Below are 46,206 nucleotides of genomic sequence, written 5' to 3' on the forward strand. Positions count from 1 at the left end.
GCCATCATTCTGTTCCTCCATCATGATGTGCTCTCCTGTCAGTGCTTCACTCAGAAAGACTGTTCCCTTTTTACCCATGAAGAGTGTCCCCCTCGATTTCACCTTATGGACTGTCGCACCTGACGGGTAAACGTACTCCGGTATCCTGCCATCCCACTGCCGTTGCGACGGCTCCCATACGGTCCCGGGAGTCACCCCGCCCAGCGCTTCATGCGGCCTTTCATGATTAAATTCTTCCCGGTAAGCGCTGAACCACAGCTGCTGCTCTTCCATCGTCATGAAAGTGTTGCCACAGTTCACCGCACTTTTCAGTGAACGATGCATGCGCTCATGGCGGCCATTTTCTTCCGGGTGCCCTTTTCTGATGCGCTCCGGCCTGATGCCCAGTTTGATTAGCCAGACTGCAAGACGACTTAACCCGGCTATCCCTGTTCCCGCAAAGGGCTGGCCGTTATCTGTCCTGAGCACCGCTGGCAGACCATATTCCAGGAACGCCTCTGTCAGGCACGTCCTGACGAAGGGCTCGCTCTCCCGGGCGGTGGCCCTGCAGCTCAGCAGATACCGGCTGTGATTGTCGGTCAGGGTGAAGGGGTGACAGTATTCCCGGCTCAGTAACCTGAACTTACCTTTAAAGTCAGCGCTCCAGACCTGATTGTTTTCACTGATAGTGGTCAGCGGCTGGCGGTTGCCCGGCGTTCTGCGTCTGCGCTTTTTATCCTGGACCAGGCCCTCACGCCTGAGGATATCGCCGATAGTGCTGGCTGCCGGTACGGTAAAATCAACCCCATGATTGAGGTACCACATCCTCAGTTTCTTGGGGCCCCAGTCAGGATGCCTGTGCCGCAGGGCGATCAGATGACTGGCGATATCGTCCGGGACCGTCCGGGAATGAGAACGGGGAGCGCGTGAGCGATCTGCGAGAGAAGAGAGATCGGAAGGGTCGAACCGTTCAAGCCATTTATAGCCGGTTTTCCGGCTGATGCCGAAAAGCCGGCACAGGGCTGAAAGGGAGTCCGTGCCTGCATGGCAGGCACGGATAAAATCAAGGCGTTGCATAGGTCGGGTCTCAGTCCAGGGCATAGCGAGTCTCCTCTTCTATGCCAGTTATAACTGTTACCCATGTATCCGGTCTAAAGTGTTACCCATGTTTCCGGTTCATACCCTTTGCTTACCGGGCCTACACTCGTCAGTAGGTCAGGTAAGCAAAGCGCCACCTGACAACACAAACCGCACCTTAGTGCGCGTCAATAAACACAATCTTCAGCACAAACAGCAGCGCCACGACAATCACGCACGGGCTGAGTTCGCGCAGGCGACCGGTACCGATCTTCATCACGCAGTAAGAGATAAAGCCCAGCGCGATACCTTCGGTAATCGAGAAGCTGAACGGCATCATCACCGCGGTAATAAACGCTGGCACCGCTTCGGTTAAATCGTCCCACTTCACGCGCGCCAGGCTGGACGTCATCAGCACGCCAACATAAATCAGCGCGCCGGCTGCCGCATACGGAGGCACCATGCCCGCCAGCGGAGAGAGGAAGATCACCAGCAGGAACAGCAGGCCGACGACAACCGCCGTCAGGCCGGTACGGCCGCCCACGGAGACGCCGGAAGAGGATTCAATGTAAGCGGTAACAGACGAGGTGCCGATGAAAGAGCCGGCGACGGAGGAGACGCTGTCCACAAACAGCGCCTGCTTCATGCGCGGGAACTTGCCTTTCTCATCCGCCAGACCCGCTTTGTCGGTCACGCCGATCAGCGTTCCGGAGGAGTCGAACAGGTTTACCAGCATGAACGAGAAAATCACGCCTGCCAGACCGAGGTTCAGTGAACCAGCCAGGTCTACGTGACCAATCACGGTCGACACGCTCGGCGGCGCAGAGACGATGCCGCTGTAGTGAACGTCACCCAGCATCCATCCCAGCAGAGTAGTGACGATAATCGATACCAGCACCGCAGCGTGAATGTTGCGCGACGCCAGAATGGCGATGATAAAGAAGCCGAGCACGCCCAGCAGCACGCTGTGGGAGGTCAGGTTGCCAATGCTCACCAGGGTTTCCGGGTTCGCCACGATCACACCGGCGTTTTTCAGCCCCATCATGCCGATGAACAGGCCGATACCGCTGGTGATGCCCACGCGCAGGCTCACCGGGATATTCGCAATCATCCAGTAGCGCACGCGGAAAATGGTCAGCAGCAGCAGGCCAATCGCGCCCCAGAAGATGGCGCCCATACCAACCTGCCACGGCAGACCCATCGCCTGAACTACCACGAACGCGAAGAACGCATTCAGGCCCATTGCCGGTGCCAGTGCGACCGGCAGGTTAGCGAACACGCCCATCAGAATGCTGCCAAGCGCAGCGATCAGGCAGGTCGTCACGAAGACGGCGCTGGTATCCATGCCAGCCACGCCCAGAATTTGCGGGTTAACAAAAACGATATAGACCATCGTCAGGAAGGTAGTAAAACCGGCGATCACTTCGGTGCGTGCCGTTGTGCCGTGCTCGCGCAGTTTAAACACGCGCTCAAGCAGACCCTGACCAGATGTCTGGGTAGTGTGTTGTTGACTCATCATCAATTTCCGAACAAGGAGGGAAAATTCGTCGCTATCCTATACCAAAATGCGACAATAAGGGCGGTTACGGGATACTTTTTTTCATTGATTTTGCTTATACGGCAACGATTGCGTCTCGTAAATCTGCAGTACGTAAACGTTAAACTTGTTAAAAGGGAAAGGCATGTCCGGAATTGAAGCGGTATTTTTCGACTGCGACGGTACGCTGGTCGACAGTGAGGTCATTTGTTCCCGCGCGTATGTCGCCATGTTCCAGGAATTTGGCATTACGCTCGATCTCGACGAAGTGTTCAAACGCTTTAAGGGCGTCAAGCTCTACGAGATCATCGACATCATTAACGCAGAGCACGGCACGGATCTGGCGAAAGCGGATCTGGAGCCGGTGTACCGCGCCGAGGTCGCACGCCTGTTCGACTCAGAGCTGGAGGTTATTCCCGGCGCGAATGCGCTGCTGGATGCGATGACGGTGCCCATCTGCGTGGTCTCCAACGGACCGGTCAGCAAAATGCAACATTCGCTCGGCAAGCTGGAGATGGTGCATCACTTCCCGGAAAAATTGTTCAGCGGCTACGATATCCAGCGCTGGAAGCCCGATCCGGCCCTGATGTTCCATGCGGCAAAGGCGATGAACGTGAACGTGGAGAACTGCATTCTGGTGGATGATTCCTCTGCAGGGGCGCAGTCGGGGATTGATGCAGGAATGGAGGTGTTTTACTTCTGTGCCGATCCGCACAACAAGCCGATCGATCATCCTAAAGTGACGACCTTTACCGACCTGGCGCAGCTGCCAGCGTTGTGGAAGGCTCGCGGGTGGGATATTACTCGCTGAAAAAACAAAGCCGGATGGCGCTAACGCTTATCCGGCCTACATGGCTCGTAGGCCCGGTTAGCGCAGCGCCACCGGGCATTTTAGTGCCGATCACTCTTTCGGATCTTTCCCCGCCAGCAGCTTGTCCAGCTCGTCGCCGCCCACGTGACGGAAATCCTGACCTTTCACGAAGTAGAAGATGTATTCACAGATGTTCTGGCAGCGGTCGCCGATACGCTCGATGGAGCGTGCGCAGAACAGGGCGGTCAGTACGCTTGGGATCGTCCGCGAATCTTCCATCATGTAGGTCATCAGCTGGCGCACGATGCCTTCGTACTCCTGGTCGACTTTCTTGTCTTCACGGTAGATACGCACTGCTTCGTCCAGATCCATACGCGCAAAGGCATCCAGCACGTCGTGCAGCATCTGCACGGTGTGGCGGCCCAGCGACTCCAGGCTGACCAGCAGCGGCTGGTGCTGCTGGGAGAATTTCTCCAGCGCGGTACGGCAGATTTTATCGGCCACGTCGCCAATACGTTCCAGCTCGGCGATGGTTTTGATGATCGCCATCACCAGACGCAGGTCGCTCGCCGTTGGCTGGCGCTTGGCAATAATGCGCACGCAGGCCTCGTCGATGGCCACTTCCATCATGTTGACGTTCTGATCGCCGGCGATAACGCGCTTCGCCAGCTCGCTGTCCTGGTTGTGCATGGCAGTGATCGCATCAGAAAGCTGCTGCTCCACCATGCCACCCATGGTCATCACCTGAGTGCGGATGCTTTCCAGCTCTGCGTTGAACTGGCCGGAAATGTGTTTATTAAGATTGAGGTTGTCCATGGTTCACTCCAAATCAACCGTAGCGGCCAGTAATATAATCTTCAGTTTGTTTCTTCGCGGGGCGGGTGAACAGCGCATCCGTATCGCTAAACTCAATCAGCTCGCCCAGGTACATAAACGCCGTGTGATCGGAGCAACGCGCAGCCTGCTGCATGTTGTGGGTCACGATAACCACGGTGTAATCCTGCTTCAGCTCGGTGATCAGCTCTTCAATGCGGCCCGTGGAGATAGGGTCCAGCGCGGAACACGGCTCATCAAGCAGCAGCACTTCCGGGCGGATGGCGATGCCCCGCGCAATGCACAGACGCTGCTGCTGACCGCCGGAGAGAGAGTAACCGCTCTGGTGTAACTTATCTTTGGTTTCGTTCCACAATGCGGCCTTGGTCAAGGCCCACTGCACGCGCTCGTCCATATCGGCACGGGAGAGCTTTTCAAACAGGCGCACGCCAAACGCGATGTTGTCATAAATCGACATCGGGAACGGCGTCGGTTTCTGGAACACCATGCCCACTTTCGCGCGCAGCAGGGCGATATCCTGGGCGTGGGTCAAAATGTTTTCCCCGTCCAGGATGATTTCACCTTCAGCGCGCTGCTCCGGATAGAGCGAATACATCTTGTTAAAGGTACGCAGCAGGGTAGATTTACCGCAGCCGGACGGACCGATGAATGCCGTGACCTGGTTCTTCGCGATATCCAGGTTGATGTTCTTCAGGGCATGGAATTTGCCGTAGTAGAAGTTCAAATCACGAACCTGAATCTTACCCGGGGCAGTATCAACCATACTCATTGACTCATTTCCTCATTCGGCGCCGCGATGTGCCGCGCCGTAAAAATTTAACCGTGTTTCTTCTTCGCGAAAATGACGCGCGCCAGAATGTTCAGCAACAGTACGCAAAGGGTGATGATCAGCACCCCGGCCCACGCCAGCTGCTGCCATTCCGCGAATGGGCTCATCGCAAATTTAAAGATCGTCACCGGCAGGTTGGCGATCGGCTGCATCATGTCCGTGCTCCAGAACTGGTTCGAGAGCGACGTAAACAGCAGCGGAGCCGTTTCCCCGGCGATACGTGCCACCGCCAGCAGGATACCGGTCATGATCCCGGAGATAGACGCTTTGAGCGTAATCGCGGAGATCATCTTCCATTTCGGCGTCCCCAGTGCGTAAGCCGCTTCGCGCAGGCTATCCGGCACCAGTTTCAGCATGTTCTCGGTAGTGCGGATGACGATAGGCACCTGCAGCAGCGCCAGCGCAATCACGCCTGCCCAGCCGGAGAAGTGTTCCATCTGCGCCACCACAACGGTGTAAACGAACAGACCAACGACGATAGACGGCGCAGACAGCAGGATGTCATTGATGAAGCGAATGACTTCAGCCAGCCAGGATTTGCGGCCATACTCCGCCAGATAAATCCCCGCCATGATGCCCAGCGGCGTACCAAAGACCGTCGCCCAGAGGGTCAGCAGGCCGCTGCCCGCCAGGGCGTTTGCCAGACCACCGCCCGCCGTATTGGGCGGCGGCGTCATTTCGGTGAACAACGCCAGAGACATGCCGTCGATGCCGCGGGTAATGGTCGACATCAGGATCCAGATCAGCCAGAACAGGCCGAACGCCATCGTCGCCATGGAGAGCGTCAGCGCAATACGGTTTTTGAAGCGGCGCTTCGCCTGCATTTTGCGGCGGGATTCTGCCAGCGCTGGGCTGCTTTGCATTTCGAGCGTTGCCATTAGCGTGCCCCCTCATTTTTAGCGAGACGCATAATCATCAGCTTGGAAATCGCCAGAACGATGAAGGTGATAACAAACAGGATCAGCCCCAGCTCCATCAGCGCCGCCACGTGCAGCCCGGATTCGGCTTCGGCGAATTCGTTTGCCAGCGCAGAGGTAATGCTGTTACCCGGCATGAACAGCGATACGCTGTCGAGCTGGTAGGTGTTACCGATAATAAAGGTGACCGCCATGGTTTCACCCAGCGCGCGGCCCAGGCCCAGCATAATGCCGCCGATGACACCATTTTTGGTGAACGGAAGAACGATGCGCCAGATGACTTCCCAGGTGGTGCAGCCGATGCCGTAGGCCGACTCTTTCATCATCACCGGGGTTTGCTCGAAGACATCGCGCATTACCGCCGCAATGTACGGAATAATCATGATGGCGAGGATCACGCCTGCCGCCAGAATACCGATACCAAACGCCGGGCCAGCGAACAGGGCACCAACAAACGGGATGGTGGAGAGAACGTTGCCGACCGGCTCCTGGAAGTAGGTCGCGAACAGCGGCGCAAAGATAAACAGGCCCCACATGCCGTACACGATACTGGGGATCGCGGCCAGCAGTTCAATGGCGATACCCAGCGGACGACGCAGCCAGCCTGGCGCCAGCTCCGTCAGGAACAGGGCGATACCAAAGCTCACCGGAACCGCAATCAGCAGGGCGATAAACGAGGTCACCAGCGTGCCGTAAATCGGCACCAGCGCACCGTAGATGTCGTTTGGCGCATCCCACTCTTTGGTCCACAGGAAGGAGAAACCGAATTTCTGGATGCTCGGCCATGAGGAGAAAATCAGAGACACGATAATGCCGCCCAGCAGCAATAGCACAATCAGCGCAGCCAGTCTGACCAGCGCGCTGAAAATCATGTCACCTTTTTTACCCGGAGGGTTAAATACAGGCTTGGTTGCAGCCATAAATTACTCTTCTGTTTGAAACGTCTTACGAATATGCCCGGTGGCGCTAACGCTTACCGGGCCTACAGGTGGAGCCGTAGGACGGGATAGCGTTAGCGCCACCCGCCATCTTCGTCAAAAATATCCTGTTAGTACAGCGCTTTACCGCTGCTGTCTTTCACGTTGGTTTTCCATGCAGCACGAATCTGCTCAACCACGCTGTCCGGCAGGCTGGCGTAATCCAGATCGTTCGCCTGTTTGCCGCCGTTTTTGTATGCCCAGTCGAAGAACTTCAGCACTTCAGCACCCTGCTCAGGTTTCTTCTGATCTTTGTGGACCAGAATGAAGGTGGTAGAGGTGATTGGCCAGGCGTCATCGCCTTTCTGGTTCGTCAGATCCTGAGCGAAGGATTTGCTCCAGTCAGCGCCTTTCGCGGCGTTAGCGAAGTTCTCTTCGGTCGGGCTAACCGGTTTGCCGTCCGCAGACATCAGTTTGGTATAGGCCAGGTTATTCTGCTTCGCGTAAGCGTACTCTACGTAACCGATGGAGCCCGGCAGACGCTGGACGAACGCGGCGATACCGTCGTTACCTTTGCCGCCCAGACCGGTTGGCCAGTTAACGGTAGAACCAGAACCGACTTTCGATTTCCACTCTTCGTTCACTTTCGCCAGGTAGCTGGTGAAGACGAAGGAGGTACCGGAACCGTCAGCACGACGCACCACGGCGATGTTCTGCGAAGGCAGTTTTACGCCCGGGTTCAGTTTGGTGATGGCTTCGTCATCCCATTTTTTGATTTTGCCGAGGTAGATATCACCCAGGGTTTTACCGTCCAGCACCAGCTCGCCAGACTTCAGGCCCGGGATATTCACCGCCAGCACCACGCCGCCAATCACGGTCGGGAACTGGAACAGGCCTTCCTGCGCCAGCTTGTCATCAGACAGCGGAGCATCGGACGCGCCGAAATCGACGGTGTTTGCGGTAATTTGTTTTACGCCACCGGAGGAGCCGATACCCTGATAGTTAACCTTGTTGCCGGTTTCTTTCTGGTAGGTATCCGCCCATTTGGCATACACCGGCGCAGGGAAGGTTGCACCCGCGCCTGTCAGGCTTGCTGCTGCAAAGGCAGAGAAAGCGCTCAGAGATAAGGTCGCGGCGACAACAGTTGCGACAGTGGTACGCATAACTTTCATAATGTCTCCTGCAAGGATTTCGTAAATCATTGTTTAAGTGGCTACGATGAGCAAAATAGGACAAACAGGTGACAGATAAATGTACGAAATATGACAGTTTTATGACAATGGAAAACGCATGTTTAACACGATGAAAAATAACAGTATTAATTCATGGCGCGGTCATTTTTTTGTCATATTTTTTTGAGAGACGGTAACGCTGAGAGGACAAATATGACAACGGCTGTCATAAACAGCCGTTGAGACATCAGTTGATGATTTCTATCGTGAGCGTCGCCGTTGCGGAGAACGGCCCCGGCTGAGGTTTGGCCCCGGTGGCGCTGGCTGGCGCACCTGAAAAAGTGAGCGTGCCCTGCATATCACCCAGTGTCTCGGGGGATTGCGTCGTTTCAGCCGCAAGTTCCCCGCCGTTAACATTCACTTCTTTGTCCCGCTTATCGTAAATTTTAATGCCGACATCCGGATTATTTGTCGCAACCATGGTGCCATCCGGGCTTGAGCCAGAGGCCTGTATCGTGGCCCCGAGTAGGTCGAGAGTAAACATATTTGAGCATTTAATATTCACTTTCCGCGTGATCTTATGCCGCTTCAACGCCTCGCCTTTTACAGAGGGAAACTCGGAAGCGAGGATTTTTTTGAAATCAAACATAATCGTCTGGCCTTCGTCTATTTCACAGGTTTGCGGAACCGTTAATGACCCTTCAACGATCACGTCAGAAATCACTTCATGCGAAACAGTAACAGGATCGATGGTGGCATAGATATTAGCCATAACCGTTCTCGGTATATTGACGACGCCCGTAAAATGCCTTTTGACGTATAAATAGATAATACCCGAGCCGCCGCTGTAAAAGGTGGTGGCTGAACTGATGCCGTCATGGCATCCGTAGTGCCCCCCCGTGTCATTAGGCATATGATCGAAGGGCACTGACACGTAGCCTTTTCCAAGAACGTAAACAATCAGGCCAATATCAAGCTGGGCGTTGAGATCGTAAAAATGCACGTTTCGTCTAACGGCAGTAGGCTTTAAGGAAGGATTAACGATACTGGTGATATAGGCATATTTATAGGTCTCGTTTTTTCCCGTCAGACAGTAGCACGTGCCTTTAAATGACAGTGTCCCGTTATCGATCATGATGTCTTCGAACATTCCGACAGAACTTGAAGTCCAACTGAGCTGTTTATTAAACTGGAAGTTATTGTGGTAAACGCCGTTATCCGGCACGCAGTACCCCGTCGGCGCGGACCGCGCAAAAAAAGCGGCAAAAAAAAGGGCTAAAAGCCAGAAGCGTGATTTCATTTTTATCCTTTATCGACAAATGACGGGAAGCTGGACAAGCCCAAAATCGGGTTGCTGGTGGATGACGTAATCGGCCCGGCAGATCTTGCCGTCGCTCAGGGTGAGGGTGAACTGACCGGTTTCCGGCATCCCTGCAAGGTAGAGTTCACCCCCATCGCCCACGATGCCCGTCACGCTGCCGGTAGGTAGCGTTGCGGTGCCCATCGCACCGAAGGGGGCTGGTTTGCCACTGGCCAGCGCAACGTTAAACAAAACCCGGTAGCCGATGTGCGTGACAAACTCAGCCTTAACCACCGCGCCGCGCGTGGGCACAAGCTGCTGTACGCTTTTCTCAAGCTCGATATTGCCGGACGTGAAGTCATTATTGCCAAGCGCGATACGGTTTTCGTCGTAAGGCGATAGCTGCGTTTTAACGGTATAACCGCGCCAGTCGGTCGCTACTCCATTTTCGTTATCAACAGACAGCCCGGCCGCTCCCGGCGCTTTTATCAGCGCCACGGTTTCGCCCATCTCCTGGGAGAAGGTGATCCCCTCAGAGTGGACCAGCACGCCGCCGCTGACGCCGTAGTTCACGCTTTGGCTTTCATCGCTCCAGGCATAGTTTGCCTTCATGGAACCATACGAAGCATCCCAGTTCAGGCCAGCGTTTCCGCCTGCGTTAGCGTTGTTTTCGTAATATGACTGCTGCAGGTTCCAGCTCAGGTTGTTATCTTCGAGCACGTTGCCGTTTAGCCCCACCTGGTGGGACGGGCTGCTGTGGCCGCTGTGAGCGTAGCTGTAGTTGGCGTAACTGTGCGGCAACCAGTCTGATAAGGGCAACGAGACGGAGAGCATAATCACATGCTCGCTTTCATCCTCATGCTGCCACTCTCCCACGCTGCTGCCCGCCGTATCGGTGTAGTTCCATGACAGGTTCCACACAATTTGCCGCCAGCTGTTGCTGTAGCCCACCTGAATCAGGCGCTCAACGTCATCCGTTTGCCAGTATTGCTCCCGGCTCAGCGTCAGATAAATGTTGCCGTAACTTTCCGTAAACGGCTGGGTCCAGGTGCCTTCAAGCCGGCTGCGACGGTTGCCCGTTTGCCAGAAGCTGTCGCTGTCGCCGTTACGCGAGGCCCATTCATCCAGCGTATAGAAGCCTTCCGTCGAATAGCGATAGCCAACGATACGCAGGCTGGTATTACTGACATCAAAGGTTTTGGAGTACAGAAAACGCCAGGATTGCCCCTGCGTTTGGTCGTCGGAAAAGCGTGAGTCAGCGTGGGTCACATCGATCGACACCGCGCCGATTTCGCCCAAATCTTTACCAAGGCCCGCCGCAAAGGCGGAATAATCTTCCGCCAGCTGGGTTCCGCCGTAGAGCGTCATCCCCCAGGGCATACCGCGCAGCATCTGCGCCTGCATCACGTCAGGTGAAAAACGATTATCGTTGCGATACTCGCCGACGCTGATATCCACATCCGTTTGGCCTTCGCGACGCAATATCGCCAGGGAAGCGTAAGGCTGCACAAAATGTTGTTCGCTGCCGTCTTCCTCTTTGATGGTGACGTCGAGGTCGCCGCCGCTGGAGGTGGTATTGAGATCGGTCAGCGCAAACGGCCCCTGCGGCACTGCCGACTGGTAAATCATGTATCCATTCTGGCGGATCGTCACCACGGCGTTCGATTTCGCCACGCCGCGAACGATGGGGGCAAACCCATTCATGCTGTCTGGCAGCATGTCGTTATCCGTATAAAGACGCACGCCACGGATCTGCGCGCTGTCAAAGAGGTCGTTCGCGGTCCAGGTGTCGCCTACCATAAACTGGCTGCGCAACGGTGCGATATCATGCTGTAAGTAAGTGCTTACTGAATGATAACTTCCGTGGCTGTTAACGGCATTGAGTGCACTGTAGTTGCGAAGCCGCCAGCCCCCCAGATTGATGCCGCTGCGCAGGTTAAGGTAGTAGAGATCGTCGCTGTTATAGTCTGACTTCAGGGTCTGCATGGTGGAAAAGTCATAGTTGAGCATCAGCGCATTGATGCCCTGATCCCAGCGCGACGGTGGAATGGCATCCCGAACCGACGCATCAAGATAGATTTGTGGCACAGAGACGTTAAGCGCCAGCTTTTCACCGTCGAATATCCATGCCGACCCCGGCAGCTCGGGGACGGCTTCACAGCGTTCGGCGTTGACGCGATCTAATGCTTTGATTGCGTCAACCTTCACCCCGAACCCGCTCAGCGTATTTTTTAAATCCGTGAAGCAAGGCGCAAGATCGCTCTGTTCATCTTTTCGCGAAAAAAGCACCTCGCGGCGCTCGACGAAACGGTCGTTGACATAGATATCGACTTTATATGTCCCCTCAGGAAGCGTGTGGGGGCGGTCAAACTGGCTAATGTCGATATCAACGGGCTGATCCAACTCCAGCAAACGGGTATTGAATAAGGCCTCTTTGGCAGAAACCAGATGCGGATAGCCCGCCCACACGGCGATAAGCGGTAAAAAAGACAAACGAGAAAGCTTCAACGTATACCGTCCCATCTGCATTAAAGAGGTTGCCTGATAGCGTCGCTGATTGCGCCATAATCACTGATACAGTGCCATGTGAGGGTCTTTCCCAATGCGTCTGCGGGTAAGGCTATCTGTAGCGTGTCGAACGGTTTAATCATTGCCAGCTCAAGCGGTTTACCATCCACCGCAACGTCAATCACATTGATATGAATCGGCGTTGGATTGGTCACCACCAGCATTTTTCCCTGTCGCTGCCATTTCACTTTTTGGCTTGCCGTCTCCGGTTTTTCATTAATGCCCGCAGGACGCCAGAAAAGTTTGATCCGGGTTTTAATGGCTATCTCAAGTTTGCTGCCTTCTTTATCGGGCGACGGGGGTATATTTTTTACGTTTAGCCAAAACACCGACTCCCGATCGGACGGTAATTCACCTTTGGTTTTGATAATGCGTAATACGCGCTCTTGCTTTGGCTCAAGACGAGAAACAGGAGGAATGACGGTAAACGGCGGTTTATCCTTACCTTGTCCGGTAAAAGGCTCAATCCACGTCTGAAGCAGATAAGGGATCGCAGCATCTTTATTGAGCACCGAAAGCGTGGTGTCAGCGCTCTCGCCTTTAAAGATAACCCGAGTGCCGCCGATAATTATCCCAGACCAGCACGGTGAAATACCAAAAGATAAAAACAGAGAGAGAAATAATATTATACGGCGCCGACGCATGTTACATCCTATATCAGGCCTGGCAGTTTTTTAGATGCAGTGGCCCAACCTTGCCAGGCCTGTTTACATTACAAACAGTGAAGGAAAAGATTAATTGCTGTAGCTGATCGTGAATTCAGAATCCGCGTTAGCTAAACCTGCCGTAACGGTAGATGAAGTTGCGATATAGCGAGCCATAAACGGCAGAGAAGCCGAGCCTTCAGCGCTAATATCCGCCGTTTTAGACTGGTTATACAGCTTCAGCAGGCTGTTGTCGGCGCGGTTATAAATCGCAATCGCCACACCCGCTGCGCCGCCGTTGTTCAGCTTCAGGTAACCATCACCGTCTTCAGTGCCGTCAAAGCGCGCATTGGCTTTTTTGTAGGTTTGCGGACAATTGACCAGGTCGATCTGGAATGCCTGAACGGAAGCCGTAGAGCCAACGTCGGTAAAGGTCGATTTATTTACCTTACCCAAATCGACGTTCTGATCTTTGGTTCCCGTTGAGACTTCGCACGTGCTTTCAATAATCTCGCCGGTAAAGTGTACAATCCCATTTGACGCAAACGTCTGCGACGTCAGTAATAAAGAGGAAACAAGTAACGCTCGCTTAAAAATATGTCCATTCATTACAATACCATCCATTATAAATAAAGATATATTATTTCCATGACAAATAATGTCAAAATGTTGAAGCGCGTGTATTAAACGCCTTAAAAAATAAAATAACAAGCAGAAATAATATTTTGATAATTACCAAGGGGCAAATAATGGAATATTTTAGGGTGAGATTTTGGCTAAATATAATATTATTTAGCGGTATATCAGGGCGGGCATAATACAGATGTTCTTTAACTTTTATTTATACAGAGATCGACTTTCAGAATATATTTATATATTGATCAATAAATAGCCCCGTAATCATAGATTTACGAGGCTATTACATTTCAATATATTGAATTATTCAACGGTAACCGATTTTGCCAAATTGCGCGGCTGGTCAACGTCAGTGCCTTTGATCAGCGCAACGTGATAGGCCAGAAGCTGCAGCGGAACGGTGTAGAAGATTGGGGCAATAACCTCTTCCACATGCGGCATGTCGATGATGTGCATATTGTCGCTGCTGGTGAAACCGGCATCTTTATCAGCGAAGACGTACAGGACGCCGCCACGGGCGCGTACTTCTTCGATGTTCGATTTCAGTTTTTCCAGCAGTTCGTTGTTAGGTGCCACAACGATAACCGGCATATCCGCGTCAATCAGCGCCAGCGGGCCGTGTTTCAGCTCACCCGCCGCGTAGGCTTCCGCATGGATATAAGAGATCTCTTTCAGCTTCAGCGCGCCTTCGAGCGCGATCGGATACTGATCGCCACGGCCAAGGAACAGCGCATGATGTTTGTCAGAGAAATCTTCCGCCAGAGCTTCAATGCGTTTGTCCTGAGACAACATCTGTTCGATACGGCTCGGCAACGCCTGCAGGCCGTGAACAATATCATGCTCAACGGACGCATCCAGACCTTTCAGACGCGCCAGTTTCGCCACCAGCATCAGCAGAACGGTCAGCTGCGTGGTAAAGGCTTTGGTGGAAGCCACGCCGATTTCGGTGCCTGCTTTGGTCATCAGGGCCAGATCGGATTCACGCACCAGCGACGAGCCGGGCACGTTACAGATGGCCAGAGAACCCAGGTAGCCCAACTCTTTAGAGAGACGCAGCGCCGCCAGGGTGTCCGCCGTTTCCCCGGACTGGGAAAGGGTGATCATCAGGCTGTTTTTGCGCACCGCGGATTTGCGATAGCGGAATTCAGAGGCGATTTCCACGTCGCACGGCACGCCCGCCAGGGATTCAAACCAGTAACGCGACACCATACCGGAGTTGTAGGAGGTGCCGCAGGCGACGATCTGGATGTGCTCAACGTTGCTAAGCAGGTCGTTGGCGTGTGCGCCCAGCTCGCTCAGATCTACCTCGCCGTGGCTGATGCGCCCGGTCAGGGTGTTTTTGATGGCGTTAGGCTGCTCGTAGATCTCTTTCTGCATGTAGTGGCGGTAAGCGCCTTTGTCGCCCGCGTCGTACTGCAGGTTAGATTCGATCTCGGTGCGTTTGACCTGCGCGCCAGTGGTGTCGAACACGGTTACGCTACGGCGCGTCACTTCCGCGATATCGCCCTCTTCGAGGAAGATGAAGCGGCGGGTCACCGGCAGGAGCGCCAGCTGATCGGAGGCGATAAAGTTTTCACCCATCCCCATACCGATAACCATCGGGCTACCGGAACGCGCAGCCAGCAGCGTGGACGGGTCGCGGGAATCCATGATCACCGTACCGTATGCCCCGCGAAGCTGAGGGATAGCGCGCAGCACCGCTTCACGCAACGTGCCGCCCTGCTCCAGCTCCCAGTGGACGAGGTGAGCAATCACTTCGGTATCGGTTTCAGAGACGAAGGTATAGCCGCGCGCTTTCAGGGTTTCGCGCAGCGGTTCGTGGTTTTCGATAATGCCGTTATGCACCACCACAATGTGTTCAGACACATGCGGGTGCGCGTTACCTTCAGACGGCTCGCCGTGGGTCGCCCAGCGAGTATGGGCGATACCGGTACCACCGTGCAGCGGATGTTCTTCCGCGGCCTGGGCCAGCATCTGCACTTTACCGAGACGACGCAGACGGGTCATATGACCTGCTTCATCCACCACAGCCAGACCAGCAGAGTCATAGCCACGGTATTCCAGACGACGTAAACCTTCGAGAAGGATTTCAGCAATATCACGCTGCGCAACTGCGCCAACAATTCCACACATAGTTTTAGATTCCGAATTTAGGCATGATGCCTGCGTTGTCGCTGACCTGTATTTACCCTACGTCTTTCACGCTGCGGCTGCGTTGGCTTCTCGTACTCGCCACGGTCACTTACTTAATTAAGCTCCCATGGACTCATACGCTTGCCGCCTTGCCACAACGCGAAATCCTTTGGGTAACGCCCTTTCCGGGCACCCCGAGCCTTGTAGAGAGTGGGGTTATAGTTATGGGTGCTGCTTGTGGGGGGAGATATATATTTATCTCCTCACCCGGGTTTGCCTGATGACGGCTACGCCTTATCAGGCCGACTCAATCACAGGGCGGGTAAGCGTAGCGCCACCCGCCTTGTTGTTACTTCTTCTTCACCGGGCGTTTCCAGCCCTGCTTGTGAACCTGCGGTACGCGGCTCAACACTAACTCGTTATCCGCTACGTCTCGCGTTACGGTTGTTCCGGCAGCAATGGTCACGCCGTTACCCACGGTGACGGGTGCGACCAGCTGCGTGTCGGAGCCGACAAACACGTCATCGCCGATAATGGTTTTAAACTTATTGGCACCGTCATAGTTACAGGTGATGGTGCCTGCACCAATGTTCACGTTATCGCCAATTTCCGCATCGCCCAGGTAGGTCAAATGACCGGCTTTGGAGCCTTTACCCAGACGCGCTTTTTTCATCTCGACGAAGTTGCCTACGTGAGCGCCTTCCATCAACTCTGCGCCAGGACGCAGGCGCGCGAAGGGACCGATGGTGCAGGCCGCCTCAAGGTGGGCATCTTCCACGACGCTGTACGGGCTGATTTCGCAGTCGTCACCGATAACGCTGTTTTTAATCACGCAGCCAGCGCCAATTTTGACGCGGTTGCCAAGCTGAACCTGGCCTTCAAGGATAACGTTAGTATCAATTTCAACATCACGCCCGTGTGCCAGGGTGCCGCGCAGGTCGAAACGCGCCGGATCGCGCAGCATCACGCCCGCCAGCAGCAGCTTTTCAGCCTGCTCGGCCTGATAAATACGCTCGAGGCGGGAAAGCTGCAGGCGGTTATTCACGCCATCCGTTTCGCTGATGCGCGCCGGATGTACGGCGGCAATCTCGCGGCCTTCCTGATACGCCATCGCAATGATATCTGTGATGTAGTATTCACCCTGTGCATTGTTGTTATTGAGCTTAGAGAGCCAGCGCTTCATGTCTGCGCCATTGGCAATCAGGATACCGGTATTGATTTCCTGAATTTTACGCTGCTCATCGCTGGCATCTTTGTGCTCCACGATACCGGTGACGTTGCCGTTTTCACGGGTAATACGGCCATAGCCCGTTGGATCGTCGAGTACCACGGTTAACAGACCGATGCCGCCCTGCGGTTTGGCTTCACGCAGGCGGGTTAAGGTTTCAACAGAGATCAGCGGAACATCGCCGTAGAGCATCAGGATATCTTCGTCATCGCCGAAGAACGGTGCCGCCTGCTGCATGGCGTGGCCCGTACCCAGCTGTTCTGCCTGAAGGACCCAGTTGAGCTTGTCGTCACGCAGCGTCTCTTTCAGCAGATCGCCGCCGTGACCGTACACCAGATGGACCTGGCGAGCGCCAACTTCATTCGCGGCATCAATGACATGCTGCACCATTGGCTTTCCTGCCAGCGTGTGCAACACCTTAGGAAGATCGGAATACATGCGGGTGCCTTTACCAGCGGCAAGGATGACCACGCTCATCGTATTGTTCAACATACGCGTCCTGACTGTAATTTAAGTGAGAAGTAAAACCCTTTGACGTTGAAAATTCTACATATTTTGCATCATGAAATGGAGTGGTGCGAAAACGTTCAACATCTGCCAATAACGGCTATTTGAGGCCGATTTTAAGGGGAGAGTAAATCACTTTTACTCTGGAAAATAGCATTCTCTCGGTAAGTCGCTAACCCACACAATAGCTTAGCTATTTTTTTGGATCATGAATAAAGATCTGTTTAAAACAAAACACTGTTTTAAATATTCAATAGTGTGACGATTAAAAAAGAAACAACGTTTCAACTTGATGATAATGGCGCTCAATTATCAATCAGGAGAATAAGATGAACGCTTACCTACCTCTGTCCCTTATGATCTGTTGCGCCTTTGCGGCCACGGCGGCGGAACAGCCCGTCTGGAAAGCCATTACGTTCGGGCAGTCTACCGATCTGAATTTTTCATCCAACGTCTTAGCGGAAAAAATCGGCGTTAACGATGTCACCCTTGACGGGAAAACGCTGACGTCGCAGGAGACGGCGGACCTGTCAAAACCGATTACGATCGAGAGCCGCGGCGGTAAAATTGCGAACGCCCACGACGGCTTAACGTTTTTCTACACCGAACTGCCGGCAAAAGAGAATTTCGTCTTACAGGCTACCGTTCGGGTAGATCAATTCGGCCCGGAAAACGGGGCCAAACCGGCGGCACAGGAAGGCGCGGGGCTTATGGTGCGTGATATTCTCGGCGTGCCGCGCCAGCAGCCGCTAAAGGAAGGCTATGAGGAATTCCCGGCGGCGTCGAACCTGGTGATGAATGCCATCATGACGCAGGATAAAAAAGATCATCATCGGGTAAAACTGCAGGCCATAACGCGCGAGGGGATTTCGCATCCGTGGGGCGATGCCGGGGCGGCGATAAACAAGCAGAGCTACAAGGAAGAGATTGATATCACCCAGACGCCGGCATTCCGGTTAAAACTGGTGCGCACTAATGACGGGTTTATCACCGCGTGGGCACCGGCAGGCAGCGACGCGTGGATAAGCAAAAGCGTGCCGCGCGCCGACCTGATCGCCGTGCAGAATCAAAACAGCTACTACGTGGGCTTCTTCGCCTCGCGGAATGCCAAAATTACCGTCTCCGATGCCTCTCTCACCACCTCTGAAGCCAGTACGGTGGCCTCGGAACCCTGGCAGGCAAAAGCCCTTCCCGTTGTGGTGCAGCGCGCCTCTGCCAGCAAAAGCGCTTCGGAACGCTATCTTGTTCAGGCACGAGCGAATTACGACGGCGTTTTCAGCGTCAGACAAAATGAAGTGGTGATCGGGAGTGATAAACAGGTGAAAGCCGGTGAGATGTACGTCGTTCCCACAACGTTGACGCAAAATGCGACTTTTAGCCTGACGTTTACCCCCACCAGCGGCACGCCCGTGCAGCAGGCGTTTAGCGTGGAAAAGGTGAACGGCATTGAGCCTGCGGTGATTCACGTTTCCCCTGAAGGCAAAGCAGACGGGCAGGGCACACCAGCATCCCCCATGGCTTTCGCCACCGCTATAAGTATGGTTTCGCCGGGCGGCAAGATTATCCTGGCAGCGGGAGATTATCCCCGGACTGAAATCCCGCTCACGGCCAGCGGCAGTGAGGGAAAAATGACCTTATTGCAGGCAAAAGGCAAAGCCGTCATTCATGGTTTGCTGGTGAATGCGAACTACTGGCACATCAAGGGCATTGAAGTCACGGATAAAAGCCTGCGGGTGCAGGGAAGCCACAATCTTATCGAAAAGGTTACGGCCTATCGCAACGACGATACCGGCATCCAGATCTCTTCCCCGGAAAATATTGGCCGCCCGCTGTGGGCCAGCTTCAATCGGGTCATCGATTCGGAATCCTGGGGCAATGAAGATCCCGGTAAAATCAACGCCGACGGGTTCGCGGTCAAAATGCGCGTCGGGGAGGGTAACCGGCTGGAGAACTGTTATGCCCACGACAACATCGACGATGGCTTTGACCTGTTCAACAAAATCGAAGACGGTGCCAACGGCGTTGTAACCATCGAAAATTCCCTTGCCCGCAACAACACCAGCAACGGGTTTAAACTCGGCGGTGAAGGACAGCCGGTGGCGCATGTCATCCGCAACAGTAAGGCCATCGGAAACCATCTGGACGGTTTTACCGACAACTTCAATCCGGGCGCGCTGGTGGTGGCCAATAACGTCGCGACAGACAATCAGCGTTTTAACTTTATCTTCCGCCCAAGCCCGTATGGCGATGCATCAACTCAGGGCGTTTTTACCGGCAATAAATCGGTCCGTACAGCGCCAGGCAAGTACGACGATGCGGTGGTGGGGAATATTGATGCGACGAACTATTTTATCGTGAAAGGAGAGAGCGTGAACAATAGCGGAGAGAGGCTGCCAGATGGCGCTTCGCTTATCACACAACGGTAAGCACGGCGCCACTCGGCATTCAGCGGATTAGTGGTTGAACGTACCGAAAGAAACGTTCATGTTGCTGAAAAGGGCGATGATTTTGTTGATCAGTTTCATGATGGCATCCTGATTTATTAAGGTTTATTTTGTGACACACTTCACAAAAAAGAAGTCTACGCCTCAATTTTTAACCGATCAACTTTTTTGTGATGTAAATCACAAAATAATAAAACACCTTTTCATTTTCGATTTTTCTGAAACGAAGGCATAAAAAAAGCCAGCCTGGTTGCCAGACTGGCTTTTGTGCTTTTCAAGCCGGTGTTACATCGCTTTTTTGGTCAACTCGATAACGCGCAGTTTGGCGATCGCTTTGGCCAGCTCCGCAGACGCCTGAGCGTAATCCACGTCACCATGAGAGCTGCTAATGTGCTCTTCAGCCTTACGCTTCGATTCCAGGGCTCGTGCTTCGTCGAGATCCTGGCCACGAATAGCGGTATCGGCCAGAACGGTCACACTGCCAGGCTGCACTTCGAGAATGCCGCCGGACAGATAGATAAACTCTTCGTGACCGAACTGTTTAACGATGCGGATCATACCAGGCTTAATGGCGGTGAGCAGCGGTGCGTGACCCGGGAAAATACCCAGTTCACCTTCACTACCCGTTACCTGGATTTTTTCGACCAGACCAGAGAACATTTGTTGCTCTGCGCTGACGACGTCCAGGTGGTAAGTCATTGCCATATCACCCTCCGATTAAGGCGTTAAAGTTTTTTGGCTTTTTCCACGGCTTCGTCGATGGAACCAACCATGTAGAACGCCTGCTCCGGCAGGTGATCGTATTCGCCTTCCATGATGCCTTTAAAGCCACGGATGGTGTCTTTCAGGGATACGTATTTACCTGGAGAACCGGTGAATACTTCCGCAACGAAGAACGGCTGGGACAGGAAGCGCTGGATCTTACGCGCACGTGCTACCACCAGTTTATCTTCTTCAGACAGCTCATCCATACCGAGGATGGCGATGATGTCTTTCAGTTCCTGGTAACGCTGCAGCAAGGACTGTACGCCACGCGCGGTGTCGTAGTGTTCCTGACCAACAACCAGTGGATCCAGCTGACGGCTGGTGGAGTCCAGCGGGTCAACGGCTGGGTAGATACCCAGAGACGCGATCTGACGGCTCAGTACCACGGTTGCATCTAAGTGCGCAAAGGTGGTGGCTGGTGATGGGTCAGTCAAGTCATCCGCAGGTACGTATACCGCCTGAACGGAGGTGATAGAACCGGTTTTGGTTGAGGTGATACGTTCCTGAAGAACACCCATCTCTTCCGCCAGCGTAGGCTGATAACCTACCGCTGAAGGCATACGACCCAGCAGTGCAGATACTTCGGTACCGGCCAGGGTGTAACGGTAGATGTTATCAACGAACAGCAGTACGTCACGACCTTCGTCACGGAACTTCTCAGCCATGGTCAGGCCGGTCAGCGCAACGCGCAGACGGTTTCCTGGTGGCTCGTTCATCTGGCCGTACACCAGGGATACTTTATCCAGAACGTTGGAGTCGGTCATTTCGTGGTAGAAGTCGTTACCCTCACGAGTACGTTCACCCACGCCCGCAAACACGGAATAACCGGAGTGCTCGATCGCAATGTTACGGATCAGCTCCATCATGTTTACGGTTTTACCTACACCCGCACCACCGAACAGACCGACTTTACCGCCCTTCGCGAACGGACACATCAGGTCGATAACTTTGATGCCGGTTTCCAGCAGTTCCTGAGAGCTGGACAGCTCTTCGTAGGAAGGTGCTGCGCGGTGGATAGCCCAACGCTCTTCTTCACCGATGTCGCCTTTCATGTCGATTGGTTGACCCAATACGTTCATGATACGACCCAATGTTGCTTTACCTACCGGGACTTCGATCGGGTGCTCAAGGTCTTTTACTTCCAGACCACGACGCAGACCGTCGGAAGAACCCATGGCGATAGTACGTACGATACCGCCGCCGAGCTGCTGCTGAACTTCCAGCACCAGGCTCTCGTTACCATTCTGTACCTCAAGAGCATCGTACACGCGCGGTACGGCATCCTGAGGGAATTCGACGTCAACCACGGCGCCGATTACCTGGACAATTTTTCCAGTAGCCATCTTGAATCCTCTACGAATTAACCTGGTTATACCGCGGATGCACCACCGACGATCTCGGTGAGTTCCTGAGTAATGCTGGCCTGACGAGCTTTGTTGTAAACCAACTGCAGCTCTTTAATCAGGCTGCCGCCATTGTCGGTCGCGGCTTTCATCGCCACCATACGTGCGGCCTGCTCGCTGGCCAGGTTTTCTACTACGCCCTGATAAACCTGTGATTCAACGTAACGACGCAGCAAGGTATCCAGCAGCGGTTTCGGATCGGGTTCATACAGGTAATCCCAGGCTTTTTGCTTCAGCTCGGTATCGTCTGATGCCGGTAATGGCAGCATCTGAGTGAGCGTTGGAACCTGAGACATGGTGTTAATAAATTTGTTGCTGACAACGTACAGTCTGTCCAGACGGCCTTCATCATAGGCCTGCAACATCACTTTAACCGGACCGATCAGTTCAGACAGGGACGGGTTATCACCCATACCGGTCACCTGAGCGACAATATTGCCACCAACGGAGTTAAAGAAAGAGACGCCTTTAGAGCCGATCATTGCGATATCGCACTGAACGCCTTTATCGGACCAGACTTTCATATCCGCCAGCAGTTTTTTGAACAGGTTAATGTTCAAGCCGCCACACAGACCACGGTCGGTCGACACCACCAGGTAGCCCACGCGCTTAACGTCGCGTTCTTCCAGGTAAGGGTGCTTATATTCCAGATTACCGTTTGCAAGGTGACCAATCACTTTGCGCATGGTATCTGCATAAGGACGGCTGGCCGCCATGCGATCCTGCGATTTACGCATTTTGGAAGCGGCGACCATCTCCATCGCTTTAGTGATCTTCTGCGTGTTCTGGACGCTTGCGATCTTACTACGTATCTCTTTTGCGCCGGCCATGAGCTTCTCCTCAATGCCTGGCGGCTTGTCGTGAGACAAGCCGCCGGACGATTACCAGGACTGGGTTGCTTTGAAGGAATCGAGGATAGCTTTCAGCTTGCCTTCGATTTCATCGTTATAGCCACCGGACTGGTTGATCTCTTGCATCAGCGGAGCGTGATCACGGTCGACGTAAGCCAGCAGAGCGGCTTCGAAGCTACCGATTTTCGCCAGTTCCACATCTTCGAGGTAACCGCGTTCAGCCGCGAACAGAACCAGACCCTGCTGAGCAACAGACATAGGGGCGTACTGTTTCTGCTTCAGCAGCTCGGTCACTTTCTGACCGTGGCTCAGCTGTTTACGGGTTGCTTCGTCCAGATCGGATGCGAACTGAGAGAATGCAGCCAGTTCACGATACTGTGCCAGCGCGGTACGGATACCACCGGACAGTTTCTTGATGATCTTGGTCTGAGCAGCACCACCAACACGGGATACCGAGATACCTGGGTTAACTGCCGGACGAATACCGGAGTTAAACAGGTTGGTTTCCAGGAAGATCTGACCATCGGTAATGGAGATTACGTTGGTCGGAACGAACGCAGAAACGTCACCCGCCTGGGTTTCAATGATCGGCAGTGCGGTCAGAGAGCCCGTTTTACCCTTCACTTCACCTTTGGTGAAGTTCTCGACGTATTCCGCGTTAACGCGGGAAGCACGCTCCAGCAGACGAGAGTGGAGGTAGAATACGTCGCCCGGGAATGCTTCACGTCCAGGTGGACGACGGAGCAGCAGGGAAACCTGACGATAAGCAACAGCCTGTTTAGACAGGTCATCGTATACGATCAGTGCATCTTCACCGCGGTCACGGAAGTATTCGCCCATTGCGCAACCGGCGTAAGGTGCCAGGTATTGCAGTGCAGCTGATTCAGACGCGGTCGCTACAACAACGATGGTGTTAGACAGTGCGCCGTGCTCTTCCAGTTTACGAACCACGTTAGAAATGGTGGACGCTTTCTGGCCGATAGCCACGTACACGCATTTGATGCCGGAGTCACGCTGGTTGATGATGGCATCGATAGCCATCGCGGTTTTACCGGTCTGACGGTCGCCGATGATCAGTTCACGCTGACCACGACCGATTGGGATCATGGCATCAACGGACTTATAGCCAGTCTGTACTGGCTGATCAACGGACTGACGGTCGATAACGCCCGGTGCGATAACTTCGATTGGGGAGAAGCCATCGTGCTCAACCGGACCTTTACCGTCGATTGGTGCACCCAGGGTGTTCACCACGCGGCCCAGCAGGCCACGGCCAACCGGCACTTCCAGAATACGGCCAGTACACTTAACCTTCATGCCTTCGGCGAGGTCAGCGTATGGACCCATAACTACAGCACCTACGGAGTCGCGCTCCAGGTTCAGTGCGATAGCGTAACGGTTACCCGGCAGGGAAATCATCTCACCCTGCATACAATCGGCCAGGCCGTGGATGCGGATAACACCGTCACTTACAGAAACAATAGTACCTTCGTTATGAGCTTCGCTCACAACATTGAACTGAGCAATGCGCTGCTTGATCAGTTCGCTGATTTCGGTGGAATTCAGTTGCATGCTCCAGTCCCCTTAAGACTGCAAGACGTCTGCAAGGCGTTCAAGACGGCCGCGTACGCTACCATCAATGACCATATCACCCGAACGGATGATTACGCCTGCCATTACAGACTTATCGATTTTGCAATTCAGCTTAACTTTGCGTGACAGACGTTTTTCCATCGCGGCGGTGATTTTCGCAAGCTGTTCTTCACTCAGTTCCGTGGCAGAAGTGACTTCAACTTCGGCAGTGGCTTCACTGAGCGCACGTAAGTGCTCAAACTGCTCGAGAACATCCGGGAGCACACGGAGACGACCATTTTCTGCCATGACCTTAATCAGGTTCTGGCCGTTGGCATCCAGTTGCTCTCCGCACACGGCGATAAACGACGCGGCGAGAGTATCAGGCGCTAATGCACCGGACAGCAACTCAGCCATTTGTTCGTTTTTCGTTACCTCAGCGGCAAACGCCAGCATATCCTGCCAGCGATCGACATTTTGGTGTTCGACAGCAAAGTCAAAAGCTGCTTTGGCGTAGGGGCGAGCTACCGTAACAAATTCAGACATCAGCCCCTCCCTCCTTACAGTTCAGCGACAAGTTTGTCCACGATGTCGCTGTTAGCAGCTTCATCCACGGAACGTTCGATGATCTTCTCGGCGCCAGCAACAGCCAGAATCGCAACCTGCTTACGCAGTTCTTCACGAGCACGTTTACGCTCAGCTTCAATTTCAGCCTGAGCCTGTGTCACGATCTTAGTACGTTCCTGTTCTGCTTCAGCTTTGGCTTCGTCCAGGATCTGAGCACGGCGCTTGTTGGCCTGTTCAATGATTACCTGAGCTTCAGCTTTCGCTTTTTTCAGCTGGTCTGTCGCGTTGGCCTGTGCAAGGTCCAAATCTTTCTTAGCGCGTTCTGCGGAAGCCAGACCGTCAGCAATTTCTTTCTGACGTTTTTCGATGGCAGCCATTAAAGGCGGCCATACATACTTCATGCAGAACCAGACAAAGAGAATAAACGCGATGGCCTGGCCGAGGATTGTTGCGTTCATGTTCACAGCACAATACCTCTTAAATTTCTGTGGCTTTGGGTTTTAAATCAACTACTACGCGACAGCAAACATCACGTACAGACCCAGACCTACAGCGATCATTGGGATTGCATCCACCAGACCCATAACGATAAAGAACTGAGTACGCAGCAGAGGAATCAGATCCGGTTGACGCGCTGCGCCTTCCAGGAATTTACCCCCGAGGATGCCGATACCGATCGCAGCACCGATAGCCGCCAGACCCATCATCACAGCGGCAGCCATGTACAGCAGATCCATATTCAGGTTTTCCATGACAGTCTCCAGTTTGTTTCAATTAAAACGTAGTAGTGTTGGTAAAAAATCAGTGCTCTTCAGACGCCATCGACAGATAGACGATCGTCAGAACCATGAAGATAAAGGCTTGCAGCGTAATGATCAGGATGTGGAAAATGGCCCATGGCACATTAAGAATCCACTGAGACCACCACGGCAGAAGACCCGCGATCAGAATGAAAATCAGCTCACCCGCATACATGTTGCCGAACAGTCGCAGACCCAGTGAAACAGGTTTGGACAGCAGGCTAACGCCTTCCAGGATCAGGTTGACCGGAATAAACGCCCAGTGGTTGAACGGCTGCAAGGTAAGCTCTTTCACAAAGCCGCTTACGCCTTTCATTTTGATGCTGTAGAAAAGAATCAGGATGAACACGCCCAGTGCCATCGACAGGGTGATGTTCACGTCAGCAGACGGCACCACACGCAGAGCAGGCAGACCGAGAACATGCTCGCCGATCCACGGCAGGAAATCGATAGGCAGAAGGTCCATCAGGTTCATCAGGAAGACCCAGACAAAGACCGTCAGCGCCAGCGGAGCAATCAGCTTGCTCTTGCCGTGGTACATGTCTTTGACGCTACCATGGACAAAGCCGATGATCATTTCGACGAACGTCTGGAATTTCCCTGGAACACCGCTGGTCGCTCGTTTAGCAACACCGCGGAACATGGCCAGGAACAGAAGACCCAACACCACCGAGAAGAACATGGAATCGATGTTGATCGTCCAGAAGGTGGCCGGGGGGTTATGTGGATCCACCAGCGAGAATGTACGCAGGTCCAGCTGAAGGTTATTCAGATGGTGTCCTATGTAATCCTGCGGCGTCATATTTTCTGAAGCCATGATGCCTTTTACCCTTTGTTATTGATTACAGCTGGAGCCAGAACTTGTACCACCAGCACCAAAACCCACGTTGCTATCAGCGGCATGAAAACCACTTTTAAAACCGCCAGCGCCATCACCAACAGAGCGAAGGTCAGCAACACCTTGCACACTTCGCCGAGAGCGAAGGACCAGGCCACACGGCCTTTTGCGGGTGTATGCGCCTGATGACGCCAGGCAAAAATCATAAACAGCATGTTTGGCAGTACCACTGCCAATCCCCCGCATACAGCGGAGATGCCCCAGAAGGGGTCTTTGAGGCTAAACAGCAGTCCACTTGCTATCACAGCCAGAAACTGAATGAACAGAAGCTTACGAGCAACGTTTCTACTCAAGAGCGACACTGACATCACGTTTTTACTCCTGCTCCCTTCGAGGTATGCCGCGTGTCGTATAAAACGTCCTTTAAGGCTCAGAGTCAAGCATCAAAAAGCGGTCAAATTATACGGTGCGCACCCGTGATTTCAAACATTAAGTAGCGAAATGGTGAATAAATGTTTAAATATTTTTCCCCACCGCTATTTTTTAACTTTTGATGAAAGCATCGACCTTCGGACAAAACTGCAAACCGCGCGAAAACGTTGGTGATAAAGCGTGCACGCGATCACAAAATACACATTTGCGATAAGGGGGTTTTTATCAAAGCGGTAAATCGCTTTATGTCATCCTTATGAAATTAAAGATAAAATATCGCAACTTTTTCCAAAACAACCCCGTATACAACAAAAACCTTTTATTGACATTCTTAATAAAAATTTAACATCGCATTCTGGTTGCCTCAGCCTACTTTTAGCAGGCTGATATTTTCAGTGTTGACTATTTTCTGATTGAACCACAGGGGTAAAGTTAAACGTAAGAAAATCCTTAGTAACAACATGGTTAAATTAGCACCGCTTAAATCGTCTTCGACGTGCTCGTTTTTAACACAACCAGAACAGCACAAATTCCACAATATTAATTAAATTTTTAAACTTTATTTGGTGTAATAATCACCAGGTGACGCTCCCCGTCGAGATGAGGAACGCGGAGTTTTTCGATTGATTCCACAGCAAATCCTTCCGGCAGCTGTTCAATTTCGTCCTCGGGCACCAGCCCCTTCAGGGCATAAAAACGGCCCTCGACGGCAGGCAGATGCTTGCACCAGCTCACCATATCGTTCAACGAAGCAAAGGCGCGGCTAATGACGCCGTCAAACGGCGGTTCTGCCGGAAACGCCTCTACCCTGCTCTGCACGGGCGTAATGTTCTCAAGCTTCAGTTCATGCTGAACCTGGCGTAAGAAGCGAATACGCTTACCCAGGCTGTCAAGCAGCGTGAAATGGCTTTCAGGACGGACAATGGACAGCGGGATCCCCGGCAGGCCCGGTCCCGTTCCCACATCGATAAAGCGCTCGCCCTTCAGATACGGGGCCACAACAATGCTGTCGAGGATATGGCGAATCAGCATCTCGTTGGGATCGCGTACGGACGTCAGGTTGTACGCTTTGTTCCATTTGTTCAGCATATCGACATAGGCCACCAGCTGATTTTTCTGGTGATCGGTGAGCGAAATACCTGCTTCATCCAGCAGACGAGAGAGTTTATTGAGCACGGTGAATACCTGTTGGAAAACTTAGGTGGCGGGGGGCGCTTCGCTTACCCACCCTACGGGTTCAGTAGGCCCGGTAAGCGCAGCGCCACCGGGCAATGTTCTGGGCATTACGCGCTGCGGCGCAGCATACCCTGCTTTTTCAACCACACCAGCAGAATTGAAATTGCCGCAGGCGTGACGCCGGAGATACGGGATGCCTGGCCGATCGACACAGGTTTATGATCGTTCAGTTTGGCGATCACTTCGTTGGAAAGGCCGGTCACCTGACGATAGTCCAGCATTTCCGGCAGCAGCGTGTTTTCGTTACGCTGCTGTTTTTCGATCTCATCCTGCTGACGCGCGATGTAACCTTCGTATTTCACCTGAATTTCGACCTGCTCGGCCGCTTCGGCGTCATCCAGACCCGGTGCAAACGCCGTCAGGTTAACCAGGCTTTCGTACGTCATCTCAGGACGACGCAGCAGATCTTCCCCGCTGGCTTCACGGGAGAGAGGTGCAGTTAAGTGAGTATTCACTTCAGCAGCTGTTTCTGCCTGCGGATTCACCCAGGTCGTTTTCAGACGCTGGCGTTCACGCTCGATGCGTTCCAGCTTCTCGTTGAAGCGCGCCCAGCGTTCGTCATCCACCAGACCCAGCTCGCGGCCCATCTCGGTCAGTCGCAGATCGGCATTATCTTCACGCAGCATCAGGCGATATTCCGCACGGGAGGTAAACATGCGGTACGGCTCTTTGGTACCCAGCGTACACAGGTCATCGACCAGCACGCCCAGATAAGCCTGAGAACGGCCTGGTGCCCAGCCCTCTTTCTCAGCAGAGAAGCGCGCGGCGTTCAGACCCGCAAGCAGCCCCTGTGCTGCAGCCTCTTCGTAGCCGGTGGTGCCGTTGATCTGACCTGCGAAGAACAGGCCCTGGATGAATTTGCTCTCCAGAGTGGGCTTCAGGTCACGCGGATCGAAGAAATCGTACTCAATAGCGTAGCCAGGACGGACGATTTTCGCGTTCTCCATGCCCTGCATTGAGCGAACAATTTGCATCTGGACATCGAACGGCAGGCTGGTGGAGATGCCGTTCGGGTAAATTTCGTTAGAGGTCAGCCCTTCCGGCTCCAGGAAGATCTGGTGCTGGTTGCGATCGGCAAAGCGCATCACCTTGTCTTCGATCGACGGGCAGTAGCGTGGGCCGATCCCTTCGATCACGCCAGCGTACATTGGGCTGCGATCGAGGTTATTACGGATCACGTCATGGGTTTTTTCATTGGTATGCGTGATGTAGCACGGTACCTGCTGCGGGTGTTGCGCCGCATTGCCCATAAACGAGAAGACCGGCATCGGGTTATCGCCATGCTGCTGAGCCAGCACGCTGAAATCGATAGTGCGCGCGTCAATACGCGGCGGTGTGCCAGTTTTAAGGCGGCTGACGCGCAGCGGCAGCTCGCGCAGACGGCGAGACAGCGGGATCGACGGCGGATCGCCAGCACGGCCACCGCTGTAGTTATCCAGACCGATGTGAATTTTGCCGTCCAGGAATGTCCCGACGGTCAGCACGACGGCTTTGGCGCGGAATTTCAGCCCCATCTGGGTTACGGCACCCACGACGCGATCGTTCTCAACGATAAGATCTTCAACCGCCTGCTGGAAGATCATCAGGTTCGGCTGGTTCTCCAGCGCGGTGCGTACGGCCTGACGGTAAAGCACGCGATCCGCCTGTGCACGGGTGGCACGAACGGCCGGGCCTTTACTTGCGTTTAGTATCCTAAACTGGATGCCTGCCTGATCGATCGCTTTCGCCATCAGGCCGCCAAGTGCATCCACTTCTTTTACCAGGTGTCCTTTCCCAATGCCGCCAATCGCAGGATTACAGGACATTTGTCCCAGCGTGTCGATATTGTGTGTCAAAAGCAGGGTCTGTTGACCCATGCGCGCTGCGGCCATTGCAGCCTCAGTGCCTGCGTGACCCCCGCCAATGATGATGACGTCGAAAGGATCCTGATAAAACATGGTGGTCTGCCTCGCGTAAAGCGGTATGAAAATGGATTGAAGCCCGGGCCGTGGATTCTACTCAACTTTAGTCTTTCGAGAAAGCATTGGGATCCTGGGCTATTAAAAAGAAGATCTTTTTATTTAGAGATCTGTTCTATTGTGATCTCTTATTAGGATCGCGGACCTTTGTGGATAAGTCCGATCTCACCAAGAAGATCATGCGTTTAAGAAGGATCGTTAGCTGTGAATGATCGGTGATCCTGGACCGTATAAGCTGGGATCAGATCGCGTATTTATCCACAGCTCAAAAACGAAGCAGCGGTTGTTATTTGGATAACTACCGGTTAATACGAGCTTTTAACCAGAGTTATCCACATCTGTTTGCGCGATCTTTAATCGTTTTTGAGTAAATTTTTCCAGTCACCCAGCCAGATCTCGGCTGGATCCTCAGGAATGTCATGATCGAGGATGTTGATCTTGAGCGTTTCGCCCACCTTTTTTGCACCGCAGGCGGTCACTGCGGCTTCGACTTTCTCTATTGCGCCACAGAAGGTGTCATATTCGCGGCTGCCGATCCCGATTGCACCGAAACGGACGCGTGAGAGATCGGGCTGCTGTTCCAGCAGGTCGTCATATAAAGGTTGCAGGTTATCCGGCAGATCGCCCGCACCGTGCGTAGAGGTGATCAGCAGCCAGACCCCATCAGCCGGGAGGTCGTCAAGCAATGGTCCGTGGAGCGTTTCCGTGGAAAACCCCGCGTCTTCCAGCTTTTCAGCCAGATGCTCTGCAACATATTCGGCACCGCCAAGGGTGCTGCCGCTGATAAGAGTAATGTCCGCCATTGATCGCTCGCTCAGATTAAGAGGCGGACATTGTACGCTGTGAACGAGCTGGGATCTACCTGTGGAAAATGTGGGAATGAATTTGCCCGATCAGGGGCGGATGGTGCGCATGATCGGGTTTTGCAGGGAGATCAGCGTCTCGGTGGACTGAATTTCATCTATTGTTTGGATCTTGTTGATAAGTACCTGCTGGAGCGCATCGATAGAGCGGCACATCACCTTGATGAAAATGCTGTAGTGCCCGGTGGTGTAGTAGGCTTCGGTCACCTCATCCAGCGCGTTGAGCTTTTCCAGCGCGGAGGGATAGTCCTTCGCACTTTTGAGAATAATGCCAATAAAGCAGCAGACGTCGTAGCCGAGTTGTTTAGGGTTTACGTCAATGCGTGCGCCGGTGATGATCCCGGCCTGTTTCATTTTCTCCACGCGAACGTGAATGGTCCCCGGGCTGACGCCAAACTGTTTAGCCAGCTCGGCGTACGCGGTGCGGGCATTGGCCATTAAGGCCTCGAGGATGCCGCGGTCCAGATTGTCGATCTGATAATTTTCCATCGCTTTTTCTTATGATGATTAGTGAATCACTCTATTCTAGCGTCTTATTTTGATGAATAAAAAGTGAAGCTGCCTTTTTGTTGATGGGTTATTGTATTGGATGCCCTTTCTGTTGCTTAATCAATACCAACAGAACGCAGGAGTAAACATAATGAAAACCGCTTACATCGCAAAACAACGCCAGATCAGTTTCGTTAAATCCCATTTCTCACGCCAGCTGGAAGATAAGCTTGGACTGATTGAAGTTCAGGCACCGATCCTCAGCCGCGTGGGTGACGGGACGCAGGATAACCTGTCTGGATGCGAAAAAGCGGTACAGGTAAAAGTGAAAACACTGCCAGACGCCCGCTTCGAAGTGGTCCACTCCCTGGCGAAGTGGAAGCGTCAAACCTTGGGGCAGCACGACTTCAGCGCGGGCGAAGGGCTGTACACGCACATGAAAGCCCTTCGCCCCGATGAAGACCGCCTGACGCCGATCCACTCGGTCTACGTTGACCAGTGGGACTGGGAGCGCGTGATGGGGGATGGTGAACGCCACGTTGGTACGCTGAAATCGACCGTTGAAGCGATCTACGCCGGGATCAAAGCCACCGAAGCGGCAGTAAGCAAAGAGTTTGGTCTGGCACCGTTCCTGCCGGAAACGATCCACTTTGTTCACAGCCAGGATCTGCTGGCCCGCTTCCCAGATCTGGATGCAAAAGGCCGTGAACGCGCGATCGCGAAAGAGCTGGGTGCCGTGTTCCTGATCGGGATTGGCGGCAAGCTGTCCGACGGCAAGCGTCACGACGTTCGTGCGCCGGATTACGACGACTGGAGCACCGCCGGTGAGAGTGGATTTGCCGGTCTGAACGGCGATATTCTGGTCTGGAACCCCGTTCTGGAAGATGCGTTTGAGCTATCGTCAATGGGGATCCGCGTGGATGCCGACGCGCTGAAGCGCCAGCTGGCCATCACAGGAGATGAAGATCGTCTGCAGCTGGAGTGGCACCAGGCGCTGCTGCGCGGTGAAATGCCGCAGACTATCGGCGGCGGAATTGGCCAGTCCCGTCTGACCATGCTGTTGCTGCAACTGGACCATATCGGTCAGGTGCAGTGTGGCGTCTGGTCGCAGCAGGTTCGTGAAAGCGTCGGCTCTCTTCTTTAATTAGCGCCGCCAGCGTCTCAGCAGGCGGCTACGCAGCCCGGTATCAAAGCGCCAGATATGATCGAAGATGCGCATGATGCCGGGTTTTCCATGTGCAGACATCGCCACGGCATGGAACCGGTGCTGATGCACCCGCTGTAACTCCTTCACCTTATTTACCACGTCATCTGGCAGCCGCTGGGCAATAAAATCGGAAATGACTACGGCGTCCGCGTCGTACCAGTCGCCGCCCTGCATACGCTCGACGATGCTGCGAAAACAGCTCGCCAGATCGGTGCCGCCGCGGAATCGCTGGCTTAAAAAGCGGATCGCCTGCTCAAGGCCCTGCTGGTTTGTCAGTTCATAACCGACAACTTCGCTGGAAAAAAGCATGATAAAACAGCGTCGTCGATCGGCGAGCGCCACGCGCATCAGAGCCAGGCAGAACGCTTTTGCGCACTGTTCGTTGAATCCGCCCATAGAGCCCGAGGTATCTACACACACAATAAACGGCCCGCGCGGCTGTTCATCAAAATCCTGATGCACCACCGGACGCTGGCTAATCTTCTCGCGCCAGGCTTCGCCATGTAGCCGATAGGTCAGGAGCTGTTTCTCTACCAGCCGCCGGTAAAACTCATACTCCAGCTCGGTCATCCCGAGCGTGCTTAGCTCAGTGGGCAGCAGGCGTAAAATTTCATCGCTTTGCTGTAGCCCGTCCACCTGCTCCGGCACGGTCGCCGGTTCACGCACCAGCGTGCGAAACGTCTCCATCGGCGCATCTTTCTTTGGGACGGATTTGGCCTCCCGCGAGCGGCCCAGCTGTTCTGCGAGTTTCATCAGTTCCGGCTGTTGCGCCAGAAAGTCGCCGTATTTCACGATCAGCTGATAGTCACCGCGCCTGAGCTGCCCGGCGCTCATATCCCACAGACGCCCGGCGGAATTTTCATTTTCCACCAGCACCTCTTCAAGCTGACCGCTCAGGGTCATGCGTTCCTGCACTTCACTGAGCAGCTGTTCGCGTTCTTCATCCAGCATCTGCTGATTGAGGGTGGTGGCTTGCACCACCAGGCTAAGCCGCCAGCGCTGTAAAAAGAGGGTATGCAACGCCGGGGTAAAGGTGGCGTTGTCCATTACCAGCGCCCGGGCCTGGCTGGCGAACGGCGAATGCACTTTGTCGAGCAGGGCCAGGGTTTGCGGAAGCTGGACGACAAACTGCGGCGTCGAGAGCCGCTGGCACTGCTGATAGCCAGCGACCTCCTCCGTTAACTCAGGCGGAACTTCGGTCTCCCTGAAACGCTGCCGGAGGTTGTCGCGCCAGCGTGGCAGATCGTCGGTCATGGCCTTTTTAAGGCGGGGAAATTTTTCAAAGAAGGCTGCGAGCTGCGGCGTTGCCAGCAGGGTGATGACCACCTCCTCGATCAACCCTTCCTCACTGACCGCCAGCATGACGTTGAGCGTGTCCAGCGTTAGCATTGACGCGCCTGTTTGATCTGCGCGCTTACGTCCTGCAGGCTGGCTTCGATGCGCCCCAGCCAGTCGCTATGTATAAAGAGACACTTTTGCTGCTCGCTGAAGCGCGTATGCTGCTGATGCCATTCGGTATCCAGCGCCTCCAGCTGCTGCTTAATCTCTTCCGGTACGCTGTCTGAAGCGGTTCCCGGTAGCGCAAGGCGCGAGCCTTGCAGGCTCACATCGCGGATCACCAGATGCTGGCTGCTATCCACTTCCATCGTAAGCGGTTGCGCAAACCCGATGCCGTTGAGTTTGCCGCGTATCTCGCCGCCTTTGTCGAGCCACTGCGACAGTGCCTCGCGCTCAATCGCAACGTGAACCACCTGCATATCGTGGAGCTTAAGCGGCTGCTGAAGCAGCAGGGTCAGCGTCGTGTCGGTGAGCGTTGTCGGCAGTTCGTAGTGCGGTTTACGCGCGAACATGCCGCCTGCGCGGTTCACCTTCAGCGCCGTTTTATCGCTTTGCTGCTGCTGTAGCTGGATGCGGCGCTGGGTAATCGCGCCCAGTTGGGTGAGCATGGCCTGCTGTCCCCAGGCGTGTCCGGTCATCAATACTTCAAGCTGCTGCTGCATCAGGTTCATCCCTTCCGCATCGTGCCACAGGCAGTCTTTCAGCAGGATCAGATCGATTGGCGCCACGGCATCGCGTCCGCTGAACAGCGCGCTGGCCTGCAGCAGGCGGATCGCCTTTTTCCAGCGGCGATCGGAGACATAAGGCGCAGAGGGCAGCAAATCCAGCTGCTGGCGCAGCATGAAGATCAGCTCAAACACCGCGTCAGGCAGTTTGATTTTGCCGATCTCTTCCTGCCACTGGTAATACTCCTCGTCGGACACCTGCAGCCCCGGCGCGACCGGGTTTTCATTTTCATCCTGCTGGCTCACCAGCATGGAGCGGAAGTTCGATTTATCCTGCACCTTGTCGAGCCACAGGCGGATAAGCATGCGGTCATACAGCGCTTCCAGACTGCTGTCTGCTTCCGGAAGTTCGTTCGACGCGGCCACCAGCAGGCGCATCGGGATCTTCTCTTCGCTGGCCCCGTTACGGAACCGGCGTTCGTTAATGGCGGTCAGCAGGGTGTTCAGAATGGCCGGGCCGGCTTTCCAGATCTCATCGAGAAACACGATTTCGGCTTCCGGCAGATAACCTTCCGTCAGACGTTGATAGCGCCCCTCATCTTTCAGCGCCTGAATGGATAGGGGGCCAAAAACCTCTTCCGGGGTCGAAAAGCGGGTCATCAGGTATTCGAACGCGCGGGCATTCTGAAAGGCAAATTTCAACCGGCGGGCAATCAGGCTTTTGGCGATGCCCGGTGGGCCAAGCAGAAACACGCTTTCCCCGCTCAGGGCGGCCAGCAAACAGAGACGAATGGCGTGGCTACGCTCGTAAAGGCCTTTTTCCAGCGCGCTGCTGAGGCGGGAAATTCTTTCTGCTATTAAATGTGAGTGAGCCATAATAGTTTTGCATCCTTTCGCCGTCGTGGTGGCTAATTGAAGCGAGTATAGACGTTTCAGTCATGGCTGGTAATAGACTGAAGTGCGGCGCAATTTTCTTTGCGCTACATTAATGCGGTTGTATTTAGGGGTACGATTTTTTAATGAATCGTGCATACTGTGCGCTTTTTGTGGGCCAAGGGACTAAGCACACATTTGTTATATAAACGAAAAGACTAGTCTATGAGCACTGATAAAAAGCAATCATTACCCGCAATAACGCTTGCGGCGATCGGGGTTGTCTATGGTGATATTGGCACCAGCCCGCTCTATACGCTTCGTGAATGTTTGTCCGGTCAGTTTGGTTTTGGTGTTGAGCGCGAAGCCGTATTTGGTTTCCTGTCACTCATCTTCTGGCTGCTGATCCTGGTGGTATCCGTTAAGTATCTCTCTTTCGTTATGCGCGCAGATAACGCGGGTGAAGGCGGTATTCTGACCCTGATGTCCCTTGCCGGGCGCAACACGTCCCCCAGAATGACGTCGGTGCTGGTGATTATTGGCCTGATTGGCGGCAGCTTCTTTTATGGCGAGGTCGTGATTACCCCCGCCATTTCGGTGATGTCGGCGATAGAAGGGCTGGAGATCGTCGCTCCCCAGCTTGATTCATGGGTCGTTCCGCTTGCCATCATCGTGCTGACGCTGCTTTTCGCCATTCAAAAACACGGTACCGGGCTGGTGGGCAAGCTCTTCGCGCCGATTATGCTGGCATGGTTCCTGATTCTGGCCGCGCTGGGCTTACGCAGCATAATCTCTAACCCGGACGTTCTGCACGCGCTGAACCCGATGTGGGCCGTGCATTTCTTCATGGAATATAAGGTCGTCTCTTTCGTTGCGCTGGGCGCTGTGGTGCTCTCTATTACCGGCGTGGAAGCGCTGTATGCGGATATGGGCCACTTCGGCAAACTGCCTATCCGCGTGGCGTGGTTCACCGTGGTGCTGCCGTCGCTGGTGCTGAACTACTTCGGCCAGGGCGCGCTGCTGCTTGAACATCCTGAAGCGATTAAAAACCCGTTCTTCCTGCTGGCCCCTGAGTGGGCGCTGGTGCCGATGCTGATCCTTGCGACCCTGGCGACGGTTATCGCCTCGCAGGCGGTAATCTCTGGCGTGTTCTCCCTGACCCGCCAGGCGGTGCGCCTGGGCTATCTCTCCCCTATGCGCATTATCCACACCTCAGAAATGGAGTCGGGGCAGATCTACATTCCGTTTATCAACTGGCTGCTCTACTTCGCGGTGGTGATTGTTATCGTCAGCTTCGAGCACTCCAGCAACCTGGCGGCGGCGTACGGTATCGCCGTAACGGGGACGATGGTGCTGACGTCGATTCTCTCCACCACGGTGGCGTACCGCAACTGGCACTGGAACAAGTTCCTTGTGGCGCTGATCCTGATTGGCTTCCTATGTATCGACGTGCCGCTGTTCTCGGCGAACCTCGATAAAATCGTTTCCGGCGGCTGGCTGCCGCTGACGCTCGGTCTGGTGATGTTTATCGTGATGACGACGTGGAAGAGCGAGCGCTTCCGCCTGCTGCGCCGTATGCATGAGCACGGTAACTCTCTGGAAGCGATGATAGCCTCGCTGGAGAAATCCCCGCCGGTGCGCGTGCCGGGCACGGCGGTGTATATGTCGCGCGCGCTGAACGTCATCCCGTTTGCGCTGATGCATAACCTTAAGCACAACAAAGTGCTGCACGAGCGGGTGATCCTGCTGACGCTGCGTACCGAAGATGCACCGTACGTTCATAACGTGCGTCGTGTGCAGATCGAGCAGCTGTCGCCTACCTTCTGGCGCGTGGTGGCCAGCTACGGCTGGCGCGAAACACCGAACGTGGAAGAGGTATTCCACCGCTGCGGTCTGGAAGGGCTGAGCTGCCGCATGATGGAGACATCGTTCTTTATGTCGCACGAGTCGCTGATTATCGGCAAACGTCCGTGGTATCTGCGCCTGCGCGGCAAGCTGTACCTTATCCTTCAGCGTAACGCCCTGCGCGCGCCTGACCAGTTTGAGATCCCGCCTAACCGCGTGATTGAGCTGGGAACCCAGGTCGAGATTTAATCCTCGCAGCAATGCCCGGCGGCGCTTCGCTTACCCGACCTACTCAACCTGTAGGCCCATGCTAGCGAAGCGCCGCCGGGCTTTTTTTCTTTCAGCATTTCACTTAGCGAAACGTTTCGACGTCGATCACAATTCTGTTACCTCATGATGGTTTTCTGAGCACACTTCGGATTAAACTCATGAGAGCGAAACGTTTCGCTAGTGGAGCAAGAAAATGAAGAAAGGCGCTGTACTCAACTCAGAAATCTCGTCGGTTATTTCCCGTCTTGGGCATACCGATACGCTGGTGGTTTGCGATGCAGGCTTACCGGTTCCGCGCAGCACTACCCGTATTGATATGGCGTTAACGCAGGGCGTGCCCTCGTTTATGCAGGTACTGGATGTGGTGACGTCGGAGATGCAGGTTGAGACGGCCATTCTCGCGACGGAAATTAAACACCATAATCCGCAACTCCACGAAACGTTGCTCAGCCACCTTGAGCAACTGCAACAACACCAGGGAAACACCATAGAAATTCGTTACACAACACACGAGCAGTTCAAACAACAAACCGCAGACAGTCAGGCGGTGATTCGCAGCGGGGAGTGTTCCCCGTATGCGAATATCATTCTCTGTGCTGGCGTCACGTTCTGAGGCCATCATGGACGCATTACTGCAACTCAAAGGGATCGATAAATCGTTCCCGGGCGTAAAAGCCCTCTCCGGTGCGGCACTGAACGTTTACCCCGGGCGCGTGATGGCGCTGGTGGGCGAGAACGGTGCCGGCAAATCCACCATGATGAAAGTGCTGACTGGTATTTACCAACGCGATGCCGGCTCGCTGGTCTGGCTGGGTAAAGAGACCACGTTCACCGGCCCGAAATCCTCTCAGGAGGCGGGCATCGGCATTATCCACCAGGAACTGAACCTGATCCCGCAGCTGACCATTGCGGAGAACATCTTCCTTGGCCGCGAGTTTGTTAACCGGTTCGGCAAAATCGACTGGAAAACCATGTATGCCGAGGCGGACAAGCTGCTGGCGAAGCTGAACCTGCGCTTTAAGAGCGACCGCCAGGTGGGCGACCTCTCCATTGGCGATCAGCAGATGGTGGAAATCGCCAAGGTACTCAGCTTTGAGTCGAAGGTCATCATTATGGATGAACCCACCGACGCCCTGACCGATACCGAAACCGACTCCCTGTTCCGCGTCATCCGCGAGCTGAAATCGCAGGGGCGCGGCATTGTTTATATCTCCCACCGCATGAAAGAGATCTTCGAGATTTGCGATGACGTGACCGTCTTCCGTGACGGGCAGTTTATTGCCGAGCGGGAAGTGGCCACGCTGACCGAAGATTCTCTGATCGAAATGATGGTGGGCCGCAAGCTTGAAGATCAGTACCCGCATCTCGATAAACTGCCGGGTGAGATCCGCCTGAAGGTGGACAACCTGTGCGGGCCGGGCGTGAACGACGTCTCCTTTACCCTGCGTCAGGGCGAGATCCTGGGCGTGGCGGGCCTGATGGGGGCGGGCCGTACCGAGCTGATGAAAGTGCTCTACGGCGCGCTGCCGCGTACCAGCGGTTACGTAACCCTCGACGGGCGGGAAGTGGTGACACGTTCTCCGCAGGATGGCCTGGCGAACGGCATCGTTTATATCTCCGAAGACCGCAAGCGCGACGGCTTAGTGCTGGGTATGTCGGTGAAAGAAAATATGTCGCTGACCGCGCTGCGCTATTTCAGCCATAGCGGTGGCAGCCTCAAACACAAAGACGAGCAGCAGGCGGTGAGCGATTTTATCCGCCTGTTTAACGTCAAAACCCCGTCGATGGAGCAGGCTATTGGCCTGTTGTCCGGCGGGAATCAGCAGAAGGTGGCGATTGCCCGCGGGCTGATGACGCGCCCGAAAGTGCTGATCCTCGATGAGCCTACCCGCGGCGTAGACGTGGGCGCGAAGAAAGAGATCTACCAGCTGATTAACCAGTTCAAAGCCGACGGCCTGAGCATCATTCTGGTCTCTTCCGAGATGCCAGAAGTCTTAGGCATGAGCGATCGCATTATCGTTATGCATGAAGGGCATCTCGGCGGTGAATTCACTCGCGAGCAGGCCACCCAGGAAGTTCTGATGGCTGCCGCTGTGGGCAAGCTTAATCGCGTGAATCAGGAGTAAGAAGATGACTACCCAGGCCGTTTCTGGTCGCCGCTATTTCACTAAGGCATGGCTGCTGGAACAAAAATCGCTGATTGCCCTGCTGGTGCTGATCGCCATTGTCTCCACCATGAGCCCGAACTTTTTTACCGTTAATAACCTGTTCAACATTCTTCAGCAGACTTCCGTAAACGCCATCATGGCGGTAGGGATGACGCTGGTGATTTTGACCTCAGGTATCGACCTGTCCGTCGGTTCCCTGCTGGCACTCACCGGGGCGATTGCCGCGTCGATTGTCGGGATTGAAGTCAATGCGCTGGTGGCCGTGGCCGCCGCACTGGCTGCGGGTGCGGCGATTGGTGCGGTAACCGGTGTGATCGTGGCGAAAGGCCGCGTTCAGGCATTTATCGCCACGCTGGTCATGATGCTGCTGCTGCGCGGCGTAACGATGGTTTACACCAACGGCAGCCCGGTGAATACCGGCTTTACGGATAATGCCGATCTGTTTGGCTGGTTCGGTATTGGTCGCCCGCTGGGCATTCCGACGCCGGTCTGGATCATGGGCATCGTTTTCCTGGCGGCGTGGTACATGCTGCATCACACCCGCCTGGGCCGTTATATCTATGCGCTGGGCGGTAACGAAGCGGCAACGCGCCTGTCCGGCATCAGCGTGAATAAAGTGAAAATTATCGTCTACTCCCTGTGCGGCCTGCTGGCCTCTCTGGCGGGGATCATCGAAGTGGCGCGCCTCTCTTCCGCTCAGCCGACGGCGGGGACGGGTTATGAGCTGGATGCTATCGCGGCAGTGGTGCTGGGCGGAACGAGCCTTGCGGGCGGGAAAGGTCGCATTGTTGGGACATTGATCGGCGCGCTTATCCTCGGTTTCCTGAATAATGGTTTGAATTTATTAGGTGTTTCCTCCTATTACCAGATGATCGTCAAAGCAGTGGTGATTTTGCTGGCGGTACTGGTAGACAACAAAAAACAGTAACTGACGACACTACAGGACATCTTAGATATGAACATGAAAAAACTGGCTACCCTGGTTTCTGCAGTCGCGCTGAGCGCAACCGTAAGTGCTAACGCGATGGCGAAAGACACCATTGCGCTGGTTATCTCCACGCTGAATAACCCGTTCTTCGTCTCTCTTAAGGACGGCGCGCAGAAAGAAGCCGACAAGCTGGGCTACAACCTGGTGGTGCTGGATTCTCAGAACAACCCGGCGAAAGAGCTGGCAAACGTTCAGGACCTGACCGTTCGTGGCACCAAAATCCTGCTGATCAACCCAACCGATTCTGACGCCGTAGGCAACGCCGTGAAGATGGCTAACCAGGCGAATATTCCGGTGATCACTCTGGACCGTCAGGCTTCTAAAGGTGACGTGGTCAGCCACATTGCTTCCGATAACGTCCTGGGCGGCAAAATCGCCGGTGACTACATCGCGAAGAAAGCCGGTGATGGCGCGAAAGTCATTGAACTGCAGGGCATCGCGGGGACGTCTGCGGCGCGTGAACGTGGCGAAGGCTTCCAGCAGGCCGTTGCTGCGCACAAATTTAACGTCCTGGCGAGCCAGCCTGCTGACTTCGACCGCACGAAAGGTCTGAACGTGATGCAGAACCTGCTGACCGCGCATCCTGACGTGCAGGCCGTATTCGCTCAGAACGACGAAATGGCGCTGGGCGCGCTGCGTGCTCTGCAGACCGCAGGTAAATCAGATGTGATGGTCGTCGGATTTGACGGCACGCCGGATGGTGAAAAAGCAGTAAATGATGGCAAACTGGCTGCGACCATCGCTCAGCTGCCAGAGCAGATTGGCGCCACTGGCGTTCAGACTGCTGATAAAGTGCTGAAGGGCGAAAAAGTTCAGGCCAAATATCCTGTTGACCTGAAGCTGGTCATCAAGCAGTAAAAGGCGATTCAGGCAGTCGCTGGCTGCCTGAGGGACACCAAATAAAAGAAAAGTGTGGCATACGCCACCGGGTCACACCGGTGGCGCTCTCAGATGGACAGCTCAACCATGAAAACCGCAGGCAACCTCGTCGTCCTTGGCAGTATCAATGCCGATCACATTCTTAACCTTGAATCTTTCCCGACACCGGGCGAAACCGTCACCGGCAATCAGTACCAGGTGGCGTTCGGCGGTAAAGGCGCAAACCAGGCGGTCGCCGCCGGACGCAGCGGGGCGCATATCGCTTTTATTGCCTGCACGGGCGATGACGACACCGGCGAGCGCGTACGCCATCAGCTGGCAAGCGATAACATCGACATTGCACCGGTGAGCGTCGTTGAAGGGGAATCCACCGGCGTGGCGCTGATTTTCGTCAACGCGGAAGGGGAGAATGTTATCGGTATTCATGCGGGGGCTAACGCCGCGCTGACCCCTGAGCGGGTGGACGCGCAGCGGGAGCGGATCGCCAGTGCCGACGCGCTGCTGATGCAGCTGGAATCGCCGGTAGAAAGCGTAATGGCTGCGGCTAAAATTGCGCATGAAAATCATACCTCTGTCGTACTCAACCCTGCGCCTGCCCGTGTATTATCAGACGAACTGCTGGCGCTGGTGGATATCATTACCCCCAACGAAACGGAAGCGGAAAAGCTGACCGGCATTCGCGTTGAAAATGATGATGATGCGGCGCGCGCAGCAAAAGCGCTGCATGATAAAGGCATTGGTACCGTCATTATCACCCTTGGCAGCCGCGGCGTGTGGGCAAGCGTAAACGGTGAAGGCCGCCGCGTGCCGGGCTTTAAGGTTAAAGCGATTGATACCATCGCGGCGGGAGACACCTTCAACGGTGCGCTGGTAACGGCGCTGCTGGAAGGCACGCAAATGGATGACGCGATTCGTTTTGCGCATGCTGCTGCGGCCATCGCGGTAACGCGTAAAGGCGCTCAGCCTTCCGTTCCATGGCGCAAAGAGATCGATGAATTCTTAAGTCAGCAGGGGTAACGCTTGGCCACAATGAAAGATGTCGCCCGCATGGCGGGCGTTTCTACGTCGACCGTCTCCCACGTTATTAATAACGATCGCTTCGTCAGCGAGGCGATTCGGGAAAAAGTCGAAGCGGCGGTAAAAGATCTCAACTATGCGCCCTCGGCGCTGGCGCGCAGCCTCAAGCTCAACCAGACGCGCACTATTGGTATGCTGATCACGGCCAGTACCAACCCTTTCTATTCTGAACTCGTGCGCGGCGTTGAACGCAGCTGCTTCGAACGCGGCTACAGCCTGGTGCTGTGCAATACCGAAGGCGACGAGCAGCGCATGAACCGTAACCTGGAGACGTTGATGCAAAAACGCGTCGACGGGCTACTGCTGCTGTGCACCGAGACGCACCAGCCGTCGAAAGAGATTATCCAGCGTTATCCGTCCATTCCCACGGTGATGATGGACTGGGCACCGTTCGACGGCACCAGCGATCTGATCCAGGATAACTCCCTGCTCGGGGGCGATATGGCCACTCAGCATCTGATCAACAAAGGCTATACCCGTATCGCCTGCATCACCGGTCCGCTGGATAAAACCCCGGCGCGTTTGCGTCTGGAAGGGTATCTCGCGGCAATGGAGCGGGCGAGGCTTGCCATACCCGATGGCTACCGGATCACCGGTGATTTCGAATTTAATGGCGGCTTCGAGGCAATGCAAACGCTGCTGGCACAAGCGGAGCGCCCGCAGGCGGTATTTATCGGTAACGATGCGATGGCGTTTGGTGCCTATCAGGCGCTCTATCAGGCAGGATTGCGCGTGCCGGACGATATGGCGATCGTTGGCTACGATGACATCGAACTGGCGCGCTACATGACGCCGCCGCTGACCACGATTCATCAGCCAAAGGATGAGCTGGGCGAGCTGGCCATCGATGTCTTAATCCACCGTATGGCGCAGCCCACGCTGCAGCAGCAACGCCTGCAGCTTACTCCTGTTCTGATGGAACGTGGTTCGGTTTAGCCTTCGTTTTGTGGCGCTCTTTAATCAGGTTGCGGCCATCTTTGGGTTTTAGCAGCATAAAGACCAGCGCCGAAACGACGGTAAGTGCGCCCATGGTGATAAAGGTATAGTGAAACTGTTCCACCGTGTTGCTGCCGTCGAAGCCTTCATAAAAACGCAGCACGGCTGCACTTACGGCCACCCCCAGGCTTATCGACAGCTGTTGGGTCACCGCCAGCACGCTGTTGCCGCTGCTCGCGTTCTCGTCAGTCAGATCCGCAAGGGTAATGGTGTTCATTGAGGTGAACTGCGTCGACATCGCCATTCCCAGTACAAAGAGCGGCAGGATCAGCATCCAGACCGGCAGCGCGGCGGATTGTAGCGAGAACTGCGCAATCATCAGCCCGATAAACACCGTCACCCCAACCAGTGTCTTACGATAGCCAAACCAGCGCAGCACCTGCGTGACGGTCGATTTCGCCAGAATCGAGCCCATCGCGGTGGGAGCCATCATGCATCCGGCGATCAGCGCCGGGTAGCCAAAACCGACCTGCAGCATCAGCGGCATTAAAAACGGAACGCATCCAGTGCCCAGACGTGAGGCAATATTCCCTGCGACGCCGACCGAGAAGGTGCGGGTATTAAAGAGGGACAGAGAGATCAGCGGCGTCGGGTGACGACGGGCATGACGTATATAAAGAAGGAACAGCAGAATACCGCTGAGGATGACGGACAGCGCCAGCCATGTCGCGACGATTTTCTCGCCAAACAGTTCCATTCCGCTTGAGAACAGTACCAGGCTCAGGCCAAACAGGAAAAAACCACCCATGTCGAAGCTGCGCCGTGGCGTGGTGAAGTTCGGCATGTATTTTCGGGCATACAGCAGGCCGGCCACGCCAATCGGAATGTTAATCAGGAAGATCCAGTGCCAGCTCGCCCAGGTGACAAGCACACCGCCGAGTACCGGACCCAGGATGGGGCCGACCAGCCCCGGCATGGTCACGAAGTTAAGAACCGGCAGCAGTTCGCTGCGCGGATAGGCGCGTAGCAATGCCAGACGCGCCACGGGCATCATCATCGCCCCGCCTATCCCCTGAAGGACGCGAAAGATAACCAGCTCCGTCAATGAGGTGGAGAGCGCGCAGGCCAGAGAGCCGAGCGTGAACAGCGTTACCGCCAGCATGAACACTTTACGGGTACCGAAGCGATCGGCCAGCCATCCGCTGACCGGGATCAGCATGGCGACGGTTAAGGTATAGCTAATGATGGCAGACTGCATCGCCAGCGGAGAGCGGTTAAGGCTTTGCGCAATGGCGGGGAGCGCGGTATTAAGGATGGTGGCATCCAGCGCTTGCATAAAGAACGCCATGGCTGCAATCCACGGCAGCCCGGCCATACTGCGCGCTTTTTTCTCTGTCATTTATTTACCTGCTGGTGGTCTGGTGCGGCGAGTAACGTCTGACATGCGCTCAGGGCGCGTGGCCCGTCGCTATCCTGAATGGCATCGACAATGGCCTGATGCATATCGAGCTTTACCACTTCGTTTTGGGTAATCGAGGTGAAGTAGGTGTGGTACACCGAGTGGAATAATGAGGCAAAGGAGGTCAGGAACGGATTGGCGCTCATCGCGTAAATATGTTCATGCCAGGCCATATCGACTTCTACCCAGCGCTCGCGATTGAAGTGCTTTTTAAGGAAGACCATCTCTTCCATTAAGGTATTGAGCTGCGCTTTTTGCTCCGCAGTGCCGAGCGTGGCGGCAAGAAAACAGGCCTGAGGCTCAAGGCTGCTGCGCATCACCAGAAAATGATCCACGACCTGGTGGAAATTGTCTTCCGTCATCCACCATGACAGAAGCTCTTGATCGAGGAAGTTCCAGTTACTCTGAGGCATAACGCGCGTGCCGATTCGCGGACGGGGGAGAACCATTCCTTTTGCGGTTAACGTTTTCACCGCTTCGCGAACGGCGGTTCGGCTTACGCCAAACTGTTCGCCCAGCTCCATTTCACCCGGCAGGATGCAGCCAGGGGCATATTTGCCCGCTAAGATCAGCTGAGCCAGCTTTTCAGCCAGCACATACGATAAGTTTTTTTGTGCTGCCAGCTGCTGTGCGCTTAAGGGCATCGTTCTTATTCCTTAATTATTCATGCCGGTAATTATGCCATCTGAAGTGTGAATGTGGTTGCAGATACATCAAATAGAACAATTTGTAGCTTGGATTCACCGCTATTGGTGAAAAAAAACACGGTCGAAAACTTTTTTTAAATTTCCTCTTGTCACTTCAGAATAACTCCCTATAATGCGCCTCCACTGACACGGAACAACGGCTTACAGGCCGCCGGGTTAGCGGGGTTCAGCGATGAACGCCGGCAGAGAAAAGCGAAAATAAACGCTTGACTCTGAATGAGGAAAACGTATTATACGGGACCTCGCAACGGTGAGCGAAAGCCGCGTTGCACTGCTCTTTAACAATTTATCAGACAATCTGTGTGGGCACTCAAAGTGAAATGGATTCTTAATGTCTTCGGACAATAAATGAATACCAAGTCTCTGAGTGAACATACGTAATTCATTACGAAGTTTAATTCACGAGCATCAAACTTAAATTGAAGAGTTTGATCATGGCTCAGATTGAACGCTGGCGGCAGGCCTAACACATGCAAGTCGAGCGGTA

Annotated in this window: 40 protein-coding genes and 1 rRNA gene; 11 read left to right on the forward strand and 30 right to left on the reverse strand. The window is 54.4% G+C overall.

Going from position 1 to position 46,206, the window contains the following annotated elements; translation table 11 throughout:
- Both ACWKX3_RS23475 and adeP read right to left on the reverse strand, forming a co-directional pair.
- On the reverse strand, positions 1-1,080 hold a 1,080-nt coding region (locus tag ACWKX3_RS23475), incomplete at its 3' end, for a DDE-type integrase/transposase/recombinase (protein ID WP_454542605.1).
- A 154-nt stretch (positions 1,081-1,234) separates the two neighbouring features.
- Positions 1,235-2,572 carry an adenine permease AdeP gene (gene adeP / locus ACWKX3_RS23480; protein WP_140418817.1) on the reverse strand — a complete coding sequence of 446 codons (1,338 nt, stop codon included), beginning with the start codon at positions 2,570-2,572 and terminating at the stop codon, positions 1,235-1,237.
- A gap of 166 nt (positions 2,573-2,738) precedes the next feature.
- Between adeP and yieH the strand changes: the two genes are divergently transcribed.
- Positions 2,739-3,404 carry a 6-phosphogluconate phosphatase gene (gene yieH, locus ACWKX3_RS23485; protein ID WP_006177576.1) on the forward strand — a complete coding sequence of 222 codons (666 nt, stop codon included), beginning with the start codon at positions 2,739-2,741 and terminating at the stop codon, positions 3,402-3,404.
- Positions 3,405-3,494: 90 nt separating this feature from the next.
- Here yieH and phoU read toward each other — a convergent pair whose 3' ends face one another.
- The 11 genes from phoU to glmU form a co-directional block, all read right to left on the reverse strand.
- The gene (gene phoU / locus ACWKX3_RS23490; protein WP_006177575.1) at positions 3,495-4,220 is read right to left on the reverse strand and encodes a phosphate signaling complex protein PhoU; all 726 of its coding nucleotides are present in this window, start codon (positions 4,218-4,220) and stop codon (positions 3,495-3,497) included.
- Between the two features lie 13 nt (positions 4,221-4,233).
- Entirely contained in the window at positions 4,234-5,007 is a 774-nt protein-coding gene (gene pstB, locus ACWKX3_RS23495) for a phosphate ABC transporter ATP-binding protein PstB (protein WP_006177574.1), read from the reverse strand.
- Positions 5,008-5,054: 47 nt separating this feature from the next.
- Positions 5,055-5,945, reverse strand: a complete 891-nt coding sequence (pstA, locus tag ACWKX3_RS23500; RefSeq protein WP_454542606.1) for a phosphate ABC transporter permease PstA — start codon at positions 5,943-5,945, stop codon at positions 5,055-5,057.
- Positions 5,945-6,904 carry a phosphate ABC transporter permease PstC gene (gene pstC, locus ACWKX3_RS23505; protein WP_006177572.1) on the reverse strand — a complete coding sequence of 320 codons (960 nt, stop codon included), beginning with the start codon at positions 6,902-6,904 and terminating at the stop codon, positions 5,945-5,947. The genes pstA and pstC overlap by 1 nt, the downstream gene beginning before the upstream one ends.
- Positions 6,905-7,032: 128 nt before the next feature.
- Complete coding sequence (pstS, locus tag ACWKX3_RS23510) at positions 7,033-8,073, reverse strand: phosphate ABC transporter substrate-binding protein PstS (RefSeq protein ID WP_058609904.1); 1,041 nt, start codon at positions 8,071-8,073, stop codon at positions 7,033-7,035.
- A gap of 247 nt (positions 8,074-8,320) precedes the next feature.
- A complete protein-coding gene (locus tag ACWKX3_RS23515; protein ID WP_454542607.1) occupies positions 8,321-9,373 on the reverse strand; it encodes a fimbrial protein in 1,053 nt (350 codons plus the stop codon).
- Positions 9,374-9,382: 9 nt separating this feature from the next.
- Complete coding sequence (locus tag ACWKX3_RS23520) at positions 9,383-11,902, reverse strand: fimbria/pilus outer membrane usher protein (protein WP_454542608.1); 2,520 nt, start codon at positions 11,900-11,902, stop codon at positions 9,383-9,385.
- Complete coding sequence (locus tag ACWKX3_RS23525; protein ID WP_141113762.1) at positions 11,902-12,585, reverse strand: fimbrial chaperone; 684 nt, start codon at positions 12,583-12,585, stop codon at positions 11,902-11,904. Before ACWKX3_RS23525 ends, ACWKX3_RS23520 begins: the two co-directional genes overlap by 1 nt.
- Before the next feature lie 90 nt (positions 12,586-12,675).
- Positions 12,676-13,194 carry a fimbrial protein gene (locus ACWKX3_RS23530; protein WP_454542609.1) on the reverse strand — a complete coding sequence of 173 codons (519 nt, stop codon included), beginning with the start codon at positions 13,192-13,194 and terminating at the stop codon, positions 12,676-12,678.
- Between the two features lie 330 nt (positions 13,195-13,524).
- A complete protein-coding gene (glmS, locus tag ACWKX3_RS23535; RefSeq protein ID WP_101738538.1) occupies positions 13,525-15,354 on the reverse strand; it encodes a glutamine--fructose-6-phosphate transaminase (isomerizing) in 1,830 nt (609 codons plus the stop codon).
- A gap of 349 nt (positions 15,355-15,703) precedes the next feature.
- Positions 15,704-17,074 (reverse strand): bifunctional UDP-N-acetylglucosamine diphosphorylase/glucosamine-1-phosphate N-acetyltransferase GlmU, encoded by a 1,371-nt coding sequence (gene glmU, locus ACWKX3_RS23540; RefSeq protein ID WP_006177565.1) that lies wholly within the window; start codon positions 17,072-17,074, stop codon positions 15,704-15,706.
- A 344-nt stretch (positions 17,075-17,418) separates the two neighbouring features.
- Here glmU and ACWKX3_RS23545 point away from each other — a divergent pair, with 344 nt between their 5' ends.
- Entirely contained in the window at positions 17,419-19,515 is a 2,097-nt protein-coding gene (locus ACWKX3_RS23545) for a right-handed parallel beta-helix repeat-containing protein (RefSeq protein WP_236348072.1), read from the forward strand.
- A gap of 303 nt (positions 19,516-19,818) precedes the next feature.
- Here ACWKX3_RS23545 and ACWKX3_RS23550 read toward each other — a convergent pair whose 3' ends face one another.
- The 13 genes from ACWKX3_RS23550 to asnC form a co-directional block, all read right to left on the reverse strand.
- The gene (locus ACWKX3_RS23550; RefSeq protein WP_006177560.1) at positions 19,819-20,238 is read right to left on the reverse strand and encodes a F0F1 ATP synthase subunit epsilon; all 420 of its coding nucleotides are present in this window, start codon (positions 20,236-20,238) and stop codon (positions 19,819-19,821) included.
- Positions 20,239-20,258: 20 nt separating this feature from the next.
- Entirely contained in the window at positions 20,259-21,641 is a 1,383-nt protein-coding gene (gene atpD / locus ACWKX3_RS23555) for a F0F1 ATP synthase subunit beta (RefSeq protein ID WP_006177559.1), read from the reverse strand.
- Between the two features lie 26 nt (positions 21,642-21,667).
- Complete coding sequence (atpG, locus tag ACWKX3_RS23560) at positions 21,668-22,531, reverse strand: F0F1 ATP synthase subunit gamma (protein ID WP_042321234.1); 864 nt, start codon at positions 22,529-22,531, stop codon at positions 21,668-21,670.
- A gap of 51 nt (positions 22,532-22,582) precedes the next feature.
- On the reverse strand, positions 22,583-24,124 hold the full coding sequence (gene atpA / locus ACWKX3_RS23565; RefSeq protein WP_006177557.1) for a F0F1 ATP synthase subunit alpha: 1,542 nt from the start codon (positions 24,122-24,124) through the stop codon (positions 22,583-22,585).
- Between the two features lie 12 nt (positions 24,125-24,136).
- Positions 24,137-24,670 (reverse strand): F0F1 ATP synthase subunit delta, encoded by a 534-nt coding sequence (gene atpH / locus ACWKX3_RS23570; RefSeq protein WP_006177556.1) that lies wholly within the window; start codon positions 24,668-24,670, stop codon positions 24,137-24,139.
- 14 nt (positions 24,671-24,684) lie between these two features.
- On the reverse strand, positions 24,685-25,155 hold the full coding sequence (gene atpF / locus ACWKX3_RS23575) for a F0F1 ATP synthase subunit B (protein WP_042321232.1): 471 nt from the start codon (positions 25,153-25,155) through the stop codon (positions 24,685-24,687).
- Positions 25,156-25,203: 48 nt separating this feature from the next.
- Positions 25,204-25,443 carry a F0F1 ATP synthase subunit C gene (gene atpE / locus ACWKX3_RS23580; protein WP_000429386.1) on the reverse strand — a complete coding sequence of 80 codons (240 nt, stop codon included), beginning with the start codon at positions 25,441-25,443 and terminating at the stop codon, positions 25,204-25,206.
- Between the two features lie 49 nt (positions 25,444-25,492).
- Positions 25,493-26,308, reverse strand: a complete 816-nt coding sequence (atpB, locus tag ACWKX3_RS23585) for a F0F1 ATP synthase subunit A (RefSeq protein ID WP_006177554.1) — start codon at positions 26,306-26,308, stop codon at positions 25,493-25,495.
- Positions 26,309-26,316: 8 nt separating this feature from the next.
- The gene (gene atpI, locus ACWKX3_RS23590) at positions 26,317-26,697 is read right to left on the reverse strand and encodes a F0F1 ATP synthase subunit I (RefSeq protein ID WP_006177553.1); all 381 of its coding nucleotides are present in this window, start codon (positions 26,695-26,697) and stop codon (positions 26,317-26,319) included.
- A 616-nt stretch (positions 26,698-27,313) separates the two neighbouring features.
- Entirely contained in the window at positions 27,314-27,937 is a 624-nt protein-coding gene (gene rsmG, locus ACWKX3_RS23595; RefSeq protein ID WP_006177551.1) for a 16S rRNA (guanine(527)-N(7))-methyltransferase RsmG, read from the reverse strand.
- 107 nt (positions 27,938-28,044) lie between these two features.
- Positions 28,045-29,934, reverse strand: coding sequence for a tRNA uridine-5-carboxymethylaminomethyl(34) synthesis enzyme MnmG (mnmG, locus tag ACWKX3_RS23600; RefSeq protein WP_006177550.1), 1,890 nt, complete (start codon positions 29,932-29,934; stop codon positions 28,045-28,047).
- A gap of 374 nt (positions 29,935-30,308) precedes the next feature.
- On the reverse strand, positions 30,309-30,758 hold the full coding sequence (gene mioC, locus ACWKX3_RS23605; RefSeq protein WP_088208921.1) for an FMN-binding protein MioC: 450 nt from the start codon (positions 30,756-30,758) through the stop codon (positions 30,309-30,311).
- Between the two features lie 90 nt (positions 30,759-30,848).
- Positions 30,849-31,307 (reverse strand): transcriptional regulator AsnC, encoded by a 459-nt coding sequence (gene asnC / locus ACWKX3_RS23610; protein WP_006177548.1) that lies wholly within the window; start codon positions 31,305-31,307, stop codon positions 30,849-30,851.
- Positions 31,308-31,458: 151 nt separating this feature from the next.
- On the opposite strand from asnC, the gene asnA reads away from it, so the two are divergent.
- Entirely contained in the window at positions 31,459-32,451 is a 993-nt protein-coding gene (gene asnA, locus ACWKX3_RS23615) for an aspartate--ammonia ligase (protein WP_088208920.1), read from the forward strand.
- On the opposite strand, the gene viaA is transcribed toward asnA, so the two are convergent.
- Entirely contained in the window at positions 32,452-33,903 is a 1,452-nt protein-coding gene (viaA, locus tag ACWKX3_RS23620; protein ID WP_454542610.1) for an ATPase RavA stimulator ViaA, read from the reverse strand.
- Complete coding sequence (gene ravA, locus ACWKX3_RS23625; protein ID WP_137272995.1) at positions 33,897-35,393, reverse strand: ATPase RavA; 1,497 nt, start codon at positions 35,391-35,393, stop codon at positions 33,897-33,899. The genes viaA and ravA overlap by 7 nt, the downstream gene beginning before the upstream one ends.
- A gap of 222 nt (positions 35,394-35,615) precedes the next feature.
- Here ravA and kup point away from each other — a divergent pair, with 222 nt between their 5' ends.
- The 7 genes from kup to rbsR all read left to right on the forward strand — a co-directional run bounded on the left by kup (position 35,616) and on the right by rbsR (position 43,553).
- Complete coding sequence (kup, locus tag ACWKX3_RS23630; RefSeq protein WP_006177544.1) at positions 35,616-37,484, forward strand: low affinity potassium transporter Kup; 1,869 nt, start codon at positions 35,616-35,618, stop codon at positions 37,482-37,484.
- Positions 37,485-37,698: 214 nt separating this feature from the next.
- Positions 37,699-38,118: a D-ribose pyranase gene (rbsD, locus tag ACWKX3_RS23635; RefSeq protein WP_006177543.1), complete on the forward strand. Its 420-nt coding sequence runs from the start codon at positions 37,699-37,701 to the stop codon at positions 38,116-38,118.
- Positions 38,119-38,125: 7 nt separating this feature from the next.
- On the forward strand, positions 38,126-39,631 hold the full coding sequence (gene rbsA / locus ACWKX3_RS23640) for a ribose ABC transporter ATP-binding protein RbsA (RefSeq protein WP_088208917.1): 1,506 nt from the start codon (positions 38,126-38,128) through the stop codon (positions 39,629-39,631).
- A 4-nt stretch (positions 39,632-39,635) separates the two neighbouring features.
- A complete protein-coding gene (gene rbsC / locus ACWKX3_RS23645; RefSeq protein ID WP_006177541.1) occupies positions 39,636-40,601 on the forward strand; it encodes a ribose ABC transporter permease in 966 nt (321 codons plus the stop codon).
- A 27-nt stretch (positions 40,602-40,628) separates the two neighbouring features.
- Positions 40,629-41,519, forward strand: a complete 891-nt coding sequence (gene rbsB, locus ACWKX3_RS23650; protein ID WP_006177540.1) for a ribose ABC transporter substrate-binding protein RbsB — start codon at positions 40,629-40,631, stop codon at positions 41,517-41,519.
- 108 nt (positions 41,520-41,627) lie between these two features.
- Complete coding sequence (gene rbsK, locus ACWKX3_RS23655; protein WP_153689602.1) at positions 41,628-42,557, forward strand: ribokinase; 930 nt, start codon at positions 41,628-41,630, stop codon at positions 42,555-42,557.
- A gap of 3 nt (positions 42,558-42,560) precedes the next feature.
- Positions 42,561-43,553, forward strand: a complete 993-nt coding sequence (rbsR, locus tag ACWKX3_RS23660) for a ribose operon transcriptional repressor RbsR (RefSeq protein WP_454542611.1) — start codon at positions 42,561-42,563, stop codon at positions 43,551-43,553.
- On the opposite strand, the gene mdtD is transcribed toward rbsR, so the two are convergent.
- Both mdtD and ACWKX3_RS23670 read right to left on the reverse strand, forming a co-directional pair.
- On the reverse strand, positions 43,519-44,952 hold the full coding sequence (gene mdtD, locus ACWKX3_RS23665; RefSeq protein ID WP_446187780.1) for a multidrug transporter subunit MdtD: 1,434 nt from the start codon (positions 44,950-44,952) through the stop codon (positions 43,519-43,521). The two genes, rbsR and mdtD, sit on opposite strands and share 35 nt — an antisense overlap.
- Positions 44,949-45,656: a FadR/GntR family transcriptional regulator gene (locus ACWKX3_RS23670; RefSeq protein WP_337279515.1), complete on the reverse strand. Its 708-nt coding sequence runs from the start codon at positions 45,654-45,656 to the stop codon at positions 44,949-44,951. Before ACWKX3_RS23670 ends, mdtD begins: the two co-directional genes overlap by 4 nt.
- A 479-nt stretch (positions 45,657-46,135) precedes the next feature.
- Between ACWKX3_RS23670 and ACWKX3_RS23675 the strand changes: the two genes are divergently transcribed.
- Positions 46,136-46,206: ribosomal RNA gene (locus ACWKX3_RS23675) — 16S ribosomal RNA — on the forward strand; the annotation flags it as partial.

Source organism: Enterobacter sp. UPMP2052, assembly GCF_053709675.1.

What these genes read in the sequence shown, in the direction of transcription:
- adeP (WP_140418817.1), bottom strand. Translation starts at nt 2,572, where the DNA reads ATGAGTCAACAACACACTACCCAGACATCTGGTCAGGGTCTGCTTGAG.
- yieH (WP_006177576.1), top strand. Translation starts at nt 2,739, where the DNA reads ATGTCCGGAATTGAAGCGGTATTTTTCGACTGCGACGGTACGCTGGTC.
- phoU (WP_006177575.1), bottom strand. Translation starts at nt 4,220, where the DNA reads ATGGACAACCTCAATCTTAATAAACACATTTCCGGCCAGTTCAACGCA.
- pstB (WP_006177574.1), bottom strand. Translation starts at nt 5,007, where the DNA reads ATGAGTATGGTTGATACTGCCCCGGGTAAGATTCAGGTTCGTGATTTG.
- pstA (WP_454542606.1), bottom strand. Translation starts at nt 5,945, where the DNA reads ATGGCAACGCTCGAAATGCAAAGCAGCCCAGCGCTGGCAGAATCCCGC.
- pstC (WP_006177572.1), bottom strand. Translation starts at nt 6,904, where the DNA reads ATGGCTGCAACCAAGCCTGTATTTAACCCTCCGGGTAAAAAAGGTGAC.
- pstS (WP_058609904.1), bottom strand. Translation starts at nt 8,073, where the DNA reads ATGAAAGTTATGCGTACCACTGTCGCAACTGTTGTCGCCGCGACCTTA.
- ACWKX3_RS23515 (WP_454542607.1), bottom strand. Translation starts at nt 9,373, where the DNA reads ATGAAATCACGCTTCTGGCTTTTAGCCCTTTTTTTTGCCGCTTTTTTT.
- ACWKX3_RS23520 (WP_454542608.1), bottom strand. Translation starts at nt 11,902, where the DNA reads ATGCAGATGGGACGGTATACGTTGAAGCTTTCTCGTTTGTCTTTTTTA.
- ACWKX3_RS23525 (WP_141113762.1), bottom strand. Translation starts at nt 12,585, where the DNA reads ATGCGTCGGCGCCGTATAATATTATTTCTCTCTCTGTTTTTATCTTTT.
- ACWKX3_RS23530 (WP_454542609.1), bottom strand. Translation starts at nt 13,194, where the DNA reads ATGAATGGACATATTTTTAAGCGAGCGTTACTTGTTTCCTCTTTATTA.
- glmS (WP_101738538.1), bottom strand. Translation starts at nt 15,354, where the DNA reads ATGTGTGGAATTGTTGGCGCAGTTGCGCAGCGTGATATTGCTGAAATC.
- glmU (WP_006177565.1), bottom strand. Translation starts at nt 17,074, where the DNA reads ATGTTGAACAATACGATGAGCGTGGTCATCCTTGCCGCTGGTAAAGGC.
- ACWKX3_RS23545 (WP_236348072.1), top strand. Translation starts at nt 17,419, where the DNA reads ATGAACGCTTACCTACCTCTGTCCCTTATGATCTGTTGCGCCTTTGCG.
- ACWKX3_RS23550 (WP_006177560.1), bottom strand. Translation starts at nt 20,238, where the DNA reads ATGGCAATGACTTACCACCTGGACGTCGTCAGCGCAGAGCAACAAATG.
- atpD (WP_006177559.1), bottom strand. Translation starts at nt 21,641, where the DNA reads ATGGCTACTGGAAAAATTGTCCAGGTAATCGGCGCCGTGGTTGACGTC.
- atpG (WP_042321234.1), bottom strand. Translation starts at nt 22,531, where the DNA reads ATGGCCGGCGCAAAAGAGATACGTAGTAAGATCGCAAGCGTCCAGAAC.
- atpA (WP_006177557.1), bottom strand. Translation starts at nt 24,124, where the DNA reads ATGCAACTGAATTCCACCGAAATCAGCGAACTGATCAAGCAGCGCATT.
- atpH (WP_006177556.1), bottom strand. Translation starts at nt 24,670, where the DNA reads ATGTCTGAATTTGTTACGGTAGCTCGCCCCTACGCCAAAGCAGCTTTT.
- atpE (WP_000429386.1), bottom strand. Translation starts at nt 25,443, where the DNA reads ATGGAAAACCTGAATATGGATCTGCTGTACATGGCTGCCGCTGTGATG.
- atpB (WP_006177554.1), bottom strand. Translation starts at nt 26,308, where the DNA reads ATGGCTTCAGAAAATATGACGCCGCAGGATTACATAGGACACCATCTG.
- atpI (WP_006177553.1), bottom strand. Translation starts at nt 26,697, where the DNA reads ATGTCAGTGTCGCTCTTGAGTAGAAACGTTGCTCGTAAGCTTCTGTTC.
- mnmG (WP_006177550.1), bottom strand. Translation starts at nt 29,934, where the DNA reads ATGTTTTATCAGGATCCTTTCGACGTCATCATCATTGGCGGGGGTCAC.
- mioC (WP_088208921.1), bottom strand. Translation starts at nt 30,758, where the DNA reads ATGGCGGACATTACTCTTATCAGCGGCAGCACCCTTGGCGGTGCCGAA.
- asnC (WP_006177548.1), bottom strand. Translation starts at nt 31,307, where the DNA reads ATGGAAAATTATCAGATCGACAATCTGGACCGCGGCATCCTCGAGGCC.
- asnA (WP_088208920.1), top strand. Translation starts at nt 31,459, where the DNA reads ATGAAAACCGCTTACATCGCAAAACAACGCCAGATCAGTTTCGTTAAA.
- viaA (WP_454542610.1), bottom strand. Translation starts at nt 33,903, where the DNA reads ATGCTAACGCTGGACACGCTCAACGTCATGCTGGCGGTCAGTGAGGAA.
- ravA (WP_137272995.1), bottom strand. Translation starts at nt 35,393, where the DNA reads ATGGCTCACTCACATTTAATAGCAGAAAGAATTTCCCGCCTCAGCAGC.
- kup (WP_006177544.1), top strand. Translation starts at nt 35,616, where the DNA reads ATGAGCACTGATAAAAAGCAATCATTACCCGCAATAACGCTTGCGGCG.
- rbsD (WP_006177543.1), top strand. Translation starts at nt 37,699, where the DNA reads ATGAAGAAAGGCGCTGTACTCAACTCAGAAATCTCGTCGGTTATTTCC.
- rbsA (WP_088208917.1), top strand. Translation starts at nt 38,126, where the DNA reads ATGGACGCATTACTGCAACTCAAAGGGATCGATAAATCGTTCCCGGGC.
- rbsC (WP_006177541.1), top strand. Translation starts at nt 39,636, where the DNA reads ATGACTACCCAGGCCGTTTCTGGTCGCCGCTATTTCACTAAGGCATGG.
- rbsB (WP_006177540.1), top strand. Translation starts at nt 40,629, where the DNA reads ATGAACATGAAAAAACTGGCTACCCTGGTTTCTGCAGTCGCGCTGAGC.
- rbsK (WP_153689602.1), top strand. Translation starts at nt 41,628, where the DNA reads ATGAAAACCGCAGGCAACCTCGTCGTCCTTGGCAGTATCAATGCCGAT.
- mdtD (WP_446187780.1), bottom strand. Translation starts at nt 44,952, where the DNA reads ATGACAGAGAAAAAAGCGCGCAGTATGGCCGGGCTGCCGTGGATTGCA.
- ACWKX3_RS23670 (WP_337279515.1), bottom strand. Translation starts at nt 45,656, where the DNA reads ATGCCCTTAAGCGCACAGCAGCTGGCAGCACAAAAAAACTTATCGTAT.